Source organism: Mesorhizobium sp. L103C105A0, assembly GCF_000502215.1.
In the GTDB taxonomy this organism is placed as follows: domain Bacteria; phylum Pseudomonadota; class Alphaproteobacteria; order Rhizobiales; family Rhizobiaceae; genus Mesorhizobium.
In genome coordinates this window covers 7,501-63,812 of the sequence record NZ_AYXF01000001.1, presented here as the reverse complement: position 1 = coordinate 63,812, position 56,312 = coordinate 7,501, and the positions used below count along the sequence as shown (strand labels likewise).

52 protein-coding genes, 1 tRNA gene and 1 pseudogene (1 of these 54 running past the window's edge) are annotated in these 56,312 nt (G+C 64.0%); 27 read left to right on the top strand and 27 right to left on the bottom strand.

Features of this window, described 5'->3' with window-relative positions; all coding sequences use genetic code 11:
- Nucleotides 1-1,037 carry the 3' portion of a PAS domain S-box protein gene (locus X727_RS163945; RefSeq protein WP_050588105.1) on the top strand. Its footprint begins 898 nt before the window's first position, so only the last 1,037 of its 1,935 coding nucleotides appear in the window; its start codon lies off the left edge, out of view; its stop codon occupies nt 1,035-1,037.
- Between the two features lie 27 nt (nt 1,038-1,064).
- Here X727_RS163945 and X727_RS163950 read toward each other — a convergent pair whose 3' ends face one another.
- The 7 genes from X727_RS163950 to X727_RS163980 all read right to left on the bottom strand — a co-directional run bounded on the left by X727_RS163950 (nt 1,065) and on the right by X727_RS163980 (nt 6,493).
- On the bottom strand, nt 1,065-1,943 hold the full coding sequence (locus tag X727_RS163950; protein ID WP_023671668.1) for a 3-hydroxybutyryl-CoA dehydrogenase: 879 nt from the start codon (nt 1,941-1,943) through the stop codon (nt 1,065-1,067).
- Between the two features lie 120 nt (nt 1,944-2,063).
- Nucleotides 2,064-2,993, bottom strand: coding sequence for an electron transfer flavoprotein subunit alpha/FixB family protein (locus X727_RS163955; protein WP_023737457.1), 930 nt, complete (start codon nt 2,991-2,993; stop codon nt 2,064-2,066).
- A 20-nt stretch (nt 2,994-3,013) separates the two neighbouring features.
- Nucleotides 3,014-3,763, bottom strand: a complete 750-nt coding sequence (locus X727_RS163960; protein ID WP_023737458.1) for an electron transfer flavoprotein subunit beta/FixA family protein — start codon at nt 3,761-3,763, stop codon at nt 3,014-3,016.
- Between the two features lie 216 nt (nt 3,764-3,979).
- A complete protein-coding gene (locus X727_RS163965; protein ID WP_023737459.1) occupies nt 3,980-4,780 on the bottom strand; it encodes a rhomboid family intramembrane serine protease in 801 nt (266 codons plus the stop codon).
- A gap of 29 nt (nt 4,781-4,809) precedes the next feature.
- On the bottom strand, nt 4,810-5,391 hold the full coding sequence (locus tag X727_RS163970; RefSeq protein ID WP_023671672.1) for a cob(I)yrinic acid a,c-diamide adenosyltransferase: 582 nt from the start codon (nt 5,389-5,391) through the stop codon (nt 4,810-4,812).
- A gap of 19 nt (nt 5,392-5,410) precedes the next feature.
- A complete protein-coding gene (locus X727_RS163975) occupies nt 5,411-5,602 on the bottom strand; it encodes a twin transmembrane helix small protein (protein WP_023671673.1) in 192 nt (63 codons plus the stop codon).
- A 24-nt stretch (nt 5,603-5,626) separates the two neighbouring features.
- A complete protein-coding gene (locus X727_RS163980; protein WP_023671674.1) occupies nt 5,627-6,493 on the bottom strand; it encodes an SDR family oxidoreductase in 867 nt (288 codons plus the stop codon).
- Between the two features lie 60 nt (nt 6,494-6,553).
- On the opposite strand from X727_RS163980, the gene X727_RS0132990 reads away from it, so the two are divergent.
- Nucleotides 6,554-7,405, top strand: a complete 852-nt coding sequence (locus X727_RS0132990; protein WP_023671675.1) for a YihY/virulence factor BrkB family protein — start codon at nt 6,554-6,556, stop codon at nt 7,403-7,405.
- Here X727_RS0132990 and X727_RS0132985 read toward each other — a convergent pair.
- Nucleotides 7,402-8,277 (bottom strand): DMT family transporter, encoded by an 876-nt coding sequence (locus X727_RS0132985; RefSeq protein WP_023671676.1) that lies wholly within the window; start codon nt 8,275-8,277, stop codon nt 7,402-7,404. The genes X727_RS0132990 and X727_RS0132985 overlap by 4 nt on opposite strands.
- Before the next feature lie 219 nt (nt 8,278-8,496).
- Between X727_RS0132985 and X727_RS163985 the strand changes: the two genes are divergently transcribed.
- Nucleotides 8,497-8,784 (top strand): hypothetical protein, encoded by a 288-nt coding sequence (locus tag X727_RS163985; RefSeq protein WP_023671677.1) that lies wholly within the window; start codon nt 8,497-8,499, stop codon nt 8,782-8,784.
- Here the strand turns inward: X727_RS163985 and gluQRS are convergent, their stop codons facing one another.
- Nucleotides 8,785-9,660: a tRNA glutamyl-Q(34) synthetase GluQRS gene (gene gluQRS / locus X727_RS163990; RefSeq protein WP_023833373.1), complete on the bottom strand. Its 876-nt coding sequence runs from the start codon at nt 9,658-9,660 to the stop codon at nt 8,785-8,787.
- A gap of 74 nt (nt 9,661-9,734) precedes the next feature.
- Here gluQRS and X727_RS163995 point away from each other — a divergent pair, with 74 nt between their 5' ends.
- Together X727_RS163995 and X727_RS164000 are read left to right on the top strand one after the other, a co-directional pair.
- Nucleotides 9,735-10,376 carry a DNA-3-methyladenine glycosylase gene (locus X727_RS163995; RefSeq protein WP_023671679.1) on the top strand — a complete coding sequence of 214 codons (642 nt, stop codon included), beginning with the start codon at nt 9,735-9,737 and terminating at the stop codon, nt 10,374-10,376.
- A 128-nt stretch (nt 10,377-10,504) separates the two neighbouring features.
- Entirely contained in the window at nt 10,505-11,062 is a 558-nt protein-coding gene (locus tag X727_RS164000) for an HNH endonuclease (RefSeq protein ID WP_008874122.1), read from the top strand.
- A 404-nt stretch (nt 11,063-11,466) separates the two neighbouring features.
- Here the strand turns inward: X727_RS164000 and X727_RS164005 are convergent, their stop codons facing one another.
- Together X727_RS164005 and X727_RS164010 are read right to left on the bottom strand one after the other, a co-directional pair.
- Nucleotides 11,467-11,985, bottom strand: coding sequence for a disulfide bond formation protein B (locus X727_RS164005; RefSeq protein ID WP_023737462.1), 519 nt, complete (start codon nt 11,983-11,985; stop codon nt 11,467-11,469).
- 62 nt (nt 11,986-12,047) lie between these two features.
- Complete coding sequence (locus tag X727_RS164010) at nt 12,048-12,632, bottom strand: YqaA family protein (protein WP_023673756.1); 585 nt, start codon at nt 12,630-12,632, stop codon at nt 12,048-12,050.
- Nucleotides 12,633-12,837: 205 nt separating this feature from the next.
- On the opposite strand from X727_RS164010, the gene X727_RS164015 reads away from it, so the two are divergent.
- A tRNA-Leu gene (locus X727_RS164015) sits at nt 12,838-12,922 on the top strand.
- Between the two features lie 188 nt (nt 12,923-13,110).
- Here X727_RS164015 and X727_RS164020 read toward each other — a convergent pair.
- From X727_RS164020 to X727_RS164040, 6 genes are all read right to left on the bottom strand, one after another.
- Entirely contained in the window at nt 13,111-13,686 is a 576-nt protein-coding gene (locus tag X727_RS164020) for a cation transporter (RefSeq protein WP_023673757.1), read from the bottom strand.
- A 139-nt stretch (nt 13,687-13,825) separates the two neighbouring features.
- A complete protein-coding gene (locus tag X727_RS0132980) occupies nt 13,826-14,809 on the bottom strand; it encodes a YncE family protein (RefSeq protein WP_348524519.1) in 984 nt (327 codons plus the stop codon).
- Between the two features lie 243 nt (nt 14,810-15,052).
- Complete coding sequence (locus X727_RS164025; protein ID WP_023754193.1) at nt 15,053-16,333, bottom strand: GNAT family N-acetyltransferase; 1,281 nt, start codon at nt 16,331-16,333, stop codon at nt 15,053-15,055.
- On the bottom strand, nt 16,333-17,736 hold the full coding sequence (locus tag X727_RS164030) for a lipopolysaccharide biosynthesis protein (protein ID WP_023833372.1): 1,404 nt from the start codon (nt 17,734-17,736) through the stop codon (nt 16,333-16,335). The genes X727_RS164025 and X727_RS164030 overlap by 1 nt, the downstream gene beginning before the upstream one ends.
- 263 nt (nt 17,737-17,999) lie before the next feature.
- Nucleotides 18,000-18,503, bottom strand: coding sequence for a hypothetical protein (locus X727_RS164035; RefSeq protein WP_023833371.1), 504 nt, complete (start codon nt 18,501-18,503; stop codon nt 18,000-18,002).
- 441 nt (nt 18,504-18,944) lie between these two features.
- Entirely contained in the window at nt 18,945-19,217 is a 273-nt protein-coding gene (locus X727_RS164040; RefSeq protein ID WP_023685308.1) for a DUF4242 domain-containing protein, read from the bottom strand.
- A gap of 244 nt (nt 19,218-19,461) precedes the next feature.
- Here X727_RS164040 and X727_RS164045 point away from each other — a divergent pair, with 244 nt between their 5' ends.
- Nucleotides 19,462-22,050, top strand: coding sequence for a LuxR family transcriptional regulator (locus tag X727_RS164045; RefSeq protein ID WP_031203770.1), 2,589 nt, complete (start codon nt 19,462-19,464; stop codon nt 22,048-22,050).
- A 222-nt stretch (nt 22,051-22,272) separates the two neighbouring features.
- Here X727_RS164045 and secA read toward each other — a convergent pair whose 3' ends face one another.
- A complete protein-coding gene (gene secA, locus X727_RS164050; RefSeq protein WP_023833369.1) occupies nt 22,273-25,005 on the bottom strand; it encodes a preprotein translocase subunit SecA in 2,733 nt (910 codons plus the stop codon).
- Between the two features lie 244 nt (nt 25,006-25,249).
- Between secA and X727_RS164055 the strand changes: the two genes are divergently transcribed.
- The gene (locus X727_RS164055) at nt 25,250-26,170 is read left to right on the top strand and encodes a peptidylprolyl isomerase (protein WP_023833368.1); all 921 of its coding nucleotides are present in this window, start codon (nt 25,250-25,252) and stop codon (nt 26,168-26,170) included.
- Nucleotides 26,171-26,216: 46 nt separating this feature from the next.
- Here X727_RS164055 and X727_RS164060 read toward each other — a convergent pair whose 3' ends face one another.
- Complete coding sequence (locus tag X727_RS164060) at nt 26,217-26,804, bottom strand: TetR/AcrR family transcriptional regulator (protein WP_023694003.1); 588 nt, start codon at nt 26,802-26,804, stop codon at nt 26,217-26,219.
- A gap of 130 nt (nt 26,805-26,934) precedes the next feature.
- Nucleotides 26,935-28,164, bottom strand: coding sequence for a caspase domain-containing protein (locus X727_RS164065; protein ID WP_023833367.1), 1,230 nt, complete (start codon nt 28,162-28,164; stop codon nt 26,935-26,937).
- A gap of 169 nt (nt 28,165-28,333) precedes the next feature.
- Here X727_RS164065 and argJ point away from each other — a divergent pair, with 169 nt between their 5' ends.
- The 5 genes from argJ (at nt 28,334) to X727_RS164090 (ending at nt 31,484) form a co-directional block, all read left to right on the top strand.
- Nucleotides 28,334-29,575: a bifunctional glutamate N-acetyltransferase/amino-acid acetyltransferase ArgJ gene (gene argJ / locus X727_RS164070; RefSeq protein WP_023833366.1), complete on the top strand. Its 1,242-nt coding sequence runs from the start codon at nt 28,334-28,336 to the stop codon at nt 29,573-29,575.
- A gap of 29 nt (nt 29,576-29,604) precedes the next feature.
- Nucleotides 29,605-30,354 (top strand): GNAT family N-acetyltransferase, encoded by a 750-nt coding sequence (locus X727_RS164075; protein ID WP_023713717.1) that lies wholly within the window; start codon nt 29,605-29,607, stop codon nt 30,352-30,354.
- Complete coding sequence (gene mutT / locus X727_RS164080) at nt 30,351-30,767, top strand: 8-oxo-dGTP diphosphatase MutT (RefSeq protein WP_023685791.1); 417 nt, start codon at nt 30,351-30,353, stop codon at nt 30,765-30,767. Before X727_RS164075 ends, mutT begins: the two co-directional genes overlap by 4 nt.
- 97 nt (nt 30,768-30,864) lie before the next feature.
- On the top strand, nt 30,865-31,173 hold the full coding sequence (locus X727_RS164085) for a hypothetical protein (RefSeq protein WP_023686679.1): 309 nt from the start codon (nt 30,865-30,867) through the stop codon (nt 31,171-31,173).
- 128 nt (nt 31,174-31,301) lie between these two features.
- Nucleotides 31,302-31,484, top strand: a complete 183-nt coding sequence (locus X727_RS164090; protein ID WP_023672984.1) for a Flp family type IVb pilin — start codon at nt 31,302-31,304, stop codon at nt 31,482-31,484.
- A gap of 12 nt (nt 31,485-31,496) precedes the next feature.
- Here X727_RS164090 and X727_RS01000000164230 read toward each other — a convergent pair.
- Nucleotides 31,497-32,376, bottom strand: a pseudogene (locus X727_RS01000000164230) (methyltransferase domain-containing protein).
- A 99-nt stretch (nt 32,377-32,475) separates the two neighbouring features.
- Between X727_RS01000000164230 and X727_RS164095 the strand changes: the two are divergent.
- From X727_RS164095 to X727_RS164110, 4 genes are all read left to right on the top strand, one after another.
- Nucleotides 32,476-33,234: a ComF family protein gene (locus X727_RS164095; RefSeq protein ID WP_245260367.1), complete on the top strand. Its 759-nt coding sequence runs from the start codon at nt 32,476-32,478 to the stop codon at nt 33,232-33,234.
- 22 nt (nt 33,235-33,256) lie between these two features.
- Nucleotides 33,257-33,538 carry a glutaredoxin 3 gene (gene grxC, locus X727_RS164100; RefSeq protein WP_023672982.1) on the top strand — a complete coding sequence of 94 codons (282 nt, stop codon included), beginning with the start codon at nt 33,257-33,259 and terminating at the stop codon, nt 33,536-33,538.
- An 85-nt stretch (nt 33,539-33,623) separates the two neighbouring features.
- Nucleotides 33,624-34,490: a carbon-nitrogen hydrolase family protein gene (locus X727_RS164105; protein WP_023743063.1), complete on the top strand. Its 867-nt coding sequence runs from the start codon at nt 33,624-33,626 to the stop codon at nt 34,488-34,490.
- A complete protein-coding gene (locus X727_RS164110; RefSeq protein WP_023672980.1) occupies nt 34,487-34,912 on the top strand; it encodes a DUF1178 family protein in 426 nt (141 codons plus the stop codon). Before X727_RS164105 ends, X727_RS164110 begins: the two co-directional genes overlap by 4 nt.
- A gap of 4 nt (nt 34,913-34,916) precedes the next feature.
- Here X727_RS164110 and X727_RS164115 read toward each other — a convergent pair whose 3' ends face one another.
- Nucleotides 34,917-35,402 carry a MarR family transcriptional regulator gene (locus tag X727_RS164115; RefSeq protein WP_023672979.1) on the bottom strand — a complete coding sequence of 162 codons (486 nt, stop codon included), beginning with the start codon at nt 35,400-35,402 and terminating at the stop codon, nt 34,917-34,919.
- Between the two features lie 101 nt (nt 35,403-35,503).
- Here X727_RS164115 and X727_RS164120 point away from each other — a divergent pair, with 101 nt between their 5' ends.
- The gene (locus tag X727_RS164120) at nt 35,504-36,394 is read left to right on the top strand and encodes a DMT family transporter (protein WP_023833365.1); all 891 of its coding nucleotides are present in this window, start codon (nt 35,504-35,506) and stop codon (nt 36,392-36,394) included.
- Nucleotides 36,395-36,481: 87 nt separating this feature from the next.
- Here the strand turns inward: X727_RS164120 and X727_RS164125 are convergent, their stop codons facing one another.
- The 4 genes from X727_RS164125 to X727_RS164135 all read right to left on the bottom strand — a co-directional run bounded on the left by X727_RS164125 (nt 36,482) and on the right by X727_RS164135 (nt 39,810).
- Nucleotides 36,482-36,814: an MmcQ/YjbR family DNA-binding protein gene (locus X727_RS164125; protein ID WP_023685781.1), complete on the bottom strand. Its 333-nt coding sequence runs from the start codon at nt 36,812-36,814 to the stop codon at nt 36,482-36,484.
- Between the two features lie 23 nt (nt 36,815-36,837).
- Nucleotides 36,838-37,587, bottom strand: a complete 750-nt coding sequence (gene ubiG / locus X727_RS164130) for a bifunctional 2-polyprenyl-6-hydroxyphenol methylase/3-demethylubiquinol 3-O-methyltransferase UbiG (RefSeq protein ID WP_023672976.1) — start codon at nt 37,585-37,587, stop codon at nt 36,838-36,840.
- Between the two features lie 85 nt (nt 37,588-37,672).
- Nucleotides 37,673-37,972: a hypothetical protein gene (locus X727_RS29115; protein ID WP_023822812.1), complete on the bottom strand. Its 300-nt coding sequence runs from the start codon at nt 37,970-37,972 to the stop codon at nt 37,673-37,675.
- Nucleotides 37,969-39,810 (bottom strand): CHASE3 domain-containing protein, encoded by a 1,842-nt coding sequence (locus X727_RS164135; RefSeq protein WP_023833363.1) that lies wholly within the window; start codon nt 39,808-39,810, stop codon nt 37,969-37,971. Before X727_RS164135 ends, X727_RS29115 begins: the two co-directional genes overlap by 4 nt.
- A 245-nt stretch (nt 39,811-40,055) precedes the next feature.
- Here X727_RS164135 and X727_RS164140 point away from each other — a divergent pair, with 245 nt between their 5' ends.
- From X727_RS164140 to X727_RS164180, 9 genes are all read left to right on the top strand, one after another.
- The gene (locus X727_RS164140; RefSeq protein ID WP_023672973.1) at nt 40,056-41,309 is read left to right on the top strand and encodes an aspartate kinase; all 1,254 of its coding nucleotides are present in this window, start codon (nt 40,056-40,058) and stop codon (nt 41,307-41,309) included.
- A gap of 83 nt (nt 41,310-41,392) precedes the next feature.
- A complete protein-coding gene (gene ptsP, locus X727_RS164145) occupies nt 41,393-43,663 on the top strand; it encodes a phosphoenolpyruvate--protein phosphotransferase (protein WP_023672972.1) in 2,271 nt (756 codons plus the stop codon).
- An 8-nt stretch (nt 43,664-43,671) separates the two neighbouring features.
- Nucleotides 43,672-44,751, top strand: a complete 1,080-nt coding sequence (gene prfA / locus X727_RS164150; protein ID WP_023686670.1) for a peptide chain release factor 1 — start codon at nt 43,672-43,674, stop codon at nt 44,749-44,751.
- Nucleotides 44,744-45,622: a peptide chain release factor N(5)-glutamine methyltransferase gene (prmC, locus tag X727_RS164155; RefSeq protein ID WP_023686669.1), complete on the top strand. Its 879-nt coding sequence runs from the start codon at nt 44,744-44,746 to the stop codon at nt 45,620-45,622. Before prfA ends, prmC begins: the two co-directional genes overlap by 8 nt.
- Before the next feature lie 304 nt (nt 45,623-45,926).
- Nucleotides 45,927-46,922 (top strand): DUF4167 domain-containing protein, encoded by a 996-nt coding sequence (locus tag X727_RS164160; protein WP_023686668.1) that lies wholly within the window; start codon nt 45,927-45,929, stop codon nt 46,920-46,922.
- Between the two features lie 208 nt (nt 46,923-47,130).
- Nucleotides 47,131-49,737 carry an ATP-dependent chaperone ClpB gene (gene clpB, locus X727_RS164165; protein ID WP_023833362.1) on the top strand — a complete coding sequence of 869 codons (2,607 nt, stop codon included), beginning with the start codon at nt 47,131-47,133 and terminating at the stop codon, nt 49,735-49,737.
- Between the two features lie 71 nt (nt 49,738-49,808).
- On the top strand, nt 49,809-50,165 hold the full coding sequence (locus X727_RS164170; protein ID WP_023685771.1) for an MmcQ/YjbR family DNA-binding protein: 357 nt from the start codon (nt 49,809-49,811) through the stop codon (nt 50,163-50,165).
- 292 nt (nt 50,166-50,457) lie between these two features.
- Entirely contained in the window at nt 50,458-51,975 is a 1,518-nt protein-coding gene (locus X727_RS164175) for a L,D-transpeptidase family protein (RefSeq protein ID WP_023701438.1), read from the top strand.
- Nucleotides 51,976-52,077: 102 nt separating this feature from the next.
- Complete coding sequence (locus tag X727_RS164180) at nt 52,078-53,637, top strand: MFS transporter (protein WP_023833361.1); 1,560 nt, start codon at nt 52,078-52,080, stop codon at nt 53,635-53,637.
- A 173-nt stretch (nt 53,638-53,810) separates the two neighbouring features.
- Here the strand turns inward: X727_RS164180 and X727_RS164185 are convergent, their stop codons facing one another.
- On the bottom strand, nt 53,811-55,781 hold the full coding sequence (locus X727_RS164185; RefSeq protein WP_023701439.1) for a M23 family metallopeptidase: 1,971 nt from the start codon (nt 55,779-55,781) through the stop codon (nt 53,811-53,813).
- Nucleotides 55,782-56,312: the final 531 nt, after the last annotated feature.

Sequence of the window (56,312 nt, the reverse complement as noted above, 5' to 3'; positions counted from 1 at the left end):
TCAGGGCCATCGGCAGCCTGACCGACATCACCCAGCGCAAGCAAACCGAGGAAAGCCTCATCGTATCGGCGGCAATGCTGGCCGACGAGAAGGAGCGGCTGAGGGTGACGCTGCAGTCGATCGGCGACGCCGTCATCTGCACCGATGCCGCCAACCGCATCACCTTCATGAACCCGGTCGCCGAAAAGCTCACCGGCGTTGTTGGCGCGGAGGCGCTCGGCAAGACGCTTGGCCATGTCTACTGGGCGGTGGACGAAGAAACCGGGCAAAGGATCGGCATGACGCGGCCGGCGCTCGGCAGCGCCAGCCCTGCCGACCAAAACAGTCGCGCCGTCCTCATCCGTCGCGACGACACGCGCTGCAGCATCCGCCAGGTGGTGTCGCCGATCATGAACGACCGCCAGGAGTTCTGCGGCCTGGTCATCGTCTTCCAGGACTTCACAGATGCGCGCGCCTTGCAGCGCCAACTCGCCTATGCCGCCGCGCATGATGCGCTGACCGGCCTTGCCAACCGTTCGAGCTTTATCCGCACCATGGAGGAACTGGTCGACCGGAGCCGCAAGGCCGGCACGGCCAGGCCGGCGGGCGAGCATCATTTCATGTTCATCGATCTAGACCATTTCAAGCTGGTCAACGACACTGGCGGGCACGCCGCCGGCGACGCCTTGCTGAAGCGGGTTGCCGAGGCCATTCGCGGTGCGCTTGGGCCGGAGGATATCGTGGCCCGCCTCGGCGGTGACGAATTCGCGGTCATCCTGAAAGCCGGGTCGAGCGCCGGCGCCAGGATTGCCGCACGCTCGGTCATCGACGCCATCCGCGGCCTGCAGTTCAGCTGGGACGGCCGGCCGCATGCGATCGATGCCAGCATCGGGCTGGCGCCGATCCACAGCAACAGCGGTGAAGTCGACGAGATCATCGCCCGGGCCGATGCTGCCTGCTATGCGGCCAAGGCCGCCGGCCGCGGCTGTGTTTCCGTGGCGCCTGACGATACCGGGTCAAGAGGCCAAGCAGAGCCGCCGCTTGCAGCGGCGTCCTGAGGTAGCACGGAACTTTCGGTCTGGTGGTTAGCGCGTCGGAACCGGATGCTCGCCGCGATAATCGTAGAAGCCGCGCCCGGTCTTGCGGCCGAGCCAGCCGGCCTCGACATATTTCACCAGCAGCGGGCAGGGGCGATATTTCGAATCCGACAGGCCGTCATGCAGCACCTGCATGATCGACAGGCAGGTGTCGAGGCCGATGAAATCGGCGAGCTGCAGCGGTCCCATCGGATGGTTGGCGCCGAGCCGCATGGCGGTGTCGATGGCATCGACCGAGCCGACCCCCTCATAGAGCGTGTAGATCGCCTCGTTGATCATCGGCAATAGAATGCGGTTGACGATGAAGGCCGGAAAATCTTCAGAGACGGTGATCGTCTTGTCGAGCTGTTTCACATAGGCCTTGGCCGCCTCGAAGGTCTGATCCTCGGTAGCGATGCCGCGCACCAGTTCGACCAGCTTCATCAGCGGCACGGGGTTCATGAAATGTATGCCGATGAAACGCTCGGGACGGTCGGTCTGCGCCGCAAGCCGGGTGATCGAAATCGACGAGGTGTTGGTCGCCAGAATGGCTTCCGGGTTGAGCTGGGGACAGAGCTGCGCGTAAATCTTGCGCTTGACCGTCTCGTCCTCGGTCGCCGCCTCGATAACCAGATCGGCACCGGCGAGATCAGCCATGGTGGGGGCTGCGGAAATGCGCGCCATCGCTTCGTTACGCAGCTTTTCCTCAAGCTTGCCGGAGCCGACCTGACGGGCCATGTTGCCGCTGACCGTGGCAATGCCCTTCTCGATACGGTCGGGCGAGACGTCGTAGATCAGCACCTTGAAACCCGAAAGTGCTGATACATGCGCGATGCCGCCGCCCATCTGGCCGGCGCCGATGATGCCGATCGTCTCGATCTTGGCCATTTGCAGCGATCCCGTCGAAAAGGCCTTTGCGGCCTGCTTTTTGTGCAGTGCAAACTAAAAGGGTGGGGTAGCTTCGTCTACCCCACCCTTTCACAATTTAATACGCTTTGGCAGAGAGCGTCAAAGCGCCTTTTGCAGTTCCGGCAGGATGACGAACAGGTCGCCGACGAGGCCATAATCGGCAACCTGGAAGATCGGCGCCTCCTCGTCCTTGTTGATGGCGACGATGACCTTCGAATCCTTCATGCCGGCAAGGTGCTGGATGGCGCCGGAAATGCCGACGGCAATATAGAGGTCCGGCGCCACGACCTTGCCGGTTTGGCCGACCTGCCAGTCATTCGGGGCGTAGCCGGCGTCGACGGCAGCGCGCGAGGCGCCGACGGCTGCACCGAGCTTGTCGGCGACCGGCAGAATGACTTCCTGGAACTTTTCCGAGGAGCCGAGCGCGCGGCCGCCCGAAATGATGATCTTGGCCGAGGTCAGTTCCGGACGGTCGGTTTCCGACAGCCTGTTCTCGACGAAGGTGGACAGGCCCGGATTGGACGCGGCCTTGACCGTCTCGACAGCTGCCGAGCCGCCCTCGGGGGCAGCCTGGAAGGAGGCGGTGCGCACGGTGATGACCTTCTTGGCGTCGCTCGACTGCACCGTCTGGATGGCGTTGCCGGCATAGATCGGCCGTTTGAACGTGTCTGGTGAAACCACTTCGATGATCTCGGAGACTTGCGCGACATCGAGCAGGGCCGCCACGCGCGGCGCGACATTCTTGCCCGACGAGGTCGCCGGCGCGATTATGGTGTCGTAGGCGCCGGCCAGCGAGACAACGAGTGCGGCGAGCGGTTCGGCGAGGCGCTCGGCCAGTTCGTCGGCCTCGGCCAGCAGCACCTTGCTCACGCCCTCGAGCTTGGCGGCGGCGTCGGCCGCGCCCTTGGCGCCTTTGCCGGCGACCAGCACATGCACGTCCGAACCGATCTGCAGCGCCGCCGAGAGCGCCTTGGCGGTCTGGTCGGAAAGAGTTGCGTTGTCGTGTTCTGCGATGAGGAGAATGGTCATTTTATCTGTTCCTTCCAGTCTCAGAGCACGCCGGCTTCGTTCTTCAGCTTGTCGACCAGTTCGGCGACGCTCTTGACCTTCACGCCCGCCTTGCGGCCGCTGGGCTCCTCGGTCTTGAGCACCTTCAGGCGCGGCTTGACGTCGGCGCCGTAATCGGCCGGGCTCTTTTCGTCGAGCGGCTTCTTCTTGGCCTTCATGATGTTGGGCAGCGAGGCATAGCGCGGCTGGTTGAGACGAAGGTCGGCGGTGATGATCGCCGGCATTTTCAGCTCTACCGTCTGCAGGCCGCCGTCGACTTCGCGCGTCACCTTGGCCTTGTCGCCGTCGATCACGACCTTGGAGGCGAAAGTGCCCTGTGCCCAGCCGAGCAGGGCGGCCAGCATCTGGCCGGTCTGGTTCGAGTCATCATCGATCGCCTGCTTGCCCAGGATCACGAGACCGGGCTGCTCGGCGTCGACGACGCCCTTCAGCACCTTGGCGACGCCGAGCGGCTCGGTCTGTTCGTCTGTCTTGACCAGGATGGCGCGGTCGGCGCCCATGGCGAGCGCGGTGCGGAGCGTTTCCTGCGCCTGCTGCGGGCCGATCGACACGACGATGATCTCTTCGGCCTTGCCGGCTTCCTTCAGCCGGAGCGCCTCTTCCACCGCGATCTCGTCGAACGGGTTCATCGCCATCTTGACGTTGGCGAGTTCAACCGCCGAACCATCAGCCTTGACGCGAACCTTGACGTTCGCATCCACAACCCGCTTCACGGGCACAAGGATCTTCATTTGCCTGTCACCTCTCCTGAGATATCCGGGCGCGCTATAGCAGCGTGCGCCTCCGCAGAGTTGTCGAAAGCCGACATTCCTGACTGAATTGCGGCCAAACGGAATTCTGGCCGGACGGAATTCTTGTCTTCTGCCGCCTAGCGGTGGCGCTCTCCGTAGTTGTGGAGACGCAACACGTCAATATGCCACGGCAGCGGCCAAACCGCTCAAATCGGTTCAGTTGTGACCGGAAGCGCCACCTCGGCCCCAACGCGTCTCAGGTTGCACGGGAGCGGGACCGGCTGGCGCCGGCCCAGTAGAAGCGGCTGGCTGATCGGCGGGTTCCGGCTCGCCGTCGTCACCGGCGAGCAGCGGCACGCCGCGGCTGCGCATGATGAGCACCAGCACGCCACCGGCAATGATGCCGCCAATATGGCAGGCCCAGGATATCTGGTTTTCGCCGCCGGCGGCAAACATCACCACTTGGAAGCCGATCCACAGGATCAGCGGGATGAAGGCCGGGATACGCAGCGGAATGCGGGCAAAGACCAGCACCCACACTTTCACCCGGGGGTAGAGGACCAGATAGGCGGCGACGACGCCGGCAATGGCGCCGGAGGCGCCGATCAGCGGCACCTCCGAACTCCAGGCGACGAGCCCTTGGAAGAAGGCGCCGGCGATGGCGCAAAGCAGGTAGAAGATAAGGTAGCGGATGTGGCCGAGTGCGTCCTCGACATTATCGCCGAACACCCACAGGAACAGCATGTTGCCGCCGAGATGAAAGATATCGGCATGCAGGAAGGCATAGGTGAGGTAACTCAGGCTCTCCGGAATGACGACGAATTGGGGCGAGAGTTCTGCCGTGTCGTGGACAACCGAAGGGATGAAGCCGAGGCCGAGCACGGCGGCGTTGTTGAAATTTTCGCCGCCGATCGTGGTGATGAGAAAGACCAACACGTTGGCCGCGATCAGGCCGATCGTCACATATTGCAGCCGGATGTGGCGCAACCTGTTGGAGTCGTAAAGCGGGATGAACATGCCCCAAGCCCTTTCCCGCCTTCGAAAATTCAGCGGTTCTTGCCGGGCACCCATAACACGTCGGCATTTCCGTTGTCATTGACCGCACGAGCGGCGACGAACAGAAAGTCCGAGACGCGGTTTATGTATTTCAGCCCCTCGCGATTGACATGTTCGGCCGGGTCCTGCGCCAGTGCCACCATGATCCGCTCGGCCCGTCGCGCCACGGTGCGGGCAAGATGAAGTGCTGCCGCCGCCGGCGTGCCGCCATTGAGCACGAAGGATTTGAGCGGCTGCAGATCCTTGTTGAGAAGGTCGATATCCTTTTCGACGCGGTCGGTCTGCGAGGCGATGATGCGCAGCGGTTCGTAGCCAAGCGGCTTGCCGTCGTCGGGCACGGCGAGATCGGCGCCGAGGTCGAACAAATCGTTCTGGATGCGGGACAGCATGGCGTCGATGGCGGGATAACTTGCCGCTGTGTGCAGGCGGGCGATGCCGATGCAGGCATTGGCTTCATCGACGGTGCCGTAGGCATCGACGCGCAGGTCGGATTTCAGCCTGCGTTCACCGGTGCCGAGGCCAGTGGTGCCGTCATCGCCGGTGCGGGTGTAGATCTTGTTGAGCTTGACCACGTCGCCTCCCGAACGGCCGTCACTTGCGGGTGAAGTACACCACCAGCAGGATCAGTGCCAACGCCAGCGCCTGCAACAGCACGCGCGCCTGCATCAGCTTGTTCGAGCTCACACCGGAGCCGCCGCGCATCATGTTGATGAGGCCGCGGACAAGCACGATCACCACGGCGACCATGACGAGGACGAGGAGGACTTTGATGACGGTTGCCATGATCTGTTCCCAGTTCTGTTGCGGTCAGGCGCGTCTGGCCAGAACGCGGTAGAGCATCGATGCCGGCAGGATGCGCTTGAGCATCACGCCGATCCTGGCCGGCACTGTTACCACATAGTGCGGGCGCGGGCGCCGCGACAGAAGTGCATGGCGCAAGGCCGCATAGACCACCTCCGGCCCCTTTTTCAGCCGTGATGAGCTGCCGCCGGCCCGAAGCCGCGCCAGCTGCGTGGCATAGGCGAGGTGGTGGACGGAATTCTCGTGGTCGATGTTTTTCAGGAACCAGAACAGCCCGTTGCTGGCGATTTTCGAGGTCACCGGCCCCGGTTCGATCAGCGAGACATGGATGCCGCTGCCCCTGAGTTCCTGCTGCATGCACAGCATCAGGCCTTCGAGCGCGTGCTTGGAGGCTGAGTAGGCGCCGCGAAAAGGCACCGGCGCTAGCCCAAGGATCGAGGAACAATGAACGAGGCGGCCATGTCCCTGGCGACGCATTACCGGTACGATGCGTCGGGTGAGGTCGTGCCAGCCGAAGAAATTGGCCTCGAACTGCTCGCGCAATGCCGCAACCGGCAGGTCTTCCACGGCGCCGGGCTGTGCATGGGCGCCGTTGTTGAACAGGGCGTCGAGGCGTCCGCCTGTCCGCTCCAGCACCGAGCCCACAAGGGCTTCGATAGAGTCCGGCTCACGGTAATCGAGGTAAAACGCCTCGATGCCGTCTGCTTCGAGTGAGGCTATGTCTTCAGGCTTGCGCGCCGTTGCAAGCACCCGCCAGCCATCCGCCTTCAGCGCACGGGCGCAGTGGGCGCCTATCCCGGACGAGGCGCCGGTGACGATGATGGTGCGCAACTCTTTGGCAGGCGGCGTCGTGGTTTGAGCAAGGGTTGCCATTTGCCACAATCCCTTCCCATATTCGCGGCGTCGAGACAATCGAAGGGAACGCGGCTCTTGATGCGGAATATCGTCGTGCTGCGCCGCGTGCTCTATGACGCGCTTGGCCATTTCAACACCGATGACGGCTGGGCCATGGCCAGCCATCTGGCGATCACTTCGCTGATGGCGCTGTTCCCGTTCCTGATCTTCGCCACCACGCTGGCGAGCTTCCTCGGCGCGCAGGCGTTCGCCGATACTGCCGTGCACCTGGTCTTCGACACCTGGCCCGAACAGATCGCGAAGCCTATCGCGCGCGAAGTGCTCAACGTGCTGACCGTGCGGCGCACCGATCTTTTGACCTACGGCGTGCTGCTGGCGGCCTATTTCGCCTCCAACGGCATCGAGGCGCTGCGCACCTCGCTCAACCGCGCCTACCGCGTCGCCGAAACGCGCGGCATCATCTACCGCCGGGTGCAGAGCATTTTCTTCGTGCTGATCGCGACGGCCGGTTTCCTGGCGATCAGCGTGCTCCTGGTCTTTGCGCCCTTGCTGGCGCGGCTGGCGGAAGCTCATTTCGAGTGGATCAAACCCTATACGGGCACGATCACGCTGTGGCGTTACGTCATCGCCTCAACCGTCATCATTGGTGGCTTGTTTGCCGTCCACTATTGGCTGCCGGCGGGCAAGCGCCGCTTTGTCTCGCTGGTGCCTGGCATCATTTTCACTCTGGCTGCGTGGCTTGTCGGCTCGACGATGTTCGCGACCTACCTCGACCATTTCTCGTCCTATGTGACGACCTATGCCGGCCTCGCCTCGATCATGATCGCCGTGGTTTTCCTCTATATGCTGTCGGCGATCTTCATCCTCGGCGGCGAACTCAATGCAGCGATCAGCCGCTTTCTCGAAGCGCGCGCGCGTGTCGGCAGCTAGGTTTTGGCTGGCCGAGCCGTGGCCAGCCCGACGCCGAGCGTCGCGATTGCCATGCCGACGATCTGCACGAGGCTGAGCCGTTCGCCGAACAGCGCCCAGGCGATGACAGCGGTGACGGCCGGCACCAGGTAGAACAGCGACGCGACCTTCGACATCTCGCCGTCGCGGATCATCACCATCAGCAAGAAGATGGCGCCGATCGACAGCACCAGGACCAGCCAGGCCATGGCGAAGATCAGTTCGCCGTTGATGATCACCGTGTGGGTCTCAAGGGCCAGCGAAGCCAGGATCATCAGCGAGCCGCCGCCGATATATTGCCACATCGTCGCCGCCACCAGGTCGCCACCCGAGGCATAGCGCTTCTGCCAGATGGTCCCGGCGCTCATGCCCAGCACCGAGACCAGCGACGCCGCCAGCGTTTCGGGCGTAACGCCGCCGCCGAGAGCGCCGAGCTTTGGCCACAGCACGATGATCACCCCCACAAGGCCGACGGCAAGGCCGGCCCAGTGGCGCGGCAGGATGGCCTCGCCGAGGAACCGGCCGGCAAGCACGGCCGTGATCAGTGGCTGCAGGCCGACGATCAGCGCCGAAAGCCCGGCGGGCATGCCCCTGTGGATCGCCCAGAACACCGCGCCGAGATAGATGCCATGCATGAGGATGCCGGAGACCGTGGCGTGAAGCGCTTCTGCCCTTGTGGCTCGCTTCGAGCCAAGCACGAGCATCAGGCCGGCGAGCAGCAAGGCGGCGATGACAAAGCGGGCCGCCAGAAAGGTGAAGGGCTCGGCCCAGGGCATGGCGTAGCGCGCGCCGATGAAACCTGTCGCCCACAGGACGACAAACGAGGCGGGGATGAACCGCTTGAGACTGTGCATTTTCGGGGAAGCCGTTTCCGGTGGAGAGGTCCGATTCGGTGAAGAGACAAATACGGCAATTGCTCTAATGCGGTTCAATCCGGCAAGCAAAGCGAAACAATTGGTACATAAGCTCATCCTGATGTAGGAGGTGGCCGAATTCAAAGGGCGGCGTCAGGGCAATCGACTTCTGTCGATGGATCCGGCGACATGGCGTTTTGGCTTCGACAGGGAGCGCGCATGCTGTTGCATCTCGACACAAGCTGGCTTTTGATGACGGTGGCCAGTGTGGCCGTGTTCGGCTTCTTCTTCGGTTCAGCGCTCGACGCCATCATGCAGGAGGACGGTTTTGGGTCGACCGGCAACACATTGCTGTTCACGCTCGGCTTTTTCGCCGCGGTCATGGCCGCGAACGAACATGGCATCGTCCTGAGAGATCTGAAGCTCGCGGTTGCCTGGGGACTGGGCGGCGCCTTCGCGTTTATAGGCGCGTTGGCGCTGCTCAAGGCGGGGCTGGCCCGGCTTTAGTCAGAGCCCGACCAGCCGCCTGACATCGTCCGGCGACATGCCTGCCTGCCTCAGCGCGGCAAGGCCGGTATCAGCAAAACTCTTCGACAGTTTGCGCCCATCCGGTCCGAGTATGAGACGGTGGTGGAAATACTGCGGCTGGCCGAGGCCGAGCAGTTCCTGCAGCAGGCGCTGGATGCCGGTCGCGGAATAAAGGTCGCGGCCACGCACGACATGGCTGACGCCTTGCAGAGCGTCGTCGACGACGACGGCCAGGTGATAGCTGGTCGGGATGTCGCGGCGCGCCAGAATGACGTCGCCCCAGTCCTGCGGACGCGCCTCGACTCGCTGCGTCGCCGAAAGCGTCTCGTTGGTGAATTCGCGCCAGGACAAATCCGTGCCGACGCGCGCCAGCGCTGCATCGATGTCGAGGCGCCAGGCGAAGGGCGCATTTTCGGCGATGCGGCGGTTGCGTTCGCTGACCGGCAGCGCCTTGTCGGCGGCGGGATAAAGCGGCACGCCGTCCGGGTCGCGCGGCCAGCCGCGGCCGCGCTTTTCGCTGTCGGCGATGAAGGCCCTGATCTCGCCACGGCTCATGAAGGCAGGGTAGACGAGTTCTTCGCGGACCAGCCGGTCGAGCACGGCCTGATAGTCGGAGAAATGCTCGGCCTGGCGCCGCACCGGCTGTTCCCATTCGAGACCTAACCATTCGAGGTCGCGAAAGATGCCGGCCTCGAATTCAGGCGTGCAGCGGATCGTGTCGATGTCCTCGATGCGCAGCAGCAGGCGGCCGCCGGCCGCACGCGCCAGTTGCTGGTTGAGCAGTGCCGAATAGGCATGGCCGAGATGCAGTTCGCCATTCGGGCTCGGCGCGAAGCGGAATGTCAGGAGCGTCATCTCACAAGCGGCAATCGGGTTGTGCAGCGGTTTTGCCAATTGCTACCGTGCGGTCGGTTCAGGAACAAGAAAACATGCAACGCATCGCGACACTGGACGATATTGCGCGCGGGTTGGATGCGCTTTGCGCAATCGATCCGCGCCTGGAAAAGGTGCGCGGCATGGCTGGCGAGGTGCCGCTGCGGCTGTCGGAACCCGGTTTTCGAAGCCTGGCCTCCATTATCGTTTCGCAACAAGTATCCCGTGCGAGCGCCGATGCGATTTTCGGCCGGCTGATGAAACTGGTCGATCCGCTAACGCCGCAGGCGATCCTTGCCGCCGGCGAGGACATGTTTCGCGAGGCCGGGCTGTCGCGGCCGAAGCAGCGCGGTCTGATCGCGGTTGCGCAGGCCGTGGTTGAGGGGCTCGACCTGCATCACCTCTGTTTGCTCGACGCCGAAGAGGCGATCGCGGCTATGATCGCGGTGCCGGGCATCGGCCCGTGGACGGCGGAAGTCTATCTCCTGTTTGCCGCCGGCCACCCCGATATTTTCCCCGCGCGCGACGTCGCGCTGCAGAGCGCGGTCGGCCACGCGCTCGGTATCGAGCCGCGTCCGCCGGAGAAAACGCTGATCGCCCTGGCCGAATCATGGAGCCCGTGGCGAGGTGTCGCATCGCGGCTTTTCTGGTCCTATTATCGCGAAACCAGGGGCCGGGACGCGGCACCTCCGGCCTGAAACCGCAAAAAAGCATGAAAACCCTGCATTTTTGCCGCGTTTGGCTGATGACAATCCGCTTCACATCCCTGTCATGTCGGGCTTACAGTATCCACGCCGATCGGTTTTAAAACGAGGAGGTCAACAAGGTGACGGTTGCCGTATCTCCGGATGGGCTTCCTGCGCTGGTGCTGAATGCGGATTACCGTCCGCTCAGCTATTACCCCTTGTCGCTCTGGTCCTGGCAGGATGCCATCAAGGCGGTGTTCCTCGACCGGGTCAACATCGTCGCCGAATACGAGCATGCGGTGTCTTCGCCGACCTTTTCGATGAAGCTGCCCAGCGTCGTCAGCCTGAAGGCCTATGTGAAGCCGTCGAGGCACCCGGCATTCACCCGCTTCAACGTGTTCCTGCGCGACCGCTTCCAGTGCCAGTATTGCGGCACGCCCGAGGATCTGACCTTTGACCACGTCATCCCGCGCCATCGCGGCGGGGCGACGACGTGGGAGAATGTCGTGGCCGCCTGTTCACCCTGCAATCTGAGGAAGGGCGGCATGATGCCGGCGCACGCCAAGATGTGGCCGTTGCAGAAGCCCTACCAGCCGACCGTGCACGACCTGCACAACAATGGCCGGCTGTTCCCGCCCAACCATCTGCATGAAAGCTGGATGGATTATCTCTACTGGGATGTGGAACTCGAACCGTAGGGATCGTTCGAGAATTCGCAAGGCTGGCCGCCTGAAGCGATTTTGCGCTTCCGATGCTCACACGCCTGCCAGACCATATCGGAACAGCTCGGCTGCGCTCACTTATCGGCGGCATCGCCTTTAAGGACCGGCTTCCCCCACTCCGTCGCTGCTTCGCAGCGCCACCTCTCCCCCCTCCGGAGGGAGAGGAAGGGAGCCCCGCTGGAGGAGCGCTGGCTGTAGAGTAGCGCCGGCTGTAATAGGCTCGCGCCTTTCCTCTACCCCGTCGATCGGGGGAGAGGTGGTTCGGCGAAGCCGAGACGGAGTGGGGGTCGACCTGGCTCGGACGTCGAAAGCCGCGCCACGCGAACCAGTCTGCAGAATTTTTGCTCGAACTCTGCGTCGTGGCGCTCGATCGAATTAGCTCAATCGCGCGCCATTGCCCCGCGAAAGGCGACGGCGGCGAGGATGAAGCTGGCGATGGCGTTCCACCCGGCCAGCGACAGGCCGAGGATACGAAGGGCTGCCTTATCGCAGGATGGCGGCACGAATTTGTCGAGCGCGTCGAGCACGCCCTTGCCGCCGGTGTCGACCGGGCCGGCGCCGGCCGTGCAATCGGCCGGGCCCTGCCACCAGGCCCATTCGACGCCCGAATGATAGACGCCGAGATAGAGGCCATAGAGCATCAGCAGGCCGCCGACGGCAAGCAGGCCGCGCGTCAGCCATGCGGGCGCGCTAAGCATCGAGGCAATCACCGCCAGCAGCATCAGCGGGGCGCCGATATAATAGGGCGTGCGCTGCTCCAGGCACAGATGGCAGGGGATGTAGCCGCCTATGTGCTGGAAGGCGAGCGCGGAGCCGACCGTGGCGGCCATGGCGACGGCGAGAAACAAAGCGGTGCGCGTCCGCTGGCGTCCGGTATCGGCTGTCATCGTGGCTGTCATGTTTCGTCCGTTGAATTCGCCGTCCGCCGGCATAGTCCTGACCCACCGCCCGCCTTGGACGGTCAGAAGGCGTATTTGACGACGATATAGAGCAAAATCAGGGCAGCGGCGCCGGCGCCGACGATCAATCCCAAACGCTTCTCGATGAATTCCTTGATCTCTTCGCCATAGCGGCGCAGCAGCCAGGCAAGAAGCAGGAAACGAGCGCCACGCGCCAGGATGGCGGAGACGATGAAGACGAAAAGATTGACGTGGAGGGCGCCTGCCAGAATGGTGACCACCTTGATCGGCGGCAGGTGGGCGGCACCCGATGTGACGAGCAGCACCAGCATCAGCCCGGTGCCGGCCGACTGCCACCTCTCGAACGCGTCAAGGCCGCCAAAGTGCTCCAGCATCGGCCGTGCTATCGTGTCGTAGGCATAGTAACCGATCAGCCAGCCGGCAATGCCGCCCAGCACCGACGCGACAGTGGCGGTCAGCGCGTAGCGATAGGCGCGTTCGGGCCGCGCCAAAGCCATGGGCAGGTACAAGACGTCGGCAGGTATGAAAAACACCGAGCTTTCGACGAAAGCGATGAAGGCCAGCCACCATTCGGCGGATTTGCGGGCCGCCAGCGACAAGGTCCAGTCGTAAAGTCCGCGAAGCATCGGCTCTCCTGGATGCAGGTTGCCACACGCAACGCGCTTTGATGCGCGTCTGTCTAGAAAGATTTTCCGCGCCGCACAATGGCAGGAGCGTCACGAAACAGAAAGGCGGGCTTTTGCCGCAAGCAGGGCACGGCGGCGCATTTGGCCAGTTGACGAACAGGCCTCCAACCGTATAGTCCGCGCCCATCCAGGCCTTTGGGCCTGAGCCCCTATGGCGGAATTGGTAGACGCGCTCGACTCAAAATCGAGTTCCGCAAGGAGTGCTGGTTCGATTCCGGCTAGGGGCACCATTTTTGATCTCACGCCAGTTCGCTTCGCTCATGGGCTCCGATGGGGCGGCCTGACCGGCCGACGGGCGGTCGCCCTTGCGAAACCTCCGGGTTCGAACAGTGCCTCGAACACAGAGCCAACCGCGGCTGCTGAGGATGACAGCGATAGCGCCAATCAGCGGCGGCCGGTAGCCCCGCTCTACGTGCTCTCAGGCCGCCGCACGGTGTTCTTCACGGGCAGCTTCCCACACTTCGCGGGCCGCGTCGGCGTTCATGACCGCGATCCCCAATCCCACCGCCAAATCGGGCCACGCGGAATGCCAGAGCAAGGCCGTGACCAACCCTGCGGCAATAATGGCGATGTTGGCCAAGGCGTCGTTGCGGGCCGACAGGAAGGCCGCCTTTGTGAGGCTGCCGCCACGATGCCGGTGCGCGGCCAGCATGTAGGCACAGGACAGGTTGACGGCGAGAGCGCCAAGTCCCGCCAAGGTCAAGGCGATGGGCTGCGGCGGCACCGGCACGTTGAACTTCTCCCAAGCCGTCCAGAGCGTTGCCAGACCCGGCATGAGAAGGATGAGCGCCAATGCCATCCCCACCCGCGCACGGGAGCGCACAGACCACCCAAGTGCGAGCAGGATAAGGAGGTTCACGGAAGCATCTTCAAGAAAGTCGATGCTGTCGGCGAACAGGGACACTGATCCAATGGCGAGCGCCACAGCGAACTCGATCCCGAAATAGGCAAGATTGAGAAGCGCGACGATGAGGACGATGCGGCGAAGGTTCATCTTCTGGCAGTATCCGAAACCAGTGTGTGGAGCTACAGCTTCGCGGTTTCCAAGGAAAGCCCCTGCTCGTTCCGGGTCCCGGCCGATGGGCGGTTGCCCTTGCGACCTTTTGCGTTCGAGCCGCGCCTCGAACACGGACTTAGCGCATATTCCCCGTATGCCCTTGCGAATACCGCCCCGGCTGTGGCCACACCGTCAGGCCGTGCGGCTCTGAGCCAACCCGAAACTTGGTCACCGCGCCTGATGTCGTGTCGATCATGTAGGCGGCACTGTCGAAGCGGCCGGACAGCCATAGTTGTTTGCCGTCGGCGCTGACGTTGCCCATGTCGGGGCTGCCGCCGCCGGGGATCGGCCATTGCGTGACGACCGCGCGGGTAGCGAAGTCGATCACCGTCACGCTGCCCGGTCCCTTTGCCTGGCCCTGCTCCATCTTGTGCGAGCCCCGGTTCGAGACATAGAGCCGCTTGCCGTCGCGGCTGACGACGAAGCCATGGGCGCCGATGCCGGCCGGGATGAAGCCGATTTCCTTGAAACTGTCGCCATCGACGAGGAACACGCCGTCATTCATCATGTCGGCGACGTAAAAAACCTTGCCGTCGGGCGAGAGGCGGATGTCCTGCGGCATGCCCATTTTCGAGAAGTCGAGATGGCCAAGCACCTTCTGGTTCTTCAGGTCGATCTTTGCCAATCCGCCATTGCCGTATTCGCAGGTGAAGATCGCGTAGGCCCCGTCGACCGAGAATTCGGCGTGGTTGATGCCGGGGCAAGTGGGCGTCGGCAGGCTCGACATTAGCGCCATGGTGTGAGGATCGCGGAAATCGAGCCGCTCCAGGGCTTCGTCGACGACGATGGCCGCGCCCGGCATGAAATACAAACTGTAGGGATCGTCCACGGCGATCTGCGGGCCGGGCTTGCCGGTCATCGGGTCGATCGGCGTCAGGCTGCCGTTCTTGCCGGTGCCATTGTTGGCGACCCAGAGCGTCTTCAGGTCCCAGGACGGCACGACGTGCTGCGGTTTGCTGCCGACCGGGAACCTGTCGACTTCCTTGAGTGTCATGGTGTCGATCACCGTGACGCTGTTGGAGGAGCGGTTCGGCACATAGACGCGCGGCAGTGCACCCAGCGTGGCCGGGCTGAGATGGCTGGCGGCGGTGTGGCTGTAGATGTTGATGGACGGCGCGGGCTCGCTGCAATCCTCGGGACAGCTATCGGCCTAGGCGCGGACAGGCAGCAGCGCAAGCAGCAAAAAGGCCGCACGGGGACCGGCGTGACGCAAAAAGGTTCTGATCATCAGGATGGCTTGTCGTGAAGGCCGGCCGAAATTGCCGCCGGAGCCATAGCTGGTGTCTTGCCGTTGATCCAGTGGCTATCGCCGTCCCAGCAAACTCTTCACGCGGTTGCGCAGCAGACGGGCCATGTTGCGGGTCTCGCGGTAGAGATGCAGCTGCGAGGCGGCCTGGCGGGCGAGGCGGTCGGCATCCGGCGTCAGTCCGATCACCAGCGAGCCCATCGGCTTGCGCTCGCTCCACAGCCGGCTCATCACCGGGTGGTCGGGCACGGCGCAGGAATCCGTCATCATGATGTTGGGGTCGTCGAGATGCTGCCTGGTCACCTCGATCATCAGCAGCGTGCCCGGCGAATAGGTCGCCAGCGTCTCGTCATAGGCGGTCTTCCAGGTGTAGGCGACGCCGGCTTCGACGAAGACCACCAGGCAGGCGATGGTGCGGCCGTCCAGCATCAGCGAATGGATGCGGCACATGTCGTGCTCGGCCAGCCGGTGCACGGCCTCGCGGGCAAAGGCGGCGCGGTAGCGGTCGATGGCCATGGCGGTGCGCTCGCGGCCCTTCCAGCCGGCCGCCTCCAGCGTCAGGAAACTTTCGATGGCGTGGCGGATTTCGTCCGGTCCCCGCGCCACGACATGTTCCAGCCTGCCGAGATCCCCCAGGCGCCGCTTTAGGCGGCGGAATTCGCGGTAGTGGTGCGCGCGCAGCGATGCCTTCAGATACGCCTCGCCGTCGAGCGTACTTTCGAGCACCGGCCGGTCCGCCTTGCCGGTGGTGACCATTGTCAGGCCGCGCGTCTCGGCAACGGTGGCCAGCACGCTGGCCAATGGGCCGTCGAGCCGCATGTCGGGCAGCACGAAGACCTTCGGCAGCTTGAGATGCGGCCGCGACAGCATGCCGAAGAAATCCTCGACGACGCCGATCGGGTCGTCGTGGTCGACCAGCGGTGTGCCGATCGGGCCGAACGGGCTCGACCAGGTGCGCATCACCGGAACGCCGAGCGGCACCGCCGGCCTTTCGACCGAGAACGGCACCAGCAGGCGCAGCCGGTTGCGGTATTCGTCGCCGTCGCGGATCACCGCCAGCTTGACCTCGCGATCTTCCAGCCGGGGCATGGCCGGCGCCAGGAAGCGCGGGTTGAAGAAAACGTTGGGCTCGATCGTGCGGGTGCACAGATAGTCGAGTTCCTCGACCAGTTCGAAGCCGGCCGAAGCCGGATAGATCGCCAGCTTGCGCAGCGGCCGGTTGTTGGCGAGGATCTCGAGATGCGCCGGATCGGCGTCGCGCGCCAGGCCGGCAAGACCCGACACCATGGCGCCGGCCGGACCGCCGCTGGTTTCCTCGATCAGCGGGATGGCGGCCATCAGGCGGCTCCCTCGGCAGCGGGCACGAAGATCAGCATGACGATGCCGAGCTTGCGCCAGACGGTGAAGGACAGGGCGCTGGCCTCGAAGACCATGGCGAGGCTGGTGGCGATCGCCGCCCCCCACAGGCCAAAGAGCGGGATCAGCACCACGTTGAGGCCGATGTTGAAGGCCAGCGTCATGGCATAGACGGCGGCGCAGATGTTCTGGTTGCCGCTCATCGTCAACAGGCTTTCGCAAGGGCCGACGGCGGCGCGCGCCACGACGCCGAACACCAGCAGGAACAGCAGCGGATAGCCGTCGGTGAATTCGGGCCCGAACAGCACCAGCATCGGTTCGCCGAGCGCCAGCACCAGCAGCGCCATCAGCAGCGACGGCCAGAACGTCCACGACACGGTCTCGCGGGCGAAGGCGGCGAGCTTTTCCGGTTCGCCATGGGTGAACTGCGCATAACGCTGGGCGACGCCGGCCTTGACGGAGAAATAGACGAAATGCACCAGCGCCAGCGTTTTGACGGTGGCGAAATAGACGGCGACGTCATTGGGCTGGAGATAGGCGCCGACCATCAGCACATCGGCGTTGGTGAGCAGGAAGAAGAAGCTTTCGACCAGGAAGATCGGCAGCGAGACGATGAACCACTCGCTGAAATGCACCTTCATCGGCCCGGCCGGGATATTCCTGCCCATGCGCGTGGTCACGCCGATGAGCTGGCCGAGCGTGGTGGCGTAGGTGGCGGCGATCGAAGCGAAGATCGCTGTCCTGGCGTCGGGCGCATAGCCCATTGCCAGCATCAGCGCCATCAGCGCCAGGATCAGCACCGGCCGCACCAGATAGGTCGGCGACAGCGCAAACAGCGCCCAGGAATTGGCGCGTGACTGGCCTTGCAGCAGGTCGCCCATGGCGATCATCGGCAGGCAGAACAGGCCGAGGATGAAGGGCATGACATAGTAGCTCTCGATCCAGTTCGCGCACAGCCAGACGCCCAGTGCGCCTAGTCCGGCGATTGCGGTCGAGGCAATCAGCACGAACAGGCGGCTGGCGACAACGATGCCGCGCAGCTCGGCCAGCATGTTGCGTTCGCGGTATTCGGGGATGAAGCGGATGACCGAGGTGTGGAAGCCGAGGCAGGCGAGGTTGCCGACGATGACCATCGTCACCCAGACGAGGACGAAGATGCCGTATTCGAACGAGCCCATCCAGCGCGCCATCAGCACCTGGCTGATGAAGGCGATGACGGCGCTGACGATGCGGATGGCAAAGGCGATCAGCGACATGCGGCCGGCTTCGCCGCGCTCGTCGGCGGTGAACAGCACCGCATCGATGCGGTCAAGCAGAGGCCCCATGCGCAGCGCCAAACGCTGCGGCAAGAACCGCCCGGCCGTCGTCGCCGCGGAAAAGCGCACCCCGATGTCTCTCCGTTTTCCGCCTCTTTTCAAGGTTTCGATGTATCCGAAACACCTTAAGAAAGGGTGGGCAGGTGCGGGTGCGCCGAGGGGCCAAGGACGGCCGCGTGTGCAAGGTGCGTCATCGTATGCCGGGGCATAATAAAAGGCGAGCGAACGCCGGGGAAGACTGGGGAGCCGGTCGGCGTTTCGCTCGCCCCTCCCCCGCCAAGGGGGAAGGCAGGCATCGGGTGTGTCCGGTGCCGGATGTCACATCGGGAACGTTACATCCCCTTCATCGCGTCGCAGGACACGTTCGGGTTCATGTCGGCGAAGGCGCCGGTCGGGTTCTGTTTCCAGGCCCAGACATGCAGTTCGTAGAACGGGCCGAGGCCGTAGCGGTTGGGGGCGCTGTTGAAGTTGAACAGCTGGCCTTCGAGCGAGGCCGGGCCTTTCGAGGTGATGTATTCGACCGCTATTAGCTTCAGGCCGCCGTCGGCCATCGGCTCGTACATCACCGCCTCGGGCTTGGCGACATCGACGGCATCGTCCTTGAGATAGGCGCCGTTGACATAGTGGATGCCCATGGCGCCGCCGGTGATGCCGCTGGCGCAAGGGATGGGGGCATAGCCTTCGGCGGTGGCGGCTGCCACATTCTCGAAGCGGCTGTTGGCTGCGCGCACCTTTTGGGCCAACGGGTTGGCGTCGTGCGCCTGGGCGGCCGCACCCGCCGCGATCGAGATGGCGGCGAAAGCCGCGAAGCGTGTCGTCCAAAGAGTTATGGTCATGGTCTTCCGTCCGTTTGTTGACGCTCGAGGCGACGGCGGCCGATCAGGCTGCCCGAAACGCTGCGGCGTTGGTTTAGGATTTGGTTTATCCGTCCCGGTTCATGCGATGCGGCTTCCGTTGCCGGGCTTTGGCCGCAGCCCTTAAAAACCGTGCAAAATCAACGATCCCAAAAGTAATATTGCCAATATTCCTGCGGGACGTCCCGCTCCGATAGCCCGATGTCGCGCCTCAGATAGTCGCCTTCCGGGGGCAAGCGCCGCCTTTCAGACAGATACGCAGGCAGCCTCGTCGCGAACCGCCATAGACGGCCGAGCACGGAGGTTGGCCGGACGGTCTTTCCCAGGACAGGCCCGATTCCGCCGAGCGGCAGGCCATCAGGCAGTTCGCCACGGCCGCGAAGGACAGTTTGATGCTCATCGTCGTGGCGACCGAACGCAGGATCAGAGGTAAAAATAAGGGTCAAGAACCCGCACCTCCGTGATCTTGTCGACCGGCAGCGAGTTTTTCTGAGCCGTGCTGCGGATCGCTTCGGGCGTCGGCGCGTCGTAGATGCAGAAGCTGTGCTTCTTGTCGGGCGTGACGAAGGACTGGATCCAGGTGACGCCCTTTTCGGCATTGCGCATGACGACCCCGCCGACCGCAGTGGCGCCGATGTCGGTCATCGGAATGTTGAGGCCGTCCGGAAATGTGCGTTCAATCAGATAGCGAGGCATGGAAGACTTCCTTTTCCATTGATTCACGCTCGATCGGAGCGCTGCTGGACGTTGACCACGCCGGCCCGGCCCGCGCATCGGAACGATTCCCCATATTGGACGGGACGATTCCCTATATTGGCGTCGTTCTTTGTGGAAAGAGGCACGGCAATGTGTGCAAAGTCACATTGCGGCGCTTTCTTCACGGGCTAATCGTGAGCGGCCCGCCATGGTGGGAAAACTCCGATCCTGTGAGACGATGATAATGATGCTTCTGGAACGGCAGACGCAGCTGCAGCAGTTGGAGAGCCTGCTTGGCGATGCAATAGGCGGCCATGGCCGCGTCGCCGTGCTGGCCGGGGAGGCCGGCGCCGGCAAGACGGCGCTTGTCGAGGCATTCGCGGCCCGTGTGGGGCAAAGCGCGGCAATGTTGCGCAGCGCTTGCGAGGATCTGTCGATCCCAGATCCGCTGGGGCCGCTCTACGATCTGGCCCGTGAAGCGCAATGGGCGCTGCCGCGCGCCATCGATGCCCGGCATGGGCAGAGACTGCCGCTGTTTTCCGACGCGCTCGACGCCTTTGCGGCCAAGGGACCGAGCCTGCTGGTGATCGAAGACCTGCACTGGGCCGACGATGCGACGCTCGATTTCGTGCGCTTCCTCGGCCGGCGTATCGCCAACACCCACATCCTGCTGTTGCTCACGGCGCGCACCGACCGCAGCGAAGGACAGATGCGCGTGCGCCGCGCCCTTGGCGAAATCCCGGCCGGCAGCGTGGCGCGCATGGACGTGCCGCTGCTCAGCGAGGCGGCCGTGCTGTCGCTCGCCGATGCGGCCGGCCGCGATGGCGACGCCATCTACCGGGCGACCGCAGGCAATGCCTTCTTCGTCACCGAATTGTTGTGCGCCGAAAACGAAATGGCGCTGCCGGCAAGCGTGCGCGACGCGGTGCTGGCGCGGGCCGAGCGGCTGTCGGTTGGCGCCCGGGCCATGCTCGACGCGGTGTCGGTGTTTCCGCGCCGCGCCGACGCCTGGGCCTTGCAAGGCCTGTGCGGCGTCGCCAGCGCCGGCCAGTTGGCCGAGTGTGTCGCCAACGGCCTGCTTGACGATCTGGGCGACGGCTACGCCTTCCGCCACGACATCGCGCGACGCGCCATCGAAATGATGCTGACGACGTCGCACAGGCGGCAGTTCAACCAGCGTGCGCTGGCGGCACTGCTCGAAAATGGCGACGTCTCCACAGGCCGCCTGGTGCATCATGCGGTCGAGGCGCACAATCTGGCGGCGGTGCGCGAACTTGCGCCAATCGCCGCGCGCGAGGCGTCGCGCGTCGGCGCCCATCGCGATGCCGCCGGCTATTACGAGATCGCCTTGCAGCAGGCCGACAGCCTGCCGGTGATCGAGCGCGCCGCGCTCTACGAAAGTCATGCCTTCGAGTGCCATCTCATCGGCAAGATCGATGATGCGCTTGCAGCGCAGGGACAGGCGCGCCGGTTGCATCAGGCAGACGGCAACAGGCTGAAGGAGGGCGACAGCCTGAGATGGCTCTCCCGGCTGAGCGAAATGGGCGATGACCGCGAGGCGGCGGCCGCCTTCGGCGCCGAGGCTGTGGCGATGCTGGAAGCGGCTCCCGCCGGTCCCGAACTCGCCATGGCCTATTCGAACCTCTCACATCTGGCGATGCTGTCGGAGAGGGTGGAAGACACGCTGTTCTATGGCGAGAAGGCAGCGGCGCTGGCTGCGCGCATGAACCGTCCCGACATCGCCTCGCATGCCCTCAACAATGTCGGCTGCGTCGAGCAGTGGCTCAATCCGGATGCGGGACGCCTGCGCCTCGACCAAAGCCTTGAAATTGCGCTCCAGGGCAATTTCCAGGAGCATGCCGCGCGCGCCTTCACCAACCGCGCCTGTTTCGAGATCACCCAGATGAGCTACGACGCGGCACGTCCGGTGCTCGAGAGCGGCATCCACTATTGCACCGAGAACGACCTCGGCACCTGGCGCGACTATCTCAGGGGCATGCTGGCCGATGTGCAGCTGCGTCAGGGCCAATGGGATGAGGCCGCCGCGACGGCAAGCGATGTCATCGACAATGAGCGGACAACCACCGTGGGCCGGTTTCCGGCGCTGCTGGCACTGGCGAAACTGCGCCTGAGGCGCGGCGATCCCTCGGCCGAGCCGCTGTTCGCCGAAATGGCGCGTCTGGTCGGAAGCGGCGGCGACCTGCAGATGCTGAGCTCTTACGCGGCGCTGATGGCGGAGCAGGCATGGCTGGGCCTGGCCGACAGGCAAGAGGCGCTGGCGCTGATCACCCGCGCCGAAACGCCGGTGCGCTCGCGTGCCCATGTCGGTGAGCTGGCTCTGTGGCGAACATTGCTCTCTCCCGATATGCCGGCCGGCGACACCGCCGAGATGGCGACACCATACCGGCTGCTCCTGACCGGCGACTGGCGTTCGGCTTCGGCACTCTGGTCCGAATTGAATGCGCCATACGAGCGCGGACTGGCGCTCATCCTCGGCGACGACGAGGGGCAGCGGCTGGCATTGGATATTTTCGACGGCCTGGGGGCAAGGCCGGCAGCCCAGCGCCTGCGCGATATCATGCGCAAGAACGGCGTTGGCGGCATCGCCCGCGGCCCGCGCCGCTCGACGCGCGCCAACCTCGCCGGCCTCACCTTGCGCCAGATGCAGGTGCTGCAGCTGATCGAACGCGGCCTCTCCAACAAGCGGATCGCCGAGCAATTGACGATTTCGCCAAAGACGGTCGATCACCATGTCTCGGCGGTGCTGGGCAAGCTGGATGCGGTGTCGCGCGGCGAGGCGACAGCGACCGCGCGCGATTCGGGGTTGTTGTGAGGTTTTGACGAGGGTTGGACCGAGAGGTCGCCATCCTTCGCACCCCCCTCTGTCCTGCCGGACATCTCCCCCTGAAGGGGGGAGATTGGCTGTCACTGTGGCTTTCGCCAATTGTCGAAATTGAAAGAAGTTACGGCGCCGAAGCTGCTGATCTCCCCCCTTGAGGGGGAGATGGCCGGCAGGCCAGAGGGGGGTGCTGTCCCGCCGACCTAGCCTTCGAAATCAGGCAAACGCGCCGTGGCAGTGCTTGTATTTCTTGCCGGAGCCGCAGGGGCAGGCTTCGTTGCGGCCGATCTTGCCCCAGGTCGCCTGGTTGTTCGGATCGCGGTCTTCGGGAGCGACGATGGCGTTGCTCTCCTGGCGGACCAGAAGTGCGGTCTCGCCACCCTCGAAATCGTCCTCGCCCGTGGTGCCGTCAATGTGGCTGCCGAACATTTCAGGCGCTTCGGGCGGCGGCGCTTCGGCGGCCTGGCGGACCAGTTCGACGCGCATCAATTGCGCGGTGACGGCCTGGCGCAGATTGCCGAGCAGCGCCTGAAACAGCTCGAACGCCTCGCTCTTGTATTCCTGCAGCGGGTCGCGCTGGGCGTAGCCGCGGAAGCCGACGACCGAACGCAGATGGTCGAGGTTGACGATGTGCTCGCGCCACAGATGATCGAGCGTCTGCAACACCACCGAGCGTTCGACATAGCTCATCACGTCTGGGCCGAAGCGCTCGGCGCGCTCCTTGGCGGCGTCGTCGGCGGCCTTGGTCAGGCGCTCGCGGATGTCGTCCTCGGCAATGCCTTCTTCCTTGACCCAGTCCTCGACCGGCAGGTCGAGATTGAGGAATTCGGCGACCTCGGCCTTGAGGCCGGCGACGTTCCACTGCTCGGCATAGGCGTTTTCGGGGATGTTCTTGGTGACGATCTCCTCGATGACGCCTTCGCGCATCTCGGCGATCGTCTCGGACAGGCCTTCGCCGTCCATCAATTCGATGCGCTGCTCGAACACCACCTTGCGCTGGTCGTTCGAGACGTCGTCGTATTTCAACAGGTTCTTGCGGATGTCGAAGTTGCGCGCTTCGACCTTCTTCTGCGCCTTTTCCAGCGCCTTGTTGATCCACGGATGGATGATGGCCTCGTCTTCCTTGAGGCCAAGCTTCTGCAGCATGCCGTCCATGCGCTCGGAGCCGAAGATGCGCATCAGATCGTCCTGCAGCGACAGGAAGAATTTCGAACGGCCGGGGTCGCCCTGGCGGCCGGAGCGGCCGCGGAGCTGGTTGTCGATGCGGCGCGATTCATGGCGCTCGGTGGCGAGCACGTAGAGGCCGCCGGCGGCTAGCGCCTTTTCCTTCAGGCGCTCGACATCGGCAATGATTTCCTTTTCGCGCGCCTCTCGCTCGGGACCAGCAGGCATGTCGCCCAGTTCGTCCTCGATGCGCATCTCGGCGTTGCCGCCGAGCTTGATGTCGGTGCCGCGTCCCGCCATGTTGGTGGCGATGGTGATGGCGCCGGGTTTGCCGGCCTGGGCGACGATGGCGGCCTCGCGCTCGTGGTGGCGGGCGTTCAACACCTCGAAATCCTTGAACCCTTCCTTGCGCAGGCGCTCGGCCAGCTGCTCGGATTTTTCAATGGAGGTGGTGCCGACCAGCGTCGGCTGGCCCTTGGCGCGCGCTTCCTTGATCTCCTTGACGATCGCCTTGTACTTCTCCTCGACCGTCCGGTAGACCTCGTCGTCCTCGTCCTTGCGGATGACCGGCAGATTGGTCGGGATCTCGGTGACTTCGAGGCCGTAAATGTTGCCGAACTCCTCGGCCTCGGTCAGCGCCGTGCCGGTCATGCCGGACAGTTTCTTGTAGAGACGGAAATAGTTCTGGAAGGTGACGGATGCCAGCGTCTGGTTTTCCGGCTGGATCGCCACATGCTCCTTGGCTTCGAGCGCCTGGTGCAGGCCTTCCGAATAGCGGCGGCCCGGCATCATGCGGCCGGTGAATTCGTCGATGATGACGATCTCGTCGTTGCGGACGATGTAGTCCTTGTCCTTCTGGAACAGCCGGTGCGCCTTCAGCGCGTTGTTGACGTGGTGGACGATGGCGACGTTCTCGACGTCATAGAGCGACTCGCCCTTGAGCAGGCCGGCCGCGCGCAGCAGGTTTTCCAGCTTCTCGGTGCCTTCCTCGGTGAAGATCGAGGTCTTCTGCTTCTCGTCGATCTCGTAGTCGGCTGGGCCGAGCTGCAGCATGAAGGCATCGATGGTGTTGTACATTTCCGAACGGTCCTCGAGCGGACCGGAAATGATCAGCGGCGTGCGCGCCTCGTCGACCAGGATGGAATCGACTTCGTCGACGATCGCGTAATTGTGGCCGCGCTGCACCATCTGCGCGCGCTCATACTTCATGTTGTCGCGCAAATAGTCGAAGCCGAGCTCGTTGTTGGTGGCATAGGTAACATCGGACGCGTAGGCGACGCGGCGTTCCTCGTCGGACAGGCCATGGACGATGACGCCGACCGAGAGGCCGAGGAATTTGTAGACGCGGCCCATCCATTCGGAGTCGCGGGTGGCAAGGTAGTCGTTGACGGTGACGACATGGACGCCCTTGCCGGAAAGCGCGTTGAGATAAACGGGCAGGGTGGCGACCAGGGTCTTGCCCTCGCCGGTACGCATTTCGGCGATGCCGCCATTGTGCAGCACCATGCCGCCGATCAGCTGCACGTCGAACGGGCGCATGCCGAGCACGCGGCGGGATGCCTCTCGGACGGTGGCGAAGGCCGGCACCAGCAGGTCATCGAGCGTGGCGCCGTTGGCGATATCCTGGCGGAATTTTTCCGTGCGGGCCTGAAGCTCGGCGTCGGACAGCGCCCGCATCTCGTTTTCCATGGCGTTGATCGCCTCGACACGCGGCCGGGTCGATTTTACGCGACGATCGTTGGAGGAACCGAAAACCTTACGGGCGAGACCGCCGAGACTGACCATCCGATGGTCCTTTCGATAGAATTCTCAATTTTGAGATGAGCGCCGGCCGGCCCCATCAATTCCGCGTGAAACGCGGACAAACACAAAAAGCGCCCGGAAAACGGTTCTGGACGCAAAGTCGTTGGACAGATAAGAGGGGGCTCAACTGATGTCAACGCCGCGTTAGCCCTATGGGCAGCGCCAAATTCCGCCACAATCCGGCTGATCTGCAAGCCCTACCAATCCCCCCTTGGAGTTAATCTTGATGTCCTTACTGTTTCGCCGTGCGTCGCTCGCCAGCCTTGGCTTGGCTTTCGGCCTGTCGGCCCTGTCGCTGTCTCCGCTGATGGCCCAGGAAGCCGCTCCCGCCTCGGCCGATGCCGCAGCAGCGCCGGCGGCAGCCCCCGTCGATCCGAACACCGTTATCGCTACAGTCAATGGCCAGAAGCTGACCGAGGCGGACCTTGGGCTTGCCGAGGGCGAGCTGTCGCAGCAGTTCTCGCAGTTGCCACCCGAGCAGCGCCGCGCCGCGGCCCTTTCGGCGGCCATCGAAATCCGCGTCATGGCCGCCCAGGCGGTCGCTACCGGGCTCGACAAGGATCCCGAATTCCAGCGCCGCATGGCGTTCCTGCAGCAGCGCGCGCTGCATGGCGAGATGGTCGAGAAGGGCGTCGTCGACAAGGTTACCGATGCCGAGGTGCGCGCCCGCTACGACCAGGAAATCGCCAGCACGCCGCCGGTCAATGAGATTCATGCCCGTCACATCCTCGTGAAGACGAAGGAAGAGGCCGAGGCGATCATCAAGCAGCTCGATGGCGGCGCCGACTTCCAGAAGCTCGCCAACGAGCATACCAGCGATCCCTCGGGCAAGACCAATGGCGGCGATCTCGGCTGGTTCGGCCCGGGGCAGATGGTGCCGGAATTCGACAAGGCGGCAGTTGCGCTCGAAATCGGCAAATACACCAAGGAGCCGGTGCAAACGCAATTCGGCTGGCATGTCATCAAGCTCGAGGACAAGCGCACCAAACAGCCGCCGGCCTTCGACGACGTCAAGGACCAGGCCAAGCAGGCGGTGATCCGCGACAAGTATTTCGCACTGGTCAAGCAGCTGCGCGGCGCCGCAAAGGTTGAAATCCCCGACGCCAATCTGAAGAAGGCCGTCGACACGATGGAAGCCGGCAAGTAAGGCCGGCACCGAAAAAACATGCAAAGGGCGCCGTTCGGCGCCCTTTTCAATTGCGGGAGATGCCGGACATCACATAGCGGACAGTGGCACGGATTGTCGCCTCATCTTCGTCCAGCCGGTTGGTCAAAAGGTGTTTCCAGGCATAGGAAGCGATGAGGTCGGCGACCAGCGCTGCGTCGATATCGGCCGCAACCTCGCCGCGCGCCTTGGCGCGCTCGATGATCCGAGCGGTGTGGGACACGCGCCCATCGGCATAGCCAGTCAGGGCCGCGGCCGCCGCTTCGTCGGACTGGGCCTCGGCGATCAGCGAGCGGAATACGCTGCCCGAGGATGTGTCGCGCCAATGCGCGAAGAGGTTCCTCAGAAAACCGACGAGGTCGTCTTCGAGACTGCCGGTATCGGGGACGTCGACACGCTTTTGCCGCTTGTAAACCTCCAGCAGCAGGGCCGCCTTGCTCGGCCACCAGCGATAGATCGTGGGTTTGCCGGCGCGCGCCCGCCGCGCCACGGCCTCTATGGAGAAGCCGGCATAGCCGGCCTCGACCAGCACCGCCTCCGCGGCCTCGAGAATGGCCTCGGCGCTGTCTGGGTTGCGCCGCGCCCCGATCGATCTGCGGGCCGGATCCTCGCCCATGTCTGCCCTCGCCAACAATGTCTGCCCTCGCCAACAATCTCGCCGGCAATATAGGTGAGCTGGCAGGCAAACGAAACGGCCCGTTTCCAGCGCTTGTAGAAGCAGGTCTCACATTCGCTTCGCGGGGATTTCAGTTCATCGCTTGCGAGGTTTCCGAGGCGATACGCCACTGGCCGTCGCTCTTCACCAGCCCAAGCGTGACTCGTGCCTTGCCGGTCATGCGCGCCGCCGATTTGTCTTTCGACATATAGTCGTAGCTCATCGCGAACACGGCTTCGGCGCGGTTCTCGCCCTGCGGCGTCACCTCGAGGCTGCCGGGCTCGAGACTGAACGACCAGGATGCAAATTGCGCGAACCAGTCCGTCTTGAGCTTGACGACGGCGTCGCTGTCATAGCGCGTGCCGAAGATGGTGGCGGAAGGCGCATAGAGCCGCTTGACGGTCTCGCCGATCGCCGCGGCATCGGGCGCAAGATAGTCGTCGCGCAGGAATTTCTCGATTGCGGTCTTGTCGTCGCCTACAGACCGTTCGAGTGCCGCAACCTTTGTTTCGGGCGCCGGGGGGACGGCGGGCTTCGGCTGTGCAACCGTTTCGCCGCCGGGCACAAACTCGAACCGTTCGAGCAGCGAACCCTGTTCCCATGGGCGCTGTCCCTCGCGGGTTTCGGAGACCACGTCGCGGCGCACCGCGATCATCATGTCGTTGATGCTCTGGCCGGGCTCGGCCATGTGCCGCAGCAGGGCGGCGGCGAACGGCGAATTGCGTCCGGTGCCGTCCATGGCGACAGCGCCTGGCGCCGTCGAGAAGGCGATGAAGGAGCCGCGCGTCGAATCGAACTGCGCCAGACCGGCAAGCGCCGTTGCCGAGCGCGTGGTGGCGGTGCGGCTCAGGCTGCGGGCAAAGGGATTGTTGCGGCAGGCGTCAAGGAAAACCAGGCTGACCTTGGTCTGCTGCTCCATGATGTCGAGGACTTCGTCGATCGGCACGGCTTCGAGCTGCAGCTTGACCGGCATGTCGAGCCGGGCGTCGACCGGCACGATGTAGTTGCGCCCTTCCACCTGCAGGCCGTGGCCGGCGTAATAGAAAAGCCCGACGCCCGCACCTTCCAGCGCATCGGAAAATTCGCCGATCTTGCGCTCGAGTTCGCGCTTGCCGAGATCGTTGCCCTCGATGACGTCGAAGCCGATCGAGCGGAGCTTGCCGGCAATATCGAGCGCATCGTTGACCGGATTGGTGAGCGTGCCGGCTTCGGCATAGGTGCCATTGCCGATGACCAGCGCCACGCGCCGTTCCGGCTGCGCATCGGCGCTCAGGAGCAAAAGCCCCATAAACGCCACCGCCAAGATCACCAGCCTGCCCATGGCCGATATCATAACGCCAGAGGCCCCGGTGACGCCAACGGATTTGAAATGCAAGCTTAATCCCTGGTGGCTTGCCGACAGCGGCGGCCAAGAAAACGCCCTTGCGCCGGGCCGTGCTATCGGGCAAACCGGCCTTCGCCCAGCGTTTTTCCCTCGCCCGAGGTCTCCAATGTCCGCAACGATTTCGCCGCTCGCGCCGAAGAAATATCCCAAAATGCCTGCCATCGAGGGCGTGCGCATCGCCACCGCCGAGGCCGGGATCAAGTACGAGAACCGTACCGACCTCTTGGCCATGGTCTTCGATGCCGGCACAGCGGTTGCCGGCGTGTTCACGAAGTCGAAATGCCCCTCGGCGCCGGTCGACTTCTGCCGCGAGAACCTTGGCGCCGGCAAGGCACGGGTGCTGGTCGTCAATTCCGGCAACGCCAACGCCTTCACCGGCAAGAAGGGCCGCGCCTCCACCCAACTGACCGGCGAGGCCGCGGCCAAGGCCGCAGGCTGCACGCCAGGCGAAGTGTTCCTCGCTTCTACCGGGGTAATCGGCGAGCCGCTCGACACCACCAAATTCAGCCATTTGCTGGCCGGACTGGTCAAGGACGGCAAGCCGGATCTGTGGACCGAGGCGGCAAAGGCCATCATGACCACCGACACCTATCCGAAAGTGGCGACAGCGACGGTCAAGCTCGGCGACACCGACGTCATCATCAATGGCATCTCCAAGGGCGCCGGCATGATCGCGCCCGATATGGCGACTATGCTGTCCTTCATCGCCACCGATGCGCCGATCGCCGCCCCCGTGCTGCAGGACTTGTTGTCGCGCGGCACGGCCAAGACCTTCAACGCCGTCACCGTCGACAGCGACACCTCGACCAGCGACACGCTGCTGTTGTTCGCCACCGGAGCCGCTGCCAAGCGCGGCGCGCCCGCCATCAGCGATCCCAAGGATGCGCGTCTCGGGGCGTTCCGCCGGGCGCTGGGCAAGGTGCTCAAATCGCTGGCGCTGCAAGTGGTGCGCGACGGCGAGGGCGCCCGCAAGCAGGTCGAAGTCACCGTTACCGGCGCCAAATCGGCGCGCTCGGCCAAGCGCATCGCGCTGTCCATCGCCAATTCGCCGCTGGTCAAGACGGCGGTTGCCGGCGAGGACGCCAATTGGGGCCGCGTCGTCATGGCCGTCGGCAAGGCCGGCGAGCCGGCCGATCGCGACCGGCTGTCGATCTGGTTCGGCGACAACCGTCTGGCGCATGAGGGCGAACGCGACCCGGGCTACTCCGAGGAAGCGACCTCGGCCTATATGAAGCGCGACGACATTCGCATCCGCGCCGATATCGGTATCGGCCGCGGCAAGGCGACGGTGTGGACCTGCGACCTCACCAAGGAATATGTCGCCATCAATGGCGATTACCGGAGCTGATGGAGTTGGCTTCCAGGCATCCGGCAAGCATGCTCGCCATCGTGCGCCGCTACGAGGCTGCGGGGTTTCGCGCCTGGCCGGCGGCGGCCGTGCATTATGACGGCACCTGGGTGGTGCGGCTGACAGCCGGCCATCCGGCCAAGCGGCTGAACTCGGTCAACCCGCTCGATCCCGGCGACACCCAGCACATTGCCGAGCGCATCGGCCGCGCCAGCCGGCGCTTCGACGCCTATGGCAGGCCGCTGACCTTCCGCATCTCGCCGCTGTCGGGGCCGGACCTGGCCAAGCATCTCGACAATGAGGGCTGGAGCACATTCGACGAATCCCTGGTGATGCGGCTGCCGCTGGCGGACGCGCAACTGGCGCCGGCCATGGACCAGATTCCGCTGAAGGATATCAGCCGCTTTCTCGGCGCGTCGCTCAAGGTCAGCGGCTCGGATGCATCGCTGCGGCCCGGTCTTTCGGAAATCATCGGCGCCATCCAACCCGAAGTCGGGCTGTTTGCGCTGGAGGAAGGGGCCGACCCTCTGGCGGTGCTGATCTGCGTCCATGACGGCGATCTTGCCGGCCTGTTCGAGATCGCCACCGCCAAGTCGGCGCGCAATCAGGGCCATGGCCGCAACCTGATCCTGTCGGCGCTGAAGTGGGCGAGGCTGCGTGGCGCTCGCGAAGCCTGGCTGCAGGTCGAGGCCGGCAATGCGCCGGCGCTGGCGCTCTATCGCTCGCTGGGCTTCGACGAAGTCTATCGCTACCACTATCGCCGGCCGCCGGGCGCATGAGCGAGATCACCGGCAAACGCCTGCTGCTGGTCGCCGCGTGCGCGCTGGTCGATACCGATGGGCGGGTGCTTCTGGCGCAGCGGCCCGAGGGCAAACAGCTTGCCGGCCTGTGGGAATTTCCCGGCGGCAAGGTAGAGCCAGGCGAGACGCCGGAACAATGCCTGATCCGCGAACTGCAGGAAGAAATCGGCATCGAGACTGACATTCCTTGCCTGGCGCCGCTCACCTTCGCCAGCCATTCCTATGATGATTTCCATCTCCTGATGCCCCTGTTCGTCTGCCGCCGCTTCCGCGGCATCGCGCAGCCCAGGGAAGGGCAGGCGTTGAAATGGGTGCGGCCAAAGCAGATGCGCGACTATCCCATGCCGCCGGCCGACGCGCCGCTAATCCAGTTCCTCATCGACCTGTTGTGATACAAAGCCATTTCGCGGTCTGATCTAGCCAGCGTTAATGGAAGATTTATCTCGTCGTGAAAAATTGCGGCAAAGCGGGTTCGCGGGGAGCGATTGCATGAGCCTCGACAGGGAATGGGACTCGATCCGGCCAGATCGCAGCTTTCGCGCCGCCGGCGTCGGCTTATTGCGCGTCACGCTGTTGTTCGGCTCGGCCGCAGTGGCGCTGGCGCTGATCGCGGTCCCCGTGCTGGACAACCAGACGCGATCATCCAGCCGCGATGCTCTTGCAGGCGGTCTCGACCCGATGAGCACGGGTTCGATCGGCTCGCGGGCCACCTATACGCTGCGCAGAAGCGTGCTGCAGCCCTCACCGAACTCAGTCTGCATCATCCGCGCGGACGGCCAACGCAGCGGCGACTGCTGACCAACAAGGTCGACACCAGCTTGAGAACTTCCTCAACGTAGGGCCCATTTCACAGCCTGTTAAGCTTGTGCCGTTAACCTTTCTTAACAGGTCGGCGATATGGTCGGGGATGAGAGGGATCGACGATCATGAAGCCATTGCTGCGCCGATTTTTGCAGGACGAAACAGGCGCCACGGCCATTGAATATGGCCTGATCGTTGCGGTGCTGTCGCTTGCCATCGTCGGGGGTGTCGGCAAGGCCAGCAATGCGATCCAGTTTCTGTTCAGCGACAACAACAGCAGGCTCGCAAACGCCTTCGCCGAGCACTGATCCGGAGCGCCGTCACCGCCCGCCGGGGTTTTCCAGTATCGTCTTCAGCGAGACCTTCGCCGAACCCGGTTTCAAGGGCTTTTGCTGCGAGGCATCGGGCGCCCAGCCCGACATCCAGACGATGGAAAAGCTTGCCCTGATGCGGCCATCAGCGTCCGAAAAGCGTTCGGCATAGATTTCGGCGGCACGGGTAAAAAGCTTTCGCGCTCCCGGTCGCCGGCTGCGATCGGTCAGCGCGCTGGTTTCGCCCATCGCCCTGAGATCTGCAATGAGGTCGAAGAGGGTATCGTAGCGGACGGTCACCGTTTCGACGTCGGCCACCGGCAGCGCCAGTCCGGCGCGCTGCAGCAGTGCGCCGGCGTCGCGAACATCGGTGAAGGGGATGACACGCGGGCTGGCGCCGCCATAGAGTTCGGNGTTCGGTCTCGGCGGCGAGCAGGCTTTCGCGCAATTCGGAAAGCGTGCCGGCGCCGGCAAAGGCGCCGAGGAAAAGCCCGTCGGGCCGCAGAGCGCGGCGGATCTGCACCAGCATGCCGGGAATGTCGTTCATCGCCTGCAACGACAGAAGTGAAACGACGAGGTCGAGGCTTTCCGGCTGGAACGGCACTGTTTCCAGCGGTGCTATCAGCCCTGGCCGGCCGTCCAGAAACGCTGGATCTGCCTCGACGCGCACGATCTCCGCTGCCTTGCCGCTTGCAGCGACCACGTCCGTTGCGTCCGGCGTCTGGCAAAACAGCACCGCGGCCTTGCCGAATTTCCGCTCGACCGCGCCGAGCCGGTCGGCAAGGTCTTCCGCCGCCCGCCGCATCAGAAAATCCGCGCCGGCTACGGGGTGGGCCAGCGCCCTGCGCTTGCGCACCAGCCAAAGTTCAGTATCGATGATCGGCTGCAACGGTAGACATCCCTGTTTGTCCGTCTAGTGATATCCTGGCGCGGACGACAAAACCACGTGGCCGATCCGGTGATGGAGATCAAGAGCCTCGCTCAAACCATGTTGAAGCTGGCCATGTTGGACTGGCCGGCGCGGATGCTGTTCCCGCCGGTCTGTGCCGGCTGTCGCAGGCACGTCTCGCAACCCGGCGTTTTGTGCGGTGCCTGCTGGCCGAAACTCAGGCTGCTGGAGCGGCCATGGTGCGCGGTGATGGGCACGCCATTCACGCACGATATGGGCGAGGGATTCCTGTCGGCCGAGGCGATCGCCGATCCGCCGCCGTTCGAGCGGGCGCGGGCGGCCGTGGCCTATTCAGGTGTCGCCCGCCAGATGGTGCAAGGTCTGAAATACCAGGATCGCACCGATCTGGCGCCGTGGATGGCGCGCTGGATGCTGCGCGCCGGCGCTGAGCTAATTGCAGACGCCGATGTCGTCGTACCGGTGCCGCTGCACTGGCGGCGCTTCTTTCGCCGGCAGTTCAACCAGTCGGCGGAGTTGGCAAGGGCGGTTGCGCAGCTTAGCGGGCTGCCTTTCTCGCCCTCGGCGGTCCGGCGCGTCAAGCTCACGCGCCAGCAGGTCGGGCTGGAGCGGCAGGAGCGCGAGGCCAATGTCCGCGCCGCCTTCCGTGTGCCTGCGGAAGCCGAAATCGAGATCACTGGGCGCCGCGTGCTTCTGGTCGACGATGTCTACACCACCGGCGCCACCGTGCGCTCGGTCGCCAGGGCGCTGAAGAAGGGCGGCGCCGGAGCGGTCGATGTGCTGACCTTCGCGCGTGTCCTGCCGGGGGACTTTCGGGCCGACGAGTCCGCGACTATATAAGGTCGAGGAAAGGCACGGACCGATGCTCGATGTGACGATTTACACCCGTATGATGTGCGGCTATTGCGCGGCGGCCAAGCGGCTGCTCGACCGCAAGGGCGTCGCTTACACCGAGCATGACGCTTCGTTTTCGCCGGAATTGCGCCAGGAAATGATTTCGCGGGCGCATGGCCGCTCGACGTTTCCGCAGATTTTCATCGGCGACACGCATGTCGGCGGCTCCGACGACCTCCACGAGTTGGAGGCACGGGGGCAGCTGGATAGGCTGCTTGCCAACGGCTCGACGACAAAGAGCGGTTCGTAGCGCCGCTCTATGTCTTTGTTTTACGCAATTCCGGACGGAAAACCGTTACACACTTTTCCTGGAATTGCTCAAAGAGGACGTGACGATGGGTATTTTCAAGGCGGCGGCGATCCAGATGCGTTCGGGCGAGAGCCCCGAGCGCAACGCGGTCGATCTCGAACGGCTGGTGCGCGAAGCGGCAGGCCTCGGTGCAACCTACATCCAGACCCCGGAAATGACCGGTGCGCTGATCCGCGACAAGGAAGCCAGGGCTGCTTCCTTCACCTTGGAAGACAAGGACATCGTCGTGGCGGCCGCGCGCAAGCTCGCCAGCGAACTCGGCGTCTTCCTGCACATCGGCTCGACCGCCATCCTGCGCACCGACGGCAAGCTCGCCAACCGGGCGCTGCTGTTTGGGCCGGACGGCGCCACCCTTGCCACCTACGACAAGATCCACATGTTCGATGTCGACCTCGACAATGGCGAGAGCTGGCGCGAATCCGCCGCCTATGAGCCGGGCACCGAGGCCGTCGTCACCGAGATCGACGGCGCTAGGCTCGGCTTTGCCGTCTGCTACGATCTACGCTTTCCACAGCTGTTCCGCGCCGAGGCGATGGCCGGCGCCGACCTCTTGTCGGTGCCTGCCGCCTTCACCCGCCAGACCGGCGAGGCGCACTGGCATGTGCTGCTGCGAGCCCGTGCCATCGAGAACGGCGCCTACGTGGTTGCTGCAGCACAAGGTGGCCTGCATGAGGATGGCCGCGAAACCTATGGCCATTCGCTGATCGTCGACCCATGGGGTCGAATTCTCGCCGAGGCCGACCATGACGATCCGGAGGTGATCATCGCCGAGATCGACACGGCGCAGTCGTGGGCCGCGCGTAAGAAAATCCCCAACCTTAGGAATGCGCGCGATTTTGCCGTCAATGCCGGCGCAGTGGAAGCGCCGCGGCTCAGGGGCGCGGCTTCGTGATCCGCTTTGCCCTGATCTGCGAGCACGAGCACGAATTCGAGGGCTGGTTTCGCAGCAATGACGATTTCGACACGCAGAAGAAGCGCGGCTTCGTCGATTGCCCGAGCTGCGGCTCGCACAAGGTGCAAAAGGCGCTGATGGCGCCAGCCGTCTCCACCGCGCGGAAGCAGGAAACAATTGCGCTGGCCATGGGCGAAACCCAGAAGCAGGCTTTGGCGCAACTGAAGGCGATGGCCGAGAAGGTGCGCGAGAATGCCGACTATGTCGGCGACAAGTTTGCCGAAGAAGCGCGCAAGATCCATTTCGGCGAGAGCGATGCGCGCGGCATCTATGGCGAGGCGACGTTGGACGAAGCCAAGAGCTTGGCCGAGGATGGCATCGATTTCATGCCGATCCCGAGTTTTCCCGAGGAGCGCAATTGAGCGATCAGCTGGCGCTATCGATCAATTTGCCAAGCAACTGAGCCAGTGCCCCCCGCTCCGTGCCGGTGAGCCCGGCGAGGATTTCATGCTCGTTGGCGACGTGGGCGGTCAGGGCTTCGTCGATCAAGGCCAGACCTTTTTCGGTCAGTTGCACGACAATGCCACGCCGGTCGTTGGGGTGCGGGCCGCGCAGGATCAGTCCGGCCTTCTCAAGCCGGTCGAGCCGGTTGGTCATGGCGCCGGAGGTCACCATCGTCGCCTCGTATAGAGCGGTCGGTGTCAGCGCGTAGGGCTGGCCGGAGCGGCGCAGCGTCGCCAGCACATCGAATTCGCCGGCCTGCAGTCCGAAACGGGCAAACAGCGGGGCGAGGCGCTCGCGGGCGATTAGCGACGAGGCTTCGTTCAGCCGCCCAAGCACCAGCATTGGCGACACCTCCAGGTCCGGCCGTTCCCGCTTCCATTGCTCCACCGCCTTTGCCGCGCGATCCATCTGTCTCACCGCTAAGTATCTTGACGTTAAGAATCTTTGTGGTATGCTACCTCAAGATACAGTTTCGACCCAGTGCCGCAAGTGAGTGACGGAACCATCCGATGAAATTTCTCTGGGAATCGGCGCTTGGCCTGCTGGTCGTCACCGGCGGCCTGCTCGGCCTGACCCTGCCGTTCGGCAAGCTGGCGACGGCTGCCGGCGTTCCGGCCATGGTCTGGGCCTTCGTCATCTCGTTCGGCGCCGGGGGCGTGCTGCTGTGCCCGTTGCTCGCGAACGGCGAGCGCATGCGGCTCACGTCGCACAGACTGCGCTATTTCTTCATCACCGCCGCCGTGTCCTACGCCGTGCCCAATCTGCTGATGTTTTCGGCTATCCCGCATCTCGGCGCCGGCTATACCGGCATCATGTTCACGCTGTCGCCGGTCATCACACTGGTGTTTTCGATCCTGCTCGGCGTTCGACGGCCAAATACGCTCGGCAGTATCGGTATCGCCGTCGGCTTCATCGGCGCCGTCATGGTGGCGGTGACGCGCGGCGAGGCCGGCCAGCCGGCCGATGTCTACTGGGTGCTGGTCGGACTTTTGATCCCGGTCAGCCTTGCCGCCGGCAATATCTATCGCACCGTCGACTGGCCCGAAGGCACCGGTCCGATCGAACTGGCCGTCGGCAGCCACCTGGCCTCGGCGACGCTGCTGCTGATCGGCATTCTCACGCTGTTCGGCGTCGGCGCTTTCGCCCCGTTCAGGGCCGTGCCGCTGGTTGTCGTGGCGCAAGTCGCTTCGGCCTCGGCAATGTTTGCCTTCTTCTTCCGGCTGCAGGCCGTGGGCGGTCCGGTCTATCTCAGCCAGATCGGCTATGTGGCGGCGGCCGTCGGCCTGTTTGCCGGAACCATCTTCCTCGGCGAGCACTACCAGTTGCTGACCTGGGCCGGCGCGGTGATCATCACCATCGGCGTGATCATCACCACCAAGGCGCAGAGCCAGAAGGCATAGGGTCTTTGGTTTACGCAATTCCCTAGGCAAAGCGCTATGCGCTTTTCCCGGGAAAACCGCTTCACACTTTGCTCGAACTGCTCAAGCTTAAATTTGGCTCGCGTCGAGGCGCTTCCGTAGCGCCGGCGGGGCGACGTTTCGCCAGGCCGTCCGAACGGCGCTGCGGAATGTCTGTTCGTCGCAGGCTTCGAGCATGATCGACGTCCATCCCTTTTGGCCCCAGCCGCCTGTCACGGGCCTGAAAACCGATGGCTCAGCCGCGGCCATCATCTCTTGCTGGTCCCGGTCGAGCTTGACGACAGCACGGTCGGCTTCGGGCAGCGAGACGAAGATACGGTTGCGGACGCGGAAGTCAGCCTTGCCGAAATGCGATTGCTCGACCGTTTCGGGAAGATCGAGCGCCAGCTCTCGGGCCCTCATAGTGTCCACGGCCGCCCCTTCGTTCAGACCGATCGTTTTTCCGCCAGCACCATATAGTTGACGTCCATGTCCTTGGAGCGTGCCCAGCGGTCGGCGAGAGGATTGTAGGTCACGCCGGTGCGGTCGATGATGGTCATGGCGGCGCTGCCGAGCGCCTTTTCAAGCTCTTCGGGCCGCACCAGCTTGCCGAACTGGTGGGTGCCGCGCGGCAGCCAGCGCAGCACATATTCGGCGCCGATGATGGCCAGGCCCAGTGCCTTCAGCGTGCGGTTGATGGTGGCCACGAACATGATGCCGCCGGGCTTGACCATTTCGCCGCACTTGCCGATGAACAGGTCGACATCGGCAACATGCTCGACGACTTCCATGTTGAGGACGACGTCGAATTTCTCGCCGGAATCGGCCAAATCCTCAGCGGTCGTAGCGCGATAATCCACCGTCACGCCGCCTTCGGCCGCGTGCAGCTTCGCCACCTCGATGTTGGTTGCCGAGGCGTCGGCGCCGACCACTTCGGCTCCAAGCCTTGCCATCGGCTCGCACAACAATCCACCACCGCAGCCGATATCGAGGAAACGCAGGCCTTCGAACGGCCGCGCCGCCCGCGGATCGCGGCCGAAGCGCGCCGCCACCTGGTCCCGGATATAGGCCAGCCGGACCGGGTTGAATTTGTGCAGCGGACGGAATTTGCCGTTCGGGTTCCACCATTCGGCGGCAAGCGCGGAAAAGCGTTCCACTTCTCCGGCATCGATTGTCGATCGTCGGGCCTCTGGCATGGGGCGGGTCTCCTCGGACGCTAGGAAGTCGGGTGCCGGGGCAAGAAAGTCAAGGCCGGTTTTATGCGACTGCTGGCAAGTCGACCTAGGGCCTCGAGATCACAATCGCCGCATGTCCCATCTCAACACTCGCGGGATCGATGGCCCGCATCGCTTCGCAATCGCCGATCTCGGCCATGATGCGGCCCGCGGCGGCGAGAGCCTGCTCGCGACTTCGCCAGCGCACGACATCGACCCAGCTGCCATCGTCCCGCCGCGCCAGGCAGCGGTTTACGAAACCAGGTTGCCGCGCCAGCCAGTCGGCGACCAGGTTGTTGGCGGCGGCAAAGCCCGCTTCCGCTCCAGGCTTGAGGCGAAAGGTGACGATTTCCAGGGTCTCGGTCATTTTGCGTCCAGCACGTCGCGCAATTTCGCCGCCAGCTGCTCGATGGTGAAGGGCTTGGCCAGGAAATGCACGTCATGGTCGAGCACGCCATTGTGGACGACGGCGTTCCTGGTGAAGCCGGTGGTGAAGATCACCTTCAGCTTCGGCATGCGCGCCAGCGCCTCCTCCGCGAGCTTGCGGCCATTCATCACCGGCATGACGATATCGGTGAACATGAGCGCCACACCAGGGTTGTCGCCCAGCTTTTCCAGCGCTTCCTGGCCGCTTGCGGCATGAATGACGGTGTAGCCGAGTTCGCGCATGGCATCGGCGGTGGAAGCCCGCACGCGTGGATCGTCCTCCACGACAAGGATGGTTTCGGTGACCGGCACGGCAGGATTTCCGGCTCGTTCCGAAGATATGGCGGCCTCTTCCGGGCCGAAGAAGCGCGGCAGGTAGATCCTGATCGTGGTGCCTTGGCCGGGTTCCGAGTAGATCTTGACGTGTCCGCCGGACTGTTTGACGAAGCCGAACACTTGGCTCAGCCCGAGGCCGGTGCCCTTGTCGACCGGCTTGGTGGTGAAAAATGGCTCGAAAGCCCGCTCCATGACGTCCGCCGGCATGCCGGCGCCGGTGTCGCTGACCGCGATCATCACATACTGGCCGGCTTTGACCTCGGCATGGGTGGCGGCGTAGCTCTCGTCGAGGTGGCTGTTGGCGGTCTCGATGGTCATCTTGCCGTCCTCGCCCATGGCGTCGCGCGCATTGACCGCCAGATTGAGAATGGCATTTTCGAGCTGGCTCGGATCGGCATGGGTCTTCCACAGGCCGCCAGCCAGCACGGTTTCGATGCGGATGGTTTCGCCGAGCGCCCGCCGAAGCAGGTCCGACATGCCGGCGACCAGACGATTGGCGTCTACAACCTGAGGCGCGAGCGGCTGCTGGCGCGAGAAGGCAAGCAGCCGTGACGTCAAGTTTGCGGCCCGGGTCGCCGCATCGGTCGCCGCTTCGATGAATTTCATGATGTCGTGCTCGCCCCGCGCCAGCTTGCGCTGGGCGAGGTTCATGGCGCTGATGATCACCGCCAGCATGTTGTTGAAATCGTGGGCGATACCGCCGGTCAGCTGGCCCACAGCCTCCATCTTCTGCATCTGGCGGATCTGCGATTCGGCCTTTTCACGCGTCTGGATTTCGTTGCCGAGCTCGATGTTCTTGCGCATCAGCTCTTCCTGGGCGATCGCCACTGCGCGGAACCGGCGGCGCGAAAGGCGAACCGTGTAGGCGCCAAGCAGGAAGATCGCCAGCAGCGCCGCTATCGAGCCGATTCGCAGCCAGTTTTCGACCAGGTCGGTATGAGCGTCGCGCGCGGCGATGGCTGCGCCGCCAATGCGCCGGATCGTGTCCATGCTGGCCCGGATCTGGTCCATGGCGGCCTTGCCCTGGCCGCTGCGGACCAGTTCCAGAGCTTTTGCCGCATCGCCGCGATCGTAGAGTGCAATCGTCTCAGCCAATTCGGCCTGGTTTTGTGAAAGCGCGTCCTTGACGTGGTTGATCTGCTGCACGAGTTCGTCGTCGGGCGCGGTCATGCCGTCGATGCGGGCAAGCTGGCCCGGAATGGCGTCGACCGCCTGCCGATAAGGCTGGAGGTAGGATTTCTCGCCGGTCAGGAGATAGCCGCGCTGGCTGGTCTCGGCCTCCTGAGCCATCGTAAGCAAACCGGAAAGCAATTCCTGATACTCGACCGCCTGGCGCGCGGCCTCACGATTGGCTCTCTGGGTCTCGACCAGCACGGCGCGTGTGCCGACGATCAACGCCAGCACGGCGAAGCCGATGAACAGCGGCAGCGATTGCCACCGCATGGCGCGTCGAAGGCGAACAATCATTCGATATGCCGGACCAAAAGGAGTTTCCCGCGGGCAGCATTTGGTAAGCGGCGGCGGGGCCGAACGCAATATGCCGCGATCCTGAAGCCGGCATCCGCCGCCAGCCTTGCGAAACCGTGATCATTTGGCTAAGGAGGCGCGCATTCAGCGGCCGGCTTCTGTCGAGCGCTTACTTCCCCTTTCGGTCCTGGGCCGGCTTCAGTCAAAGGCATTTCGCTTCCATGGCGCGCATCGTGATGAAATTCGGCGGAACCTCCGTCGCCGACATCGCCCGCATCCGCAATGTGGCGCGTCACGTCAAACGCGAGGTCGATGCCGGCCATGAGGTCGCTGTCGTGGTTTCGGCGATGGCGGGCAAGACCAATGAACTGGTTGGCTGGACGCGCGAAGCCTCGCCCATGCACGACGCGCGCGAGTATGACGCCGTGGTCGCCTCGGGCGAGCAGGTGACTGCCGGCCTGCTGGCGATCACACTGCAGAATATGGGCGTCCATGCCCGCTCCTGGCAGGGCTGGCAGATCCCGATCAAGACCGACAACGCGCATGGCGCGGCGCGCATCCTCGAAATTGACGGCGCGTTCCTGATCAAGCGCTTCGGCGAGGGCCAGGTGGCTGTCGTCGCCGGCTTCCAGGGCATCGGCCCGGACAACCGCATCGCCACGCTCGGCCGCGGCGGCTCCGACACAAGCGCGGTGGCCATTGCCGCGGCGGTCAAGGCCGACCGCTGCGACATCTACACCGATGTCGACGGCGTCTACACCACCGATCCGCGCATCGAGCCGAAGGCGCGGCGGCTCAACAAGATTTCGTTCGAGGAAATGCTCGAAATGGCCTCGCTCGGCGCCAAGGTCTTGCAGGTGCGCTCGGTCGAGCTTGCCATGGTGCACAGGGTGCGTACGTTCGTGCGGTCGTCCTTCGACGATCCCGATGCGCCCGGAATGGGGGATTTGCTCAATCCTCCGGGAACGCTTATTTGCGACGAGGAAGAGATCGTGGAACAGCAGGTCGTCACCGGAATTGCCTACGCCAAGGACGAAGCGCAGATTTCTCTGCGCCGCGTTGGCGACCGCCCGGGCGTTGCCGCCGGCATTTTCGGCCCGCTGGCCGAGGCCAACATCAATGTCGACATGATCGTCCAGAACATCTCAGAGGACGGCAAGTTCACCGACATGACCTTCACCGTGCCGTCCGGCGACGTGGACAAGGCGCTGGCCGTGCTGGAGCGTCTGAAGGCTTCGATCGGCTATGACGTGGTGCAGTCGGAAGCCGGCATGTCGAAGGTTTCGGTCATCGGCATCGGCATGCGCAGCCATGCCGGTGTGGCCGCCACCGCTTTCAAGGCGCTGGCCGACAAGGCGATCAACATCCGCGCCATCACCACCTCCGAGATCAAGATTTCGATACTGATCGACGGTCCCTACACGGAACTCGCGGTTCGCACTTTGCATTCCGTGTACGGTCTGGATAAGCAGTAGCGAGAGCGATTTGAGTTGTTGCGTGTGCGCCGGTGGCAGTGGAAACTGCGGCGGGCAAAATGCCCATTGGAGAAGAAGCCGCGATGCGTGATACGGCCAGTGGCCCGCGCGTTCTGCTGAAACGGCTCCGCGAGCTCATGCAGGAGCCGCTGGAGCCGCAGGAGCGGCTCGACCGGATCGTGCGCGACATCGCCTCCAACATGGTCGCCGAGGTCTGCTCGCTCTATGTGCTGCGCGCCGATTCGGTGCTCGAACTCTATGCCACCGAAGGTCTGAACCCGAACGCCGTCCATTTGGCGCAGCTGCGGCTGGGGCAGGGCCTCGTCGGCACCATTGCCGCCAGCGCGCGGCCGCTCAACCTCTCCAATGCGCAGGAACATCCGGCCTTCGCCTACCTGCCGGAGACCGGCGAAGAGATCTACAATTCCTTCCTCGGCGTGCCGGTACTAAGGGCAGGGCGCACGCTCGGCGTGCTGGTGGTGCAGAACAAGACCATGCGCCACTACCGCGACGACGAGGTCGAGGCGCTGGAAACGACCGCCATGGTGATCGCCGAGATGATCGCCACCGGCGATCTCGCGCGCCTGACCCGGCCCGGCCTCGAACTCGACCTGCGCCGTCCCGTCAGCTTTACCGGCCTGTCCTTCAACGAGGGTGTCGGCCTCGGCCATGTCGTGCTGCATGAGCCACGCATCGTCGTCACCAATCTGTTCAACGAGGACAGTGAGGAAGAGGTGCGCCGGCTGGAGACGTCGCTCGGTTCGCTCAGGCTTTCCATCGACGACATGCTGGAGCGGCGCGATGTCGCCTTCGAGGGAGAACATCGCGAGGTGCTCGAGGCGTATCGCATGTTTGCCAACGACCGCGGCTGGGTGCGCCGGCTGGAAGAGGCGATCCGCAACGGCCTGACGGCGGAAGCGGCGGTGGAAAAGGTGCAGAGCGACATGCGCGCCCGCATGCTGCACATGACCGATCCTTATTTGCGCGAGAGGATGAGCGACTTCGACGATCTCGCCAACCGGCTGCTGCGCCAGCTGATGGGGCGCGGGCCTGACGACGTCGCGGCGTCACTGCCGAAGGATGCCATCCTGGTCGCGCGCTCGATGGGCGCGGCCGAACTGCTTGATTATCCCAGGGACAAGCTGCGCGGCGTGGTGCTGGAAGACGGCGCTGCCACCAGCCATGTCGTCATCGTAGCGCGCGCCATGGGCATTCCGGTCGCCGGCCAGATGAAGGGCGCCGTTTCCATGGCGGAAAACGGCGATGCCATCATCGTCGACGGCGAGGAAGGCACCATCCATCTGCGGCCGCAGCCCGACCTCGAAGCTGCCTATGCCGAAAAAGTGCGCTTCCGGGCGCGCCGGCAGGAAGTCTACCGGGAACTGCGCAAGAAGCCGTCGGTGACCAAGGACGGCGTCCAGGTCGACCTGCTGATGAATGCGGGCCTGGCCGTCGACCTGCCGCAGCTGGCCGAGGCGGGTGCGGCCGGCATCGGCCTGTTCCGCACCGAATTGCAGTTCATGGTCGCCTCGACCTTCCCGCGCGCCGAGGCGCAGGAGCGGCTCTACCGCGACGTGCTGGACGCGGCGCGTGGCAAGCCGGTCACCTTCCGCACCATCGACATCGGCGGCGACAAGGTGCTGCCCTACTTCAAGGGCGCTGTCCAGGAAGAAAACCCTGCGCTCGGCTGGCGCGCGATCCGGCTGACGCTCGACCGGCCGGGTCTGCTCAGGACCCAGATCCGCGCTCTGCTGAAGGCCTGCGGCGGGCGCGAACTGAAGCTGATGCTGCCGATGGTGACCGAGCTCGGCGAAATCGCCCAGGCGCGCGAGATCATCGACCGCGAAGTGCGGCATCTCTCCCGCTTTGCCCACCATCTGCCGACCAGCCTCAAGGTGGGCGCCATGCTGGAAGTGCCGTCGCTGCTGTTCCAGCTCGACGAGTTGATGAAGGCGGTCGATTTCGTCTCGGTCGGCTCCAACGACCTGTTCCAGTTCGTCATGGCGGTCGATCGGGGGAACACGCAGCTCTCCGACCGCTTCGACACGCTGTCGACGCCGTTCCTGCGGGTTCTGAAGCAGATCGCCGACGCCGGGGTTCGCAACCACACGCCGGTGACGCTGTGCGGCGAGCTTGCCGGAAAACCCATTTCCGCCATGGCGCTGATCGGCCTCGGCTACCGCTCGATCTCGATGTCTCCAGCCTCGATCGGCCCGGTCAAGGCGATGTTGACCGAACTGCCACTGGAGGAATTGGAGGCTTTCTTTGCCGACAATCTGATGGCGCCAGCTCAAGGGCTGCCGATGCGAGCGCTGCTGCAGGCCTTCGCCGACGACCGCTCCATCCCGCTATAGCATTAGCCATGGTCAATCTTCCCCGCGAGCGTATGGATCAGGTCGTCAAGCGTTTCGAGATGCTCGAAGCGCAGATGTCGGCCGGCCCGGCAGCCGATGCCTATGTGAAGATGGCTTCCGAATATGCCGAGCTGCAGGACATGGTGGCCAAGGTCAGGGAACTGCGCTCAGTCGAGCGCGAGCAAGCCGACCTCGAGGCGATGCTTGCCGACAAGGGCACCGACGCCGAGATGCGGGCCCTGGCGGAGGCAGATTTGCCGGGCGTCGAAGCGCGAATCGAAGAGCTGCAGAAGGACATCCAGATCCTGCTGTTGCCCAAGGACGCGGCCGACGACAAGAACGCCATCCTTGAAATCCGCGCCGGCACCGGCGGCGATGAGGCGGCATTGTTCGCCGGCGACCTGTTTCGCATGTATGAGCGCTATGCCGCCGAACGCGGCTGGCGCTTCGAGACGGTGTCGGCCAGCGACGGCGACGCCGGCGGCTTCAAGGAAATCATCGCCACCATTTCCGGTAGGGGAGTCTTTGCCAATCTGAAGTTTGAATCCGGCGTGCACCGCGTGCAGCGCGTGCCGGCGACCGAGGCCAGCGGGCGCATCCACACTTCGGCGGCGACGGTTGCCGTACTGCCGGAGGCCGAAGAGGTCGACATCGACATTCGCGCCGAAGACATCCGTATCGACACGATGCGCGCCTCGGGTTCGGGCGGCCAGCACGTCAACACCACCGATTCTGCGGTGCGCATCACCCATTTGCCGACCGGCATCATGGTGGTGCAGGCGGAGAAGTCGCAGCATCAGAACCGGGCGAAAGCCATGCAGATTCTGCGTGCGCGGCTTTACGACCTCGAGCGCAGCAAGGCGGACGAGGAGCGCTCGGAGTCACGCAAATCGCAGGTTGGTTCGGGCGACCGTTCGGAGCGCATCCGCACCTACAACTTCCCGCAGGGCCGCCTTACCGACCATCGTATCAACCTGACGCTCTACAAGCTCGACCGGGTGATGATGGGCGAGCTCGATGAGGTCATCAATGCGCTGATCGCCGACCATCAGTCGAAGCTGCTCGCCGATATCGGCTTCGATGGCTGACATGTTGCCCGGCGCGCTCGGGCCGTTGTTGCGGGTGGCGCGGGAGCGGCTTGCCGCGGCCGGCCTTTCCGACCCGGCGCTGGATGCCAGGCTTATCGTCGAGCATTTTTCCGGCACGGACCGTACGCAGGCGATCGCCGACCCGCAACGGACGGTCGATGCGGGTGCGGTTGCCGCAATCGGCGCTGCTCTGCAGCGCCGCATGGCCGGCGAACCGGTTCACCGCATCCTCGGGTTTCGCGAGTTTTACGGCCTGCGGCTGTCGCTGTCGCCGGAAACGCTGGAGCCGCGGCCGGACACCGAAACGCTGGTCGAGGCGATCCTGCCTTTTGCCGGCGCGACGGCCGAAAGGCTGGGGGAATGCCGTATCCTCGATCTCGGCACCGGTACCGGCGCGATTGCGCTGGCGCTGCTCAGCGCGGTTCCGGCCGCGACCGCCACCGGGGTCGATATTTCACAAGACGCGCTGGCAACCGCGATACGTAATGCCGAGCAACTCGGACTCGCCGGCCGGTTCGTGGGGCTGCATTCCGACTGGTTCGAAAAAGTTTCGGGCCGATACCATGTAATTGCCGCAAACCCTCCCTATATATCGTCTGGAGACATTGGAAATCTGCAGGACGAAGTCCGCGATTTCGATCCGCACAGAGCCCTTGATGGCGGTGTGGACGGTCTTGGCCCCTACAGGATCATCGCCGCCGAGGCGGCAAAGTTTCTGGAAGCAGAAGGCAAGATAGCGGTCGAGATCGGCCACTCGCAGCGCAATGAGGTCAGAGACATATTCGCGGCAGCCGGCTACAGGCTGGCCGGGGCATTCGTCGATCTTGGCGGAAACGACAGGGTTCTTATGTTTGAACAGGGAAAGCCTTGATGCAGTGCAAAAAAGCGCTTGGCAATGCCGGGGAATGCGGCTAGGGTCCGCCCTAACCGGATGAGACGAAGCAGGCAGTGCTCTTAGCGATTCGGTTTTCCTTGGAAATAGCTGCCTTCTTGCGCAAACGACGCCCAAGCTTCGTGCGGGAATCGTCCGGCAAGTGATGTAACCGGAACGGGATGACACGTGGCGCCAACGCAATTGATGCGGGCGAACGCCGGTGAAGAAACGAAACGGCTGGCTGCATGAGCGCCTCCGTTCGTGAAACGTTTTTCGAAAATTTCAAAATGAAGAGAGTCTTATGAGGCCACAACAGCAGAACAGGCGCATGCGCGGTCGCAACAACAATGGCGGCGGCGGTGGCAACAACAATAACAACAACAACAACCGCAAGGGCCCAAATCCCCTGACGCGCAACTACGAGAGCAACGGCCCGGACGTGAAAATCCGTGGATCGGCTCAGCAGATCGCCGAAAAATACGCCACTCTGGCCCGTGATGCGCAAAGCTCCGGCGACCGGGTTATGGCGGAAAATTACCTCCAGCACGCCGAGCACTACAACCGCATCATTGCCGCCGCACAGGCGCAGATGCCGATCCAGAATGCCCCGCAGAACCGCGACGAATTCGACGACGATGAAGATCGCGACGATTTTGACAATGCCGGCAGCGGCAATGGCGGCGAGACGCAAGCGCCGATGGCGAACCACGGCAACGGTCCGCAGCCGACGATTGAGGGCACGCCGGCCGAACTCGCATACGGCCAGGAAAACGGCCGCGAGAACAACAGTGGCCGTGACAATAATGGCCGTGACAATAATGGCCGCAACAACAACGGCCGCGACAACAATGGCCGCAACCGTGACCGCCGCCCCAATGGCGGCTATGGCCAGAACGACCAGCGTGGCGACTTTGCCCAGCGTGGCGAGCAGAACGGCCAGCGCGGCGACCAGCAGCGCTTCACCGAAACCCCGGCACAGGCGGAAACCGTTTCCGCGGTTGAGCCCGAAGCCGAGAGCGGTTTCTCCGAGTCGGCGCCGCTGTACGAAAACCTGTCGCCGGCGGCTCTTGCCGCCCGGGCCGAACTCAATGAGGCAGCCGCCGAGAGCGGCGCTGCCCGTCGCCCGCGGCGTCCGCGCCGCCCGCGCAACAATGCCGATCAGGTCGGTGACGAACAGTCTGGTGGTGGCCAGGTGGTGGATGGCGCCGGCGAGACCGCTGCCGCTGTTGACGTGGTTGATGCGGCGCCGGCCGAAAGCCCTGCCGGCGACCCGTTCGCCGTCGACGCCAACAACTGACCCACAAGACATAAGTCGATGAAACGGCGGAGAGAGATCTCCGCCGTTTTCGTTTGCTCGGCCATGCAATATCATCAGCCGGACGTCTTGAGCGGCAATGGCTTGCGCCCCATATCTGGCGTGAACTGGACCCGGCTCGGATGAGCGGGTCCGTCACCGCAATCTGATCCGGTGCCGCAAAGCGGGCCGGTGATGGAAGGAGACAGATATGAACCTCGAAAAATACTCCGAGCGCGTCCGCGGATTCATTCAGTCCGCCCAGACCATGGCGCTCTCGCGCAATCACCAGCAATTCACTCCCGAACATATGCTGAAGGTCCTCGTCGATGACGACGAGGGGCTGGCCGCCTCGCTGATCGAGCGCGCCGGCGGCAACGTGCGCGACGTCAAGCTTGGCGTCGAGACCGCCCTTGAGGCCATGCCCAAGGTGGAAGGCGGCAACGGCCAGCTTTATCTGGCGCAGCCGCTGGCCAAGGTGTTTTCGACCGCCGAGGAATTGGCCAAGAAAGCCGGCGACAGTTTTGTCACGGTCGAGCGGCTGCTGCAGGCGCTGGCGATGGAGAAGTCGGCCAAGACGGCCGATATCCTGTCCAAGGCCGGCGTCACAGCGCAGGCGCTGAACCAGGTGATCAACGACGTCCGCAAGGGCCGTACCGCCGATTCGGCGAGCGCCGAGCAGGGCTATGACGCGCTGAAGAAATACGCGCGCGACCTCACCGCCGATGCCCGCGCCGGCAAGCTCGACCCTGTGATTGGCCGTGACGACGAGATCCGCCGCACCATCCAGGTGCTGTCGCGGCGTACCAAGAACAACCCGGTGCTGATCGGCGAGCCGGGCGTCGGCAAAACGGCGATCGCCGAAGGTCTGGCGCTGCGCATCGTCAATGGCGACGTGCCCGAATCGCTGAAGGACAAGCAGTTGATGGCGCTCGACATGGGCGCGCTGATTGCCGGCGCCAAATATCGCGGCGAGTTCGAGGAGCGGCTGAAGGCCGTGCTCAACGAAGTCACCTCGGCGGCCGGCGGCATCATCCTGTTCATCGACGAGATGCACACGCTGGTCGGCGCCGGCAAGGCCGATGGCGCCATGGACGCTTCGAACCTGTTGAAGCCGGCGCTGGCGCGCGGCGAACTGCACTGCGTCGGCGCGACCACGCTCGATGAATACAGGAAGCATGTCGAGAAGGACGCGGCCCTTGCCCGCCGGTTCCAGCCGGTCTTCGTCAACGAGCCGTCGGTGGAAGATACCGTGTCGATCCTGCGTGGCCTGAAGGAGAAGTACGAGCAGCACCACAAGGTGCGCATCTCGGATTCGGCGCTGGTCGCGGCGGCGACCTTGTCCAACCGCTACATCGCCGACCGTTTCCTGCCGGACAAGGCGATCGACCTTGTCGACGAAGCCGCGTCGCGGCTGAGGATGCAGGTCGATTCCAAGCCCGAGGCGCTGGACGAAATCGATCGCCGCATCATGCAGCTCAAGATCGAGCGCGAGGCACTGAAGGTCGAGAAGGACGAGGCGTCAAAGGACCGGCTCGCGCGTCTCGAAAAGGAACTCGTCGGCCTCGAGGAGGAATCGACCGAGATCACCGCCAAATGGCAGTCGGAGAAGCAGAAGCTTGGCCTCGCCGCTGACCTCAAGAAGCAGCTCGACGCGGCCCGCAACGACCTCGCCATTGCCCAGCGCAAGGGTGAATTCCAGCGCGCCGGCGAGCTTGCCTATGGCAAGATCCCGGAACTGGAAAAGAAGCTGAAGGAAGCCGAAGCCCAGGACGGCAAGGCCGGCATGGTCGAAGAGGTGGTCACGCCCGACCACGTCGCCCATATCGTGTCCCGCTGGACCGGCATTCCGGTCGACAAGATGCTGCAGGGCGAGCGCGACAAGCTGCTGCGCATGGAAGACGAGATCGGCAAGCGAGTCGTCGGCCAGGGCGAAGCGGTACAGGCGGTGTCCAAGGCCGTGCGTCGTGCCCGGGCCGGGCTGCAGGATCCGAACCGGCCGATCGGCTCGTTCATGTTCCTCGGACCGACCGGCGTCGGCAAGACCGAACTGACCAAGGCGCTGGCCAATTTCCTGTTCGACGACGAGAGCGCTATGGTGCGCATCGACATGTCGGAACACATGGAGAAGCACTCGGTCGCCCGGCTGATCGGAGCGCCTCCCGGTTATGTCGGCTATGAGGAAGGCGGTGCGCTGACCGAAGCGGTGCGGCGCCGGCCCTATCAGGTCGTGCTGTTCGACGAGATCGAGAAGGCGCATCCGGATGTCTTCAACGTGCTGTTGCAGGTGCTCGACGACGGGCGGCTGACCGACGGGCAGGGCCGCACGGTCGACTTCCGCAACACGCTGATCGTCATGACGTCGAACCTCGGCGCCGAATATCTGGTCAATCTCAGCGAAGAGCAGGACGTCGATGCCGTGCGCGACGAGGTTATGAGCGTGGTGAGAGCCTCGTTCAGGCCGGAGTTCCTCAACCGCGTCGACGAGGTGATCCTGTTCCACCGGCTGCGCCGGCAGGATATGGGCCGCATCGTCGAGATCCAGCTCAAGCGGCTGGAAAGCCTGCTAGCCGACCGCAAGATCACACTGTCGCTCGACCAGGATTCGATCGACTGGCTGGCGGCGAAGGGCTACGACCCGGCCTATGGCGCGCGGCCGCTGAAGCGGGTGATGCAGAAGGACCTGCAAGATCCGCTGGCGGAAAAAATCCTGCTTGGCGAGATACTCGACGGCTCGACCGTCAAGGTCACCGCCGGCTCCGACCGGTTGAATTTCCGGTCCAGGCCCACTGTGGTGCCGACCGACGCGGCAGCCTGATCCAACGCCGCGCGTCCGACCGGACGCGCGGCATTTTCTTATGAAACAACAATCCTTTGACGGGGGTGCAGATGACGCTGGACGACTACAACAGCTTCTGCGCCTCGCTGCCGCAGACGACGCACGTCGTGCAGTGGGGCGGGGCCGATGTCTGGAAAGTCGGTGGCAAGGTCTTCACCATCGCCGGCCATGACCGGGAGGGTGGCGTCTTCGTCACCTTCAAATGCTCTGAAATGGCTTATGACGTGCTGAAGGATCAGCCCGGCTGCCGGCCGGCGCCCTATCTCGCCTCGCGCGGCATGAAATGGATCCAGCGTCAGACAAGCCAGAGCATGGATGATGATGCGCTGAAGGACTATCTCGGCGAAAGCCACCGCCTCGTCGTCCTCAAGCTGACGAAGCAGACGCGCAAGGAATTGGGCCTGTAGCAACCAGTAATCCGCCATCTTCATGCCCGGTTCATGTTGGAAAGCTTATGTTGTGGTTTGCTGGCGAAGGGGTTTGCCTGCAGGCTTTTGACGATCAGGGCGTTCCTTGCGCATCCAAACGGTGGCGAGAACGTTCTGGTGGGAACACTGCCGGGCGGCGGCAATTACGCATGACCCCGAAAATCGAAATTCGATTTTCGGAAAGGATCATGCGCAGACATGAAGTGTTACAGCGTCCTTTGCGCGTCCAAACGGGCGCGCGGCGCTGTAAGTACCGGAGAGTTTGACCACCATGTTCCGCACGATCCTTGCCTTTTCGGTGCTCGCCGCCGGGCTGCTCACGTCCAGCGCCATGGCATCGCCGACTGTGGACAACGCACTGCCGGCCGTCCGCGCCGCCGATAGCGGCGGCATTGTGCTTGCCCAGGACGGCAATCTCGACATCTATTACGACGCCAGGGGCAACCGCGTCATCGTCGATGCCGAGACCGGCAAGGTCATCGCCATCCAGCCGCCGCAGACCAGGCTCGACCGCCGCGCGCTGCGCCGGGAAATGCGGGCACGTGAGCTTGGACGCGCACCGGTCGAAGACGACGACCGCTACTATCTCGACGATCCCGAAGACATGGCGCGTTTCCGCCGCAGGCAACTGGACGATCAGGGACGAATCCCCGGCCCGCCGGTTGATGAATACGATCCTGAAAGCGACAGATTCCTGGGGGCCGCTCCGCAGGATGATGCCAATGACAGCGACACCTATCCGGAAGCGCCGAAATCCGCTGAACCGCGGCCCGTCAAGCGCCAGCCGCTGAACGAAGCCTCTATCGATCCCGCCGAACCGGCGGCGCCCGCCGACCAGGCCGCGCTGCCGCCGAAAGCCGGTGGCAAGACCGTGGTCGATCCCTCGCTTTCACTCGGCGCACGCCAGGATGTAGCCGCCTTGCAGGTGCTGCTCGACCGCGCCGGCGCTTCACCCGGCGTCGTCGACGGGCGCTTCGGCTCCAATGTCGACAAGGCGCTTGCCGCCTATAACCAGATCACCGGCAGCAATCTGCGCTCGACCGACGCGGTCGGCATCCAGGCTGCGCTGGCGCAGACCGGTGGCGATGCTTTCGCCAATTATACGATCACGCCCGAGGACGCGGCCGGGCCTTATGTCGCCTCGATACCGGAGGATTATAGCCAGAAGGCGCAGCTCGACCGCATGGCTTACACCTCCGTCACCGAAGCCTTGGCCGAACGGTTCCACATGGACGAGAACTACCTGAAGGGGCTCAATCCCGAGGCCGACTTCAGCCGTCCCGGCACCATCATCAAGGTCGCCAATTTCGGCAGGCTGGTGGCGACGCCGGTTGCCCGCATCGTCGCCGACAAGGACAAGAAGCAGGTGTTCGCCTATGACGCCGGTGGCAAGCTGGTCGCGGCCTATCCGGCCACCATTGGTTCAGCCGACACGCCCTCGCCGACCGGCACTCATACGGTGTCGCGCGTCGCGCTCGATCCGAACTACACCTACAACCCCAGCATCAATTTCAAGCAGGGCCAGAACGACAAGATCCTGACCATCCCGCCGGGTCCGAACGGCCCGGTCGGCTCGGTGTGGATCGCGCTGGACAAGCCGACCTATGGCATTCACGGCACGCCCGATCCCTCCAAGATCGGCAAGACCGAAAGCCATGGCTGCGTGCGCCTGACAAATTGGGATGCGCGTGAACTGGCCAAGCTGGTGTCGCCGGGCGTCACCGTCGAGTTCGTCGGCGGTCCCTCGGCCGATGATGTTGCGGAGCAAGTGAGCGCTCCAGCGCAGTGATATCGGCCTGCCCATAAGGCAGGCCGATATCCAAAGCTGGATTCATGAGCGCAGGGTGCTGGCTGGTTGTTGCCGGCCCGCAAGAAGTCTAAGCAGACGCTCATGAAGTCTCCGAGCGAAGCCGCAGCCGTTCCCCTGACCAGGTCGCTTTCCAACGGTACATTTTGCCCGCAGTCGCAGCGCAAGTTCGTGCTGGTAGCGGCGATCCTGGCGTCAGCGCTCGGCTTCATCGACGGGTCGACCCTGGCCATTGCCATGCCGGCAATGCGCGTCGACCTCGGCGCCAGCCTGGCCGAGGTCCAGTGGATTTCCAACGCCTATGCGCTGACGCTGTCGGCGCTGATTCTGGCCGGCGGCGCCGCCGGCGACCGGTTTGGCCTCAGGCGCGCCTTCGTTGCCGGCATTGCGCTGTTCATCGTCGCTTCGCTGGCCTGCGCGGTGGCGCCGAATGCGCTGGTGCTCATCGCCTTTCGCGCCATTCAGGGCATTGGTGCGGCGATCATGGTGCCGGGCAGCCTCGCCATCATCGCCAAGGCCTATCCGAAGAAGGAGCGCGGCCGGGCGATCGGCATCTGGGCCGCCGCCTCGGCGCTGACGACTGCGCTCGGTCCGGTGCTCGGCGGCTTCGTCCTGTCGGCCTTTGGCGGCGGTATCTGGCGGGCGATCTTCGCCGTCAACCTGCCGCTCGGGCTGATCTCGATCTATCTCCTGCTGGCCAAGATTCCCGCCGACGCGCCGACGGAGAAGCGAAGCCTCGATCTCGGCGGCGCCGCTCTCGCCACGCTTGCCTTCGGGGCGCTTGCCTACGGACTGACCTCGATGAGCGCCGAAGGCAGCGGGCTGATGTCGGGGCCGATCATCGCCGCAGGCGCCGTGCTGCTTATCATCTTCATCGTCTTCGAGCTTCGGCAGCGCGAGCCGATGATCGATCTCAAGCTGTTTCGGATCGGCGCCTTTGCCGGCGCCAATCTCGCCACCTTCTTCCTGTATTTCGCCCTGTCGGCCAATCTGTTCTACCTGCCGATGCTGTTGATCGCCGGATGGGGGCTGAGCACCAAAGAGGTCGGTTTCATCTTCCTGCCGCTGTCGGCGTCGATCGCGCTGCTGTCGGGTCTCGTCGGCCAGTGGTCGGATCGCATCGGTCCGCGTTTTCCGATCGCCAGCGGCTGCCTGGTGGTTGCCATCGCCTTTGCCGGGCTGGCTTTGCTCACTCATGCCGGCATGCACAATTTCTGGACCGGTATCTTTCCGCTGATGGCCGTGATGGGGCTCGGCATGGCGCTGGTGGTGTCGCCGCTGTCGACGGCGGTCATGACCGCGGTCGAGGACAAGGATACCGGCGCCGCTTCCGGCATCAACAATGCGGTTTCGCGCATTGGCGGGCTGATTGCTGTGGCGGCGATGGGCTCGCTCGCGGCCTGGGTCTATTCGACGATGCTCGATACCAGCGCTAGGCCGGGCATTCCGGGATTCGGCGAACCGGCATTGGCCGGCCTGGCGCCAGACCTTGATGCAACACGGCTCGCCGCCAGCGATGCGGCGTTCGCGGCCGTGTCGACAGTGACGGCCGTGCTTTGCCTGCTTGCCGCTATTATCGCCTGGGCCACCGTTTCGGGGCAAAAGCTGCCTTGGTCACGAGCCGAAGAGGAGCAGTCGACCTGATTCGGAGCCGACCCGATTCGGAATGCTCTGATGGGGCGATTATGATTCGCCGGCGTCGAGTGTGACGGCTTAAAGCGCGTCGCGCTGAAACGGATTCATACGACGCGCTTTAAGTGTTTGTTTTGAGGCATGTCGTTGTCCCAGAACCGCGGCACACTTCTGGGCGACATGCATTAGCCTTCGATCTTGGCGCTCGCGACCTTCAGCGGATTGCTGTCTTCCTGCTTGAGCAGTTCATCGATGCGCTCGCGCTCGCGCTTGAAAGCGACCAGGTCGTCGCCCTTCAGCACCTTGCCGACCGGCAGGCGCACGCGCATCGGGTCGACCTTGGTGCCGTTGACGATCAGCTCGTAGTGAAGATGCGGGCCGGTGGAGAGGCCGGTCTGACCGAGGAAGCCGATGGTCTGGCCCTGGCGGACATGAACGCCCGGTTCGATGCCTTTGGCAAAGGCGCTCTGGTGATTGTAGGAGGTCTCGTAGCCATTGGCATGGCGGATGATGATCTGTTTGCCGTAGCCGCCGGCCCAGCCGGCCTTTTCGATGGTGCCGTTGCCGGCGGCGATGATCGGCGTTCCGATCGGCGCCGCCCAGTCGACGCCGGTATGCATGCGGACATACCCGAGGATCGGATGTCGGCGGGCGCCGAAGCCGGAGCGGAATTTCCCGGCGGGCAGGGGGTTGCGCAACAGGAACTGCTCGGCGCTAGATCCGTCCTCGTCGAAATAGTCGGTCGAGCCGTCCTGCATCTGGAATCGGTAGAAATTGCGCGTCTGGCCGCCGAAGGTCGACGAGACATAGAGCAGTTCCGATTCGTCGGAGGCCTGGTCGTCGCCGTCCGGCTGCGAGAACAGCACGTCGATGCGGTCCGATGGATTGAGCCTGGACTGGAAGTCGACGCCGGAGGCCAGGAGCTTGACCAGTTGCTGGGTCAGCTTCTTCGACATGCCGTAGGAATAGGCGGCGCGGTAGATGCCGTCATAGACGTTCGGCAGATTGCCGCGCACCACCACCGGCGCCGACGAATCATCGAACGCGGTCAGCAATTCGGGGTTCGGCTCCGGTTCCTGCGCCGGCACATACTGGCCGCGGTCGTCGAGCGCGATGGTGACGATGTGCGTTGTCTTGTCATAGACGCTGGTGCGAACGACCTTGGCGGCGTCGCCATGTACCTCGAGCCCGACGCGCAGCACGGTTCCGGTCTTCAGCGCCGGTGCGTTGAGCAGCTTGCCGATCGCCTCCGCCATGCCGGTGGCGTCATCGCCCGTATAGCCCGAATCAGCGAAAGCCTCGGCAATGTCGCGGTCCCTGGTGAAGGGAATGATTTCCTCGGCGAAAGCCGGCGTCTGGTCGTCGAGCGCGACGCGCGGCGCCACCGAGACGTTTTCCGGCACGATCTTGACGTCGTAGGAGCCGGCCATCGATTCGGCGAAGGCATCGCCGAATCGCTGCGGGTCGACATAATGCAGCGAGGCGACCTGCACGGCGCCGTCGCTGAGGTCGGTGCCGGCTTCGCGCACCACTTTTTCAACCTCGTCGGCGGACAGGTCGCTTTTTTCGTCGAAGGAGGCCGTCTCGACCGGGAAATCGACCGTCTTCAGGCTCATCTCGCTTTCGACCTTGGCGCCGTAGATCTGGCCGCCAACCGCGGAGGCCGTTGCCGGCTGCGCCGGCGTCGAGTCGCCATCGTCGCCGAACACCTGCATCGGGTCGAAAGGCGGATAGGCGCGGTTGGTGGTGTGGCCGGCGGCCAGCGCCATCTTGATCTGCACGAACGGCATGGTGTGGATAACGTCGCGGTCACCGACCTTGGTCACCATCGACACTTCCATGCGCCGGCGGTCCTTGGCCTTGGCGATCTGGCGCGGCGCCACCAGCCTGGTGGTCTTGGCGACCTCGCCGGAATCGCCGCCGCTTTCGAGCTGGGCCAGTTCGGCGATTTCGGGCGGGGTTGCCAACTGCTGGCGGCCGTCAAGGGCGGCAAACAACGCCACGCCCATCAGCACACTCGAGGTCACGCCGGTAAGAAAGGTGCCCGACAGCCAGCGCGCCGAAACCTCGCGCCGGTCGGGCGGGCCGCTGCGGCCATCCGCGATCAGCGGCGGCTCATTGCCGAGTTCGGCTATGACATCTTCCGTGTCTGGCATCCAGAAAGGCTGCTTCTTCCCCGGGCGGAACGGCTTTTCGCTTCTGTTGGGCCATGACATTTGCCTGTCACGGCGAGTGAAGTCAACGAAGCGGCGAAATCCCCACGCACACGCTCTGTTTTACAGCCCCTTATAGAGAGGCGACTTTATCCTCTTATAGGAGCCTCCTAAATCCTCTTGTAGGAGGGTCCGAACCGGTGATGCGCAGACCCCGCTTTGGCTCTTATAGGAAGTCACCTTGCGGGCCGCGCCGAGCCCTTCTTTGTTGGCCTTGGTGTCGAACGGCAATGCGGCGGCAATAGGGCTCCTTTTGGCAACGCCAATGTTCCCTTGGGGCAGTCCGCCGGCGCCAAAACTTCTGTCGCAAAAAGTTCAAAAACATCGTCGATGACTGTTGACAGTTCTGGTTGGTGGCGACTATATACGCCTCACGAACGAGGGCGGTGCGNGAAAAAACATCGTCGATGACTGTTGACAGTTCTGGTTGGTGGCGACTATATACGCCTCACGAACGAGGGCGGTGCGCCGCTG

Bases quoted from the DNA above. Each gene is read 5' to 3' on its own strand.
- X727_RS163950 (WP_023671668.1), bottom strand. From the start codon at position 1,943: ATGGCCAAGATCGAGACGATCGGCATCATCGGCGCCGGCCAGATGGGC.
- X727_RS163955 (WP_023737457.1), bottom strand. From the start codon at position 2,993: ATGACCATTCTCCTCATCGCAGAACACGACAACGCAACTCTTTCCGAC.
- X727_RS163960 (WP_023737458.1), bottom strand. From the start codon at position 3,763: ATGAAGATCCTTGTGCCCGTGAAGCGGGTTGTGGATGCGAACGTCAAG.
- X727_RS163965 (WP_023737459.1), bottom strand. From the start codon at position 4,780: ATGTTCATCCCGCTTTACGACTCCAACAGGTTGCGCCACATCCGGCTG.
- X727_RS163975 (WP_023671673.1), bottom strand. From the start codon at position 5,602: ATGGCAACCGTCATCAAAGTCCTCCTCGTCCTCGTCATGGTCGCCGTG.
- X727_RS163980 (WP_023671674.1), bottom strand. From the start codon at position 6,493: ATGGCAACCCTTGCTCAAACCACGACGCCGCCTGCCAAAGAGTTGCGC.
- X727_RS0132990 (WP_023671675.1), top strand. From the start codon at position 6,554: ATGCGGAATATCGTCGTGCTGCGCCGCGTGCTCTATGACGCGCTTGGC.
- X727_RS0132985 (WP_023671676.1), bottom strand. From the start codon at position 8,277: ATGCACAGTCTCAAGCGGTTCATCCCCGCCTCGTTTGTCGTCCTGTGG.
- X727_RS163985 (WP_023671677.1), top strand. From the start codon at position 8,497: ATGCTGTTGCATCTCGACACAAGCTGGCTTTTGATGACGGTGGCCAGT.
- gluQRS (WP_023833373.1), bottom strand. From the start codon at position 9,660: ATGACGCTCCTGACATTCCGCTTCGCGCCGAGCCCGAATGGCGAACTG.
- X727_RS163995 (WP_023671679.1), top strand. From the start codon at position 9,735: ATGCAACGCATCGCGACACTGGACGATATTGCGCGCGGGTTGGATGCG.
- X727_RS164005 (WP_023737462.1), bottom strand. From the start codon at position 11,985: ATGACAGCCACGATGACAGCCGATACCGGACGCCAGCGGACGCGCACC.
- X727_RS164010 (WP_023673756.1), bottom strand. From the start codon at position 12,632: ATGCTTCGCGGACTTTACGACTGGACCTTGTCGCTGGCGGCCCGCAAA.
- X727_RS164020 (WP_023673757.1), bottom strand. From the start codon at position 13,686: ATGAACCTTCGCCGCATCGTCCTCATCGTCGCGCTTCTCAATCTTGCC.
- X727_RS164025 (WP_023754193.1), bottom strand. From the start codon at position 16,333: ATGGCCGCCATCCCGCTGATCGAGGAAACCAGCGGCGGTCCGGCCGGC.
- X727_RS164035 (WP_023833371.1), bottom strand. From the start codon at position 18,503: ATGACCATAACTCTTTGGACGACACGCTTCGCGGCTTTCGCCGCCATC.
- X727_RS164040 (WP_023685308.1), bottom strand. From the start codon at position 19,217: ATGCCTCGCTATCTGATTGAACGCACATTTCCGGACGGCCTCAACATT.
- X727_RS164045 (WP_031203770.1), top strand. From the start codon at position 19,462: ATGATGCTTCTGGAACGGCAGACGCAGCTGCAGCAGTTGGAGAGCCTG.
- secA (WP_023833369.1), bottom strand. From the start codon at position 25,005: ATGGTCAGTCTCGGCGGTCTCGCCCGTAAGGTTTTCGGTTCCTCCAAC.
- X727_RS164055 (WP_023833368.1), top strand. From the start codon at position 25,250: ATGTCCTTACTGTTTCGCCGTGCGTCGCTCGCCAGCCTTGGCTTGGCT.
- X727_RS164060 (WP_023694003.1), bottom strand. From the start codon at position 26,804: ATGGGCGAGGATCCGGCCCGCAGATCGATCGGGGCGCGGCGCAACCCA.
- X727_RS164065 (WP_023833367.1), bottom strand. From the start codon at position 28,164: ATGGGCAGGCTGGTGATCTTGGCGGTGGCGTTTATGGGGCTTTTGCTC.
- argJ (WP_023833366.1), top strand. From the start codon at position 28,334: ATGTCCGCAACGATTTCGCCGCTCGCGCCGAAGAAATATCCCAAAATG.
- X727_RS164075 (WP_023713717.1), top strand. From the start codon at position 29,605: ATGCTCGCCATCGTGCGCCGCTACGAGGCTGCGGGGTTTCGCGCCTGG.
- mutT (WP_023685791.1), top strand. From the start codon at position 30,351: ATGAGCGAGATCACCGGCAAACGCCTGCTGCTGGTCGCCGCGTGCGCG.
- X727_RS164085 (WP_023686679.1), top strand. From the start codon at position 30,865: ATGAGCCTCGACAGGGAATGGGACTCGATCCGGCCAGATCGCAGCTTT.
- X727_RS164090 (WP_023672984.1), top strand. From the start codon at position 31,302: ATGAAGCCATTGCTGCGCCGATTTTTGCAGGACGAAACAGGCGCCACG.
- X727_RS164095 (WP_245260367.1), top strand. From the start codon at position 32,476: ATGTTGAAGCTGGCCATGTTGGACTGGCCGGCGCGGATGCTGTTCCCG.
- grxC (WP_023672982.1), top strand. From the start codon at position 33,257: ATGCTCGATGTGACGATTTACACCCGTATGATGTGCGGCTATTGCGCG.
- X727_RS164105 (WP_023743063.1), top strand. From the start codon at position 33,624: ATGGGTATTTTCAAGGCGGCGGCGATCCAGATGCGTTCGGGCGAGAGC.
- X727_RS164115 (WP_023672979.1), bottom strand. From the start codon at position 35,402: ATGGATCGCGCGGCAAAGGCGGTGGAGCAATGGAAGCGGGAACGGCCG.
- X727_RS164120 (WP_023833365.1), top strand. From the start codon at position 35,504: ATGAAATTTCTCTGGGAATCGGCGCTTGGCCTGCTGGTCGTCACCGGC.
- X727_RS164125 (WP_023685781.1), bottom strand. From the start codon at position 36,814: ATGAGGGCCCGAGAGCTGGCGCTCGATCTTCCCGAAACGGTCGAGCAA.
- ubiG (WP_023672976.1), bottom strand. From the start codon at position 37,587: ATGCCAGAGGCCCGACGATCGACAATCGATGCCGGAGAAGTGGAACGC.
- X727_RS29115 (WP_023822812.1), bottom strand. From the start codon at position 37,972: ATGACCGAGACCCTGGAAATCGTCACCTTTCGCCTCAAGCCTGGAGCG.
- X727_RS164135 (WP_023833363.1), bottom strand. From the start codon at position 39,810: ATGCGGTGGCAATCGCTGCCGCTGTTCATCGGCTTCGCCGTGCTGGCG.
- X727_RS164140 (WP_023672973.1), top strand. From the start codon at position 40,056: ATGGCGCGCATCGTGATGAAATTCGGCGGAACCTCCGTCGCCGACATC.
- ptsP (WP_023672972.1), top strand. From the start codon at position 41,393: ATGCGTGATACGGCCAGTGGCCCGCGCGTTCTGCTGAAACGGCTCCGC.
- prfA (WP_023686670.1), top strand. From the start codon at position 43,672: ATGGTCAATCTTCCCCGCGAGCGTATGGATCAGGTCGTCAAGCGTTTC.
- prmC (WP_023686669.1), top strand. From the start codon at position 44,744: ATGGCTGACATGTTGCCCGGCGCGCTCGGGCCGTTGTTGCGGGTGGCG.
- X727_RS164160 (WP_023686668.1), top strand. From the start codon at position 45,927: ATGAGGCCACAACAGCAGAACAGGCGCATGCGCGGTCGCAACAACAAT.
- clpB (WP_023833362.1), top strand. From the start codon at position 47,131: ATGAACCTCGAAAAATACTCCGAGCGCGTCCGCGGATTCATTCAGTCC.
- X727_RS164170 (WP_023685771.1), top strand. From the start codon at position 49,809: ATGACGCTGGACGACTACAACAGCTTCTGCGCCTCGCTGCCGCAGACG.
- X727_RS164175 (WP_023701438.1), top strand. From the start codon at position 50,458: ATGTTCCGCACGATCCTTGCCTTTTCGGTGCTCGCCGCCGGGCTGCTC.
- X727_RS164180 (WP_023833361.1), top strand. From the start codon at position 52,078: ATGAAGTCTCCGAGCGAAGCCGCAGCCGTTCCCCTGACCAGGTCGCTT.
- X727_RS164185 (WP_023701439.1), bottom strand. From the start codon at position 55,781: ATGCCAGACACGGAAGATGTCATAGCCGAACTCGGCAATGAGCCGCCG.